The sequence below is a fragment of the Erythrobacter sp. JK5 genome, assembly GCF_018205975.1.
Taxonomy (GTDB): domain Bacteria; phylum Pseudomonadota; class Alphaproteobacteria; order Sphingomonadales; family Sphingomonadaceae; genus Erythrobacter.
On sequence record NZ_CP073577.1, the window covers coordinates 3,269,879 to 3,327,549 of the forward strand.

General features: G+C 63.4%; 45 protein-coding genes and 1 riboswitch (2 of these 46 running past the window's edge). Of the genes, 25 read left to right on the top strand and 20 right to left on the bottom strand.

Features of this window, described 5'->3' with window-relative positions:
• The 5 genes from KDC96_RS16030 to KDC96_RS16050 all read left to right on the top strand — a co-directional run.
• Window positions 1–165, top strand: partial view of a restriction endonuclease subunit S gene (locus KDC96_RS16030; protein ID WP_212449514.1) — the end only. 981 nt of this gene lie to the left of the window's left edge; the window shows 165 of its 1,146 coding nt (coding positions 982–1,146); its start codon lies beyond the left edge, outside the window; it ends in the stop codon at window positions 163–165.
• Complete coding sequence (locus tag KDC96_RS16035; protein WP_212449515.1) at window positions 162–806, top strand: abortive infection family protein; 645 nt, start codon at window positions 162–164, stop codon at window positions 804–806. The genes KDC96_RS16030 and KDC96_RS16035 overlap by 4 nt, the downstream gene beginning before the upstream one ends.
• Complete coding sequence (locus tag KDC96_RS16040; protein WP_212449516.1) at window positions 799–4,035, top strand: type I restriction endonuclease subunit R; 3,237 nt, start codon at window positions 799–801, stop codon at window positions 4,033–4,035. The genes KDC96_RS16035 and KDC96_RS16040 overlap by 8 nt, the downstream gene beginning before the upstream one ends.
• 776 nt (window positions 4,036–4,811) lie before the next feature.
• On the top strand, window positions 4,812–5,348 hold the full coding sequence (locus KDC96_RS16045; protein WP_212449517.1) for a phage tail protein: 537 nt from the start codon (window positions 4,812–4,814) through the stop codon (window positions 5,346–5,348).
• Between the two features lie 56 nt (window positions 5,349–5,404).
• On the top strand, window positions 5,405–5,941 hold the full coding sequence (locus KDC96_RS16050) for a phage tail protein (protein WP_212449518.1): 537 nt from the start codon (window positions 5,405–5,407) through the stop codon (window positions 5,939–5,941).
• Between the two features lie 119 nt (window positions 5,942–6,060).
• Here KDC96_RS16050 and KDC96_RS16055 read toward each other — a convergent pair whose 3' ends face one another.
• From KDC96_RS16055 to KDC96_RS16070, 4 genes are all read right to left on the bottom strand, one after another.
• Entirely contained in the window at window positions 6,061–6,204 is a 144-nt protein-coding gene (locus KDC96_RS16055) for a hypothetical protein (RefSeq protein ID WP_212449520.1), read from the bottom strand.
• A 71-nt stretch (window positions 6,205–6,275) separates the two neighbouring features.
• Window positions 6,276–8,135: an asparagine synthase-related protein gene (locus KDC96_RS16060; protein WP_212449522.1), complete on the bottom strand. Its 1,860-nt coding sequence runs from the start codon at window positions 8,133–8,135 to the stop codon at window positions 6,276–6,278.
• A gap of 6 nt (window positions 8,136–8,141) precedes the next feature.
• Entirely contained in the window at window positions 8,142–8,435 is a 294-nt protein-coding gene (locus KDC96_RS16065) for a PqqD family peptide modification chaperone (protein ID WP_212449524.1), read from the bottom strand.
• Entirely contained in the window at window positions 8,432–9,421 is a 990-nt protein-coding gene (locus KDC96_RS16070) for a hypothetical protein (RefSeq protein WP_212449526.1), read from the bottom strand. Before KDC96_RS16070 ends, KDC96_RS16065 begins: the two co-directional genes overlap by 4 nt.
• A gap of 111 nt (window positions 9,422–9,532) precedes the next feature.
• On the opposite strand from KDC96_RS16070, the gene KDC96_RS16075 reads away from it, so the two are divergent.
• Window positions 9,533–10,027, top strand: coding sequence for a lasso peptide biosynthesis B2 protein (locus tag KDC96_RS16075; RefSeq protein ID WP_212449528.1), 495 nt, complete (start codon window positions 9,533–9,535; stop codon window positions 10,025–10,027).
• Between the two features lie 85 nt (window positions 10,028–10,112).
• Here KDC96_RS16075 and KDC96_RS16080 read toward each other — a convergent pair whose 3' ends face one another.
• From KDC96_RS16080 to KDC96_RS16095, 4 genes are all read right to left on the bottom strand, one after another.
• Window positions 10,113–13,457, bottom strand: coding sequence for a TonB-dependent receptor domain-containing protein (locus tag KDC96_RS16080; RefSeq protein WP_212449530.1), 3,345 nt, complete (start codon window positions 13,455–13,457; stop codon window positions 10,113–10,115).
• A 172-nt stretch (window positions 13,458–13,629) separates the two neighbouring features.
• A complete protein-coding gene (locus KDC96_RS16085; RefSeq protein ID WP_212449532.1) occupies window positions 13,630–14,904 on the bottom strand; it encodes an amidohydrolase family protein in 1,275 nt (424 codons plus the stop codon).
• 75 nt (window positions 14,905–14,979) lie between these two features.
• On the bottom strand, window positions 14,980–16,107 hold the full coding sequence (locus KDC96_RS16090; protein ID WP_212449534.1) for a hypothetical protein: 1,128 nt from the start codon (window positions 16,105–16,107) through the stop codon (window positions 14,980–14,982).
• 101 nt (window positions 16,108–16,208) lie between these two features.
• Entirely contained in the window at window positions 16,209–17,717 is a 1,509-nt protein-coding gene (locus KDC96_RS16095; protein WP_212452808.1) for a tryptophan halogenase family protein, read from the bottom strand.
• A 190-nt stretch (window positions 17,718–17,907) separates the two neighbouring features.
• Here KDC96_RS16095 and KDC96_RS16100 point away from each other — a divergent pair, with 190 nt between their 5' ends.
• The 6 genes from KDC96_RS16100 to KDC96_RS16125 all read left to right on the top strand — a co-directional run bounded on the left by KDC96_RS16100 (window position 17,908) and on the right by KDC96_RS16125 (window position 28,675).
• Entirely contained in the window at window positions 17,908–21,201 is a 3,294-nt protein-coding gene (locus KDC96_RS16100; RefSeq protein WP_212449536.1) for a TonB-dependent receptor, read from the top strand.
• Window positions 21,202–21,316: 115 nt separating this feature from the next.
• Window positions 21,317–22,282: a glycoside hydrolase family 16 protein gene (locus KDC96_RS16105; protein ID WP_249171841.1), complete on the top strand. Its 966-nt coding sequence runs from the start codon at window positions 21,317–21,319 to the stop codon at window positions 22,280–22,282.
• Window positions 22,283–22,304: 22 nt separating this feature from the next.
• Window positions 22,305–23,360, top strand: coding sequence for a LacI family DNA-binding transcriptional regulator (locus tag KDC96_RS16110; protein WP_212449540.1), 1,056 nt, complete (start codon window positions 22,305–22,307; stop codon window positions 23,358–23,360).
• A 41-nt stretch (window positions 23,361–23,401) separates the two neighbouring features.
• Window positions 23,402–24,559, top strand: a complete 1,158-nt coding sequence (locus tag KDC96_RS16115; RefSeq protein WP_212449541.1) for an MFS transporter — start codon at window positions 23,402–23,404, stop codon at window positions 24,557–24,559.
• A gap of 93 nt (window positions 24,560–24,652) precedes the next feature.
• Window positions 24,653–27,040, top strand: coding sequence for a glycoside hydrolase family 3 protein (locus tag KDC96_RS16120; RefSeq protein ID WP_249171842.1), 2,388 nt, complete (start codon window positions 24,653–24,655; stop codon window positions 27,038–27,040).
• A gap of 51 nt (window positions 27,041–27,091) precedes the next feature.
• Window positions 27,092–28,675, top strand: a complete 1,584-nt coding sequence (locus KDC96_RS16125) for a sodium/sugar symporter (protein WP_212449543.1) — start codon at window positions 27,092–27,094, stop codon at window positions 28,673–28,675.
• Window positions 28,676–28,681: 6 nt separating this feature from the next.
• Here the strand turns inward: KDC96_RS16125 and gdhA are convergent, their stop codons facing one another.
• Window positions 28,682–30,037, bottom strand: a complete 1,356-nt coding sequence (gene gdhA / locus KDC96_RS16130; protein WP_212449545.1) for an NADP-specific glutamate dehydrogenase — start codon at window positions 30,035–30,037, stop codon at window positions 28,682–28,684.
• A gap of 228 nt (window positions 30,038–30,265) precedes the next feature.
• Here gdhA and KDC96_RS16135 point away from each other — a divergent pair, with 228 nt between their 5' ends.
• Together KDC96_RS16135 and KDC96_RS16140 are read left to right on the top strand one after the other, a co-directional pair.
• Window positions 30,266–31,144, top strand: a complete 879-nt coding sequence (locus KDC96_RS16135) for an NAD(P)H-binding protein (RefSeq protein WP_256439052.1) — start codon at window positions 30,266–30,268, stop codon at window positions 31,142–31,144.
• Window positions 31,141–32,841, top strand: coding sequence for a solute:sodium symporter family transporter (locus KDC96_RS16140; RefSeq protein WP_212449547.1), 1,701 nt, complete (start codon window positions 31,141–31,143; stop codon window positions 32,839–32,841). The genes KDC96_RS16135 and KDC96_RS16140 overlap by 4 nt, the downstream gene beginning before the upstream one ends.
• On the opposite strand, the gene KDC96_RS16520 is transcribed toward KDC96_RS16140, so the two are convergent.
• The 5 genes from KDC96_RS16520 to KDC96_RS16160 form a co-directional block, all read right to left on the bottom strand.
• Window positions 32,838–33,134, bottom strand: coding sequence for a TauD/TfdA family dioxygenase (locus tag KDC96_RS16520; RefSeq protein ID WP_249171844.1), 297 nt, complete (start codon window positions 33,132–33,134; stop codon window positions 32,838–32,840). The two genes, KDC96_RS16140 and KDC96_RS16520, sit on opposite strands and share 4 nt — an antisense overlap.
• Window positions 33,135–33,229: 95 nt before the next feature.
• The gene (locus KDC96_RS16525) at window positions 33,230–33,745 is read right to left on the bottom strand and encodes a TauD/TfdA family dioxygenase (protein WP_249171845.1); all 516 of its coding nucleotides are present in this window, start codon (window positions 33,743–33,745) and stop codon (window positions 33,230–33,232) included.
• On the bottom strand, window positions 33,738–34,682 hold the full coding sequence (locus KDC96_RS16150; protein WP_212449549.1) for an aldo/keto reductase: 945 nt from the start codon (window positions 34,680–34,682) through the stop codon (window positions 33,738–33,740). Before KDC96_RS16150 ends, KDC96_RS16525 begins: the two co-directional genes overlap by 8 nt.
• 15 nt (window positions 34,683–34,697) lie before the next feature.
• Window positions 34,698–35,807: a Gfo/Idh/MocA family protein gene (locus KDC96_RS16155; RefSeq protein ID WP_212449551.1), complete on the bottom strand. Its 1,110-nt coding sequence runs from the start codon at window positions 35,805–35,807 to the stop codon at window positions 34,698–34,700.
• Window positions 35,804–37,711: a beta-galactosidase gene (locus KDC96_RS16160; protein ID WP_212449552.1), complete on the bottom strand. Its 1,908-nt coding sequence runs from the start codon at window positions 37,709–37,711 to the stop codon at window positions 35,804–35,806. Before KDC96_RS16160 ends, KDC96_RS16155 begins: the two co-directional genes overlap by 4 nt.
• A gap of 135 nt (window positions 37,712–37,846) precedes the next feature.
• Between KDC96_RS16160 and KDC96_RS16165 the strand changes: the two genes are divergently transcribed.
• The 10 genes from KDC96_RS16165 (at window position 37,847) to gcvPB (ending at window position 50,632) form a co-directional block, all read left to right on the top strand.
• Window positions 37,847–38,842, top strand: coding sequence for a metalloregulator ArsR/SmtB family transcription factor (locus tag KDC96_RS16165; RefSeq protein ID WP_212449554.1), 996 nt, complete (start codon window positions 37,847–37,849; stop codon window positions 38,840–38,842).
• Window positions 38,839–39,768, top strand: a complete 930-nt coding sequence (gene metF, locus KDC96_RS16170) for a methylenetetrahydrofolate reductase (protein WP_212449556.1) — start codon at window positions 38,839–38,841, stop codon at window positions 39,766–39,768. Before KDC96_RS16165 ends, metF begins: the two co-directional genes overlap by 4 nt.
• Complete coding sequence (locus KDC96_RS16175) at window positions 39,765–40,811, top strand: homocysteine S-methyltransferase family protein (RefSeq protein ID WP_212449558.1); 1,047 nt, start codon at window positions 39,765–39,767, stop codon at window positions 40,809–40,811. Before metF ends, KDC96_RS16175 begins: the two co-directional genes overlap by 4 nt.
• A gap of 105 nt (window positions 40,812–40,916) precedes the next feature.
• Window positions 40,917–43,565: a methionine synthase gene (gene metH, locus KDC96_RS16180; RefSeq protein ID WP_212449560.1), complete on the top strand. Its 2,649-nt coding sequence runs from the start codon at window positions 40,917–40,919 to the stop codon at window positions 43,563–43,565.
• An 11-nt stretch (window positions 43,566–43,576) separates the two neighbouring features.
• The gene (locus KDC96_RS16185) at window positions 43,577–44,497 is read left to right on the top strand and encodes a sulfite exporter TauE/SafE family protein (RefSeq protein ID WP_212449562.1); all 921 of its coding nucleotides are present in this window, start codon (window positions 43,577–43,579) and stop codon (window positions 44,495–44,497) included.
• Between the two features lie 43 nt (window positions 44,498–44,540).
• The gene (locus KDC96_RS16190; RefSeq protein ID WP_212449564.1) at window positions 44,541–45,743 is read left to right on the top strand and encodes a serine hydrolase; all 1,203 of its coding nucleotides are present in this window, start codon (window positions 44,541–44,543) and stop codon (window positions 45,741–45,743) included.
• A gap of 119 nt (window positions 45,744–45,862) precedes the next feature.
• Window positions 45,863–45,960: riboswitch (glycine riboswitch) on the top strand.
• 148 nt (window positions 45,961–46,108) lie between these two features.
• Entirely contained in the window at window positions 46,109–47,272 is a 1,164-nt protein-coding gene (gcvT, locus tag KDC96_RS16195) for a glycine cleavage system aminomethyltransferase GcvT (protein ID WP_249171846.1), read from the top strand.
• A 3-nt stretch (window positions 47,273–47,275) separates the two neighbouring features.
• A complete protein-coding gene (gene gcvH, locus KDC96_RS16200; RefSeq protein WP_212449568.1) occupies window positions 47,276–47,647 on the top strand; it encodes a glycine cleavage system protein GcvH in 372 nt (123 codons plus the stop codon).
• Window positions 47,648–47,702: 55 nt separating this feature from the next.
• The gene (gene gcvPA, locus KDC96_RS16205) at window positions 47,703–49,067 is read left to right on the top strand and encodes an aminomethyl-transferring glycine dehydrogenase subunit GcvPA (protein ID WP_212449570.1); all 1,365 of its coding nucleotides are present in this window, start codon (window positions 47,703–47,705) and stop codon (window positions 49,065–49,067) included.
• The gene (gcvPB, locus tag KDC96_RS16210; protein WP_212449572.1) at window positions 49,064–50,632 is read left to right on the top strand and encodes an aminomethyl-transferring glycine dehydrogenase subunit GcvPB; all 1,569 of its coding nucleotides are present in this window, start codon (window positions 49,064–49,066) and stop codon (window positions 50,630–50,632) included. The genes gcvPA and gcvPB overlap by 4 nt, the downstream gene beginning before the upstream one ends.
• A gap of 6 nt (window positions 50,633–50,638) precedes the next feature.
• Here gcvPB and KDC96_RS16215 read toward each other — a convergent pair whose 3' ends face one another.
• Window positions 50,639–51,949 carry a lipopolysaccharide biosynthesis protein gene (locus KDC96_RS16215; protein WP_212449574.1) on the bottom strand — a complete coding sequence of 437 codons (1,311 nt, stop codon included), beginning with the start codon at window positions 51,947–51,949 and terminating at the stop codon, window positions 50,639–50,641.
• A 20-nt stretch (window positions 51,950–51,969) separates the two neighbouring features.
• Entirely contained in the window at window positions 51,970–52,782 is an 813-nt protein-coding gene (locus KDC96_RS16220; protein WP_212449576.1) for an NTP transferase domain-containing protein, read from the bottom strand.
• Window positions 52,783–52,872: 90 nt separating this feature from the next.
• On the opposite strand from KDC96_RS16220, the gene KDC96_RS16225 reads away from it, so the two are divergent.
• Window positions 52,873–53,598, top strand: coding sequence for a hypothetical protein (locus tag KDC96_RS16225; RefSeq protein WP_212449578.1), 726 nt, complete (start codon window positions 52,873–52,875; stop codon window positions 53,596–53,598).
• Here the strand turns inward: KDC96_RS16225 and mmsB are convergent.
• From mmsB to KDC96_RS16245, 4 genes are all read right to left on the bottom strand, one after another.
• Window positions 53,585–54,454 (bottom strand): 3-hydroxyisobutyrate dehydrogenase, encoded by an 870-nt coding sequence (gene mmsB / locus KDC96_RS16230; protein WP_212449580.1) that lies wholly within the window; start codon window positions 54,452–54,454, stop codon window positions 53,585–53,587. The genes KDC96_RS16225 and mmsB overlap by 14 nt on opposite strands.
• Before the next feature lie 129 nt (window positions 54,455–54,583).
• Window positions 54,584–55,378: an enoyl-CoA hydratase-related protein gene (locus KDC96_RS16235; RefSeq protein WP_212449582.1), complete on the bottom strand. Its 795-nt coding sequence runs from the start codon at window positions 55,376–55,378 to the stop codon at window positions 54,584–54,586.
• 99 nt (window positions 55,379–55,477) lie between these two features.
• Window positions 55,478–56,551, bottom strand: a complete 1,074-nt coding sequence (locus tag KDC96_RS16240; protein ID WP_212449584.1) for an enoyl-CoA hydratase/isomerase family protein — start codon at window positions 56,549–56,551, stop codon at window positions 55,478–55,480.
• Window positions 56,548–57,671 carry the 3' portion of an acyl-CoA dehydrogenase family protein gene (locus KDC96_RS16245; protein ID WP_212449586.1) on the bottom strand. 22 nt of this gene lie beyond the right edge of the window, so only the last 1,124 of its 1,146 coding nucleotides appear in the window; its start codon lies off the right edge, out of view — the gene reads right to left on this strand; it ends in the stop codon at window positions 56,548–56,550. Before KDC96_RS16245 ends, KDC96_RS16240 begins: the two co-directional genes overlap by 4 nt.

Below are 57,671 nucleotides of genomic sequence, written 5' to 3' on the forward strand. Positions count from 1 at the left end.
TCGAAGCCGCCCGAACCATTGCGACTTAAGTTTCAGGCAACCGTTTCGCCAATTTTCGGAAGACTATTCGAAAACGCCCTGCAAATTCAGAGTCTGGAGCGGCTTCGCGATACATTGCTGCCTCGACTTATGTCAGGTGCCGTGAGGGTCGACCTCAGCGCATGAGTATCGAACGTCTTGAAGCGATAATTGACCAACACGGGCGTTGGTCTGATCTGAAGGTTTACACTGACCGGATTGAAGCTCATGCCGAAAGTGATTTCAGTCATGCGCTGGAGAATGCGAAGGCGCTGTTGGAGACAATTTGCAAAGAGATTTGCGCTTCCAAGGGCGTGGACATGGGTGCGGCTGCGTCCATCCAAGCCCTTATGAAACGGGCGTTTAAGGAAATAGGCTATCCGCCCAGCGATTTGGTAACGCAGGTCTCCACTTCTCTCGGCACCATTGGCCAGAAAATGGGGGAGTTGAGGAACCAGATCAGCCCCACGTCTCATGGAAAGACACTGGATGATCTCAAGAAGAGAAATGACCTCATCGACGACCTAACAAGAGAGTTCCTGATTGATACGACAGTTTCCGTCGCCTCTCTCATGATCCGGACCTTTGAAGGGGCAAGCCCAAGGACGAAGCCTAAGGACGTTTTGCTGTACACCGATTGCGAGGACTTCAACGAACTGCTGGACGAGACCAACGAGCCCTTCCAAATTGGCATAAACAGCTACCCTGCAAGTGAAGCATTCTACGGCGTTGATCGCACTTCTTACGAGTCAGAATATCGCAAGTTCTTGGAGGGTGACGATGAATAAGCTCACCGAATCTGAGATCGAAGAGTTCGCAATTTCGCTCCTCGAACGGCAGGGCTATGACTATCTATACGCCCCTGAGATTGCGCCCGATGGCGACCGGCCTGAGCGGGCCAGCTTTGCCGATGTCGTGCTGGTGGATCGGCTGCGCGAAGCGGTGGCCCGGATCAATCCAAACATCCCGCCAGACAGCCGCGAGGAGGCCATCCGGCAGGTGCTGTGTTTTACCGCGCCGGACCTGATCGCCAACAATCAGGCGTTCCACCGCCTCCTGACCGAAGGTGTGAACGTCTCGCGCAATGCGGAGGGTAGTGAGCGCGGCGACCTTGTCTGGCTAGTAGATTTCGACAATCCGGAGATCAACACGTTCCTCGCCGTGAACCAGTTCACCGTTATCGAGGAACAGGTGCAGAAACGGCCCGACATCATTCTGTTCGTCAACGGCCTACCGCTGGGCGTGATCGAGCTGAAGAATGCAGGCGATGAACAGGCGACGGTCAAATCTGCTTTCAAGCAGATCGAAACCTACAAGGCGACGATACCTTCGCTCTTCGCTTACAACGGCCTGTGCATGATCTCTGACGGTCTGGAGGCGAAGGCCGGATCGATCTCTGCCGGGTGGTCCCGCTTCATGAAGTGGAAGACCGCCGATGGTCTCTCCGAGGCAAACCCGTTGGTCGGCGAAATGGAGACAATGATCGCCGGAACGCTGAATAAGGCCACGTTCCTCGACCTGATCCGGCATTTCAATGTCTTCGAGACGGCGGAGAAGCAAGACCCCAAGACCGGGCTTGTCACCGTCCAGACGATCAAGAAGCTCGCCAGCTATCACCAGTACTACGCGGTGAACAAAGCCGTGCAATCGACCCTGCGCGCGGCTGGATTCATCAATTCCCGTGGCCAGCGGAGAAAAGGTGATCTGCGCGAAGACCCTTTGAAGTACGGTCTGCCCACCACGAGCGGCAAACCCGCCAGCGACCGCAAGGGTGGGGTCGTCTGGCATACGCAAGGTTCGGGCAAATCGCTTTCGATGGTGTTCTATGCGGGCAAGATAGTGCTCGCGATGGACAATCCGACGATTGTTGTAATCACAGACCGTAATGATCTGGATGATCAGTTGTTCGACACTTTCGCCAGCTCGCGCCAATTGTTGCGACAAGACCCGGTACAGGCCGATAGCCAGAAACATCTGAAGGAGCTGCTCAAGGTCAGCTCTGGCGGGATCGTCTTCACCACCATCCAGAAATTCCACCCGGATGAGGGCAACGTCTACGAAACGCTTTCGGAGCGCGAGAACATCATCGTGCTGGCGGACGAAGCGCACCGCACTCAGTACGGCTTCCGCGCCAAGACCATCGACGAGAAGGACGACGACGGAAATGTAGTCGGCAAGAAGACGGTCTACGGCTTCGCCAAGTATATGCGCGATGCCTTGCCGCACGCGACGTATCTCGGCTTCACCGGTACACCTGTTGAAAGCACCGATGCCAACACCGCGCAGGTATTTGGCGACTACGTCGATGTTTATGACATCGCGCAGGCCGTGGAAGACGGCGCGACTGTCCCGATCTTCTACGAAAGCCGCTTGGCGAAAATTCGCCTGAGCGAGCAAGGGCAGGAGCTAGTCAAGGCCCTGGACGATGAGCTCGCGCAAGAAGACCTGACTGAAAACCAGAAGAGCCTAGCCAAGTGGACGCAGCTCGAAGCGCTGATTGGGGCGGACGACCGTGTGAAGCGCGTAGCCTATGACATCGTGGAGCACTTCACCGCCCGCCAACAAGTGAACAACGGCGGCAAGGGCATGATCGTAGCGATGTCGCGCCGGATCGCTGCTGATCTGTTCGATGCCATTGTCGCCCTACGCCCTGATTGGAACGATGAAGACCTCGCCAAAGGCAAAATCAAAATTGTGATGACCGCTGCCTCTTCCGATGGACCGGACATCGCCAAGCACCACACAACCAAGGGCCAGCGCCGCGATCTGGCGGAGCGGATGCGCAATCCAAACGATCCACTCGAACTGGTTATTGTTCGCGACATGTGGCTGACGGGCTTTGACGCGCCTTCGATGCACACGCTCTACATCGACAAACCGATGAGGGGGCACAACCTGATGCAGGCCATTGCCCGTGTGAACCGCGTCTATGGTGACAAAGAGGGCGGACTGGTTGTCGACTACCTCGGAATTGCGCACGACTTGAAGAAGGCGCTTAGCTTTTACTCCGACGGGGGTGGCAAGGGTGATCCAGCCGTTGCGCAGGAGCAGGCCGTTGCTGCAATGCTGGAGAAGCTCGAAGTCGTCTCACAGATGTTCCATGGCTTCGCCTATGAAGAGTATTTCACGGCAAACACAGGCCGCAAGCTATCAATTATCCTTGAAGCCGAAGACCACATTCTTGGCCTAGAGAATGGCAAGACCCGCTTCGTGAACGAGGTAAGCGCGCTGTCGGGGGCGCTCTCGATTGCTATTCCCCATGAGCAAGCGATGGATGCCAAGGACGAGGTCGCATTCTTTCAAGCGGTGAAGGCGCGGCTGGTGAAGTTCGATGCATCAGGCGCTGGTCGCACCGACGAAGAGCTTGAAACCGCCATCCGCCAGACCATCGATCAGGCTCTAGTGAGTGAGCAGGTAATCGACATCTTCGATGCGGCTGGGATCAAGAAGCCAGATATTTCGATACTATCCGACGAGTTCCTTGCGGATGTCAAAAACCACAAGCACGAGAACGTCGCGCTCGAGCTGCTCAAGCGTCTGCTTGATGGAGAGATCAAAGCCCGCACGAAGAGCAACCTCGTGCAGAGCAAGTCGCTGATGGAAATGCTCCAGGACTCTATCAAGCGCTATCACAACAAGGTGATCACGGCGGCAGAGTTCATGGACGAGCTGATTGGCCACGCGAAGCATATGCGCGACCTAGACAAGGAGCCGGAAGAACTTGGTCTAAGTGCCGAGGAGTATGCATTCTACACGGCGGTTGCCAACAATGAGAGTGCGCGAGAGCTGATGGAGAAAGAGAAACTTCGCGAGTTGGCTATCGTGCTGTTTGAGAAAGTTCGAGAGAACGCCTCAATCGACTGGACAATCAAAGAGAGCGTGCGGGCTAAGCTCAAGGTCATCATCAAACGCACCCTGCGCCAGTTCGGCTATCCGCCAGACATGCAGTTGCTGGCTACTGAGACAGTCTTGGAGCAAGCGAAACTTATCGCACAGGAACTGAATGGGGCAGGCTGAGGCCATCGGATAATGGCAACAGGAATCGGTGCTTGAATGTGTGAGTCACGAATGCGGTTCACACGCCACACCAGGGGTAAGTAACAGTAAATGGGGCCTTATTGGGGGCTTGGGCTTCAGCCTGCTGGGAGATTAAGAATAAAGTCAGAATCTTGGCCTGACTTTGCGGTTCCCGTAAGCGCACCACCTACCCTTTTCCCGATGTTCCCTGAAGCCTTGTAACTCTCGCCCACAATATCCGGGATCTGGCCAATGGGGTTATTTCTCTCCCTGCGGGCGTGGGCCGGCTCGATTGCCGGTGATCGAGTGGCATGCCGTTCAGCTGGTTCGAAATTCCGAACCGCATCAGTCGGCGCGAGAGGAATCGGAGGTGGGGCTGCAAGCCCATTGGGGTTCGACGTCATGTCGATTCCATCGGATCGGGGATTGATCCCAAGATTTCGCCGCCCGCACCGCGCTTTGCGTCTTGTTCCAGGCGCAGGCCACTGCGCTCCTATTGGCGCTGCTGGACGCCCGGGCGACGCCAGGCAAACTGCGTGTAGAGACCATGCTGCAAAGGGGGCGGGACCGTTCCGGGAGCCGGCTGCATTATCGATACGCGGCCTTGCCCAAGTGCCGGTCGTCACACCGATATTTCTTTTTGTCAGTCCGAATGAATTGGTCTAGGCTTTGCCTGCCGCGGGGGGTTCAGCACATTATTTCGGGTCATTTTGCGTCCGGTGGCAGCTCTAGCGAGCAGGCGATGCGCCTGCGCAAATGGGGAGGACGGACCTGAAATGGAAGGATATCTCGCTCAGATCATCATGTTCGGGGGCAACTTTGCCCCGCGCAACTGGGCATTCTGCCACGGTCAGTTGCTCGCCATCAGTTCCAATTCCGCGCTGTTCTCGCTCCTGGGAACCGCCTATGGCGGCGACGGGCGGACCACTTTCGGGCTTCCGGATCTGCGAGGCCGCGTGCCGATCGGTCAGGGTGCCGGTCCGGGATTGCCCAACAATATACTCGGACAGAAGGGCGGAAGTCCGACAACGACTCTGACCGTCGCCAATCTTCCGCCGCACAATCACGCTGCCACCCTGCACGCGGAAAGCGACGTGGGCAGCTCGGGGGCGCCGACCAATGCGCTGCTCGGCGTGGTCACCGGCGCGACCAAGATCTATGCGCCGTCGGTTCCTGCAGACCAGGTCGCGATGCATCCCGACAGCATCACCGTGGGCAACACCGGCGGCGGCACGTCGTTCAGCAACGAACAGCCGTATCAGGTGCTGCATTATGTCATTTGCACCCAAGGGATCTATCCGAGCAGGAACTGAGTGAGCGACGTGCGCGGCGCGCGCACCGCAGAAATTAATCGAGGGAGGGAGTATCCATGGACCCGTTTATTGGACAGATCGTGATGTTTGGGGGCAATTTCGCTCCGCGTGGCTGGGCATTTTGCGATGGGCAATTGCTGTCGATCGCGCAGAATACGGCGCTGTTTTCGATCCTTGGGACGATTTACGGCGGCGATGGGCGGACGAATTTCGCGCTGCCGGAAATGCGCGGCCGCGTGGTTATGCACGAGGGCAACGGGCCCGGACTCGATCCGAAAAACCTCGGCGAGCGCGGCGGCGTCAACACCAATACGCTGACTGTGAACAATCTGCCGCCGCACAATCACACCGCCACCCTGCACGCGGAAAGCGATGTCGGCACTTCGGGCAACCCGACGAATTCGATGCTCGGCGTGATCACCGGTGCGAACAAGATCTACGCCCCGTCGGTCCCGGCGGCGAACGTGCCGATGCATCCGGACAGCATCGTCGTGTCGAACACCGGCAGCGGGCAGTCGTTCACCAACGAGCCGCCGTACACGGTCGTCAACTACATCATCGCGCTGGTCGGAACCTTCCCGAGCCGCAACTGATCGCGACTACAAAGCAAAAGCGCCTGTCGGATCGTATCCGGCAGGCGCTTTTTGATTCAGCACCAGACTGATCTGCGCTGCGGCGGCCGCTTACCCGTTCAGGGTGACGGCCTTGCCGATCAGGACATTTGCAAAATGGTCGGAAACTCGGACGGATCGGGAAACGGACCCGTCTCGGTGCCCTTCACGTCAAGGACGCGAAGTTCCGGTTTGACGAACGGCTTCCGGCCGCTGGCGGCGCTCACATTTTCACGGTCTGCCAATGAATATCTCCCCATGTCCTTTACGGGCGGTAAGCCCTAATCACCGAATGTGTCAATGGCTTGCCCCGCCGTCAGCGGGTCTCGTCCAGCCAGATCGACACCTGCCGCAATTGCCAGAAGTACATTCGGCGGCGCATGTCGGAATCTTCGAACCGGTCGCGCGAACGATGCAGCGCCTGCGCGGTATCGGCGAAGGCCGCAGGGTCGATGATCGAACGCAAAACGTCCGGCAATTCTTCGAATGCCATGGCCGGCGGGTCTTCTAGCGGTGGCCGCCCGCCGATAAACCCGCCCATGCTCTTGCCGACCTGCCATGCGATCCGATCGGGAATTCTTCCGGCGACGGCCCGGCGGTGGAGATATCGCCCCATGTCCCGGCGCCGCTTCTCGATCGAGGGCGTCGCGAAGAATTGCTGGATCAGTCGCCGGTCGAGCAGTGGAAAGCGGTAATCCATGCCGTAACTGGCAGCATAGATGACCGAGCTTTCGAGCCGCCCCTGTCGCCCAAGCCGGAATCCGGGATAGAGCCCGGCCAGCGTGTTGAGCGTCAGCTCGGATCGTTCGGGGCAAACCCACTCTTCGAGCTGCTGCGCCAGGCCCGAGTCTTCGACAAAGTCGCGGCGCAGGCAAGCGACATCGAGCTTCGTGGCGATCAGCTGCCGCATGGCGAGATCGGGGTCCTCGGGGCCGCGCTTCAGGCGCCTCGCGAGGCGCACGAGCCGACGCGGCAGCGAGCCTCCTAGCTCGTCGAGCATGGCACGGTATTCGCCCCGCGCATGCAGTTCGTCGATCAGGGGCTTGGCATAGCTGGTGGCGACCTCGTCGCCGCCGAAGCCGGAGAACAGGGTCCTGATCCCCAACATGCCGCACCACTCGAAAAATTCCGGGTAGACCAGCGGCTGGCCATGTTCGGGCGGATGGCCGAGGGTCGCCAGCGCGCGATCGAATGCGGCATCGACGCGCAACAGCCTCGGCTGCATCAGGACGTGGGTATGGCGGATGTCGCACATCGCCGCGCACGCCATCACCGTTTCTGGCTCATCTTCCATCGCGATCATTGCGAAGGTGTGAAAATCGTCGCGATCATGCGGCAGGCGTTCGGCGAGCGACGCAATCACCGATGACGAATCGAGCCCGCCGGTCGCTTCGGCACCGATCAGGAAGTGGCTGCGCGCGCGATCCGCGACTGCACGGTCGAACGCATCGCGATAACGCTCGACCCAGCGAACGTCGCGGCGGGTCGCGTGCGGCGCTGCGAGATCGAATGCAAAGAATTCGCGCGGCTCGCACGTTCCCTCACGAACGATCAACAGGTCGTGCGCTGACGGAAGCTTCTTCACCTCTTCGTAAGCGGCCTGCGTATGCGCGAAATTGAGCACCGATGCGAACAGTGCGATCCATTCGCGGCTCGGGGCCAACGCCTGCCCCGTCAGCACTCGCATCACCGCGACCGAAGTGGCGGCGACGAAATGCTCATCGGTCAGGATGTAGTAAAGCGGCTTGGCTCCGATCGCGTCGCGTGCGCACCAGGCTTCATGCCGGGCGGGATCGTAGATGACGAAGCTGAAATCGCCTTCAAGCCTGGCCGCACAATCGCGGCCCCAGCGGCGATGCGCGACGAGCACAATCTGCGGGTCGGTGAGCGTCGCCCGGGGCTGCAGGCCGAGTTCGGCGCACAGCTCCGCGCGATTATCGAGCCGCATCCAGCTGGCGATCACCCGGCCGGTTTCGGGGCAGGTTTCGGGCGCGTGCTCGTGGAGCGATTCGGGCGTGTTGTGCCACAGCGCCTGCGCGACGATCGCGTGATCGCCTTGCCACACACCCTGCTTGTCGGGTTTCGCAAAGGGCATCATCGCCGCAAGCAGCGCCTCGCCGGTTGCGAGCTCCTGCGGCGCGGCGCGCGAGCCGCGCATCAAGATGGCGGCGAACACGTCCGCTCAGTTGGCGGCGGTTACGAGTCCGTTGCTGAGCAGCTTGTCGACGAATTCGGCGACGGTTCGTTCAAGATCCTCCACGTCGCTTGTGTCGAATTCGCGCCGCAGCTCGGCGACGATTTCCTCGAGCGTCGCCGGGCTGTCCATCGCCGCCCAGATCTGACTGCCTGTGCCCGTGATCGCGAAATACACCCCCTTGTCGATGTCCATCATCACGGTCTCGCCGTCCATTTCGGCGGCGACGACGCCGACGGTTTGTGTGAGCCTGGTGTCGGGTGCAAACGATGGTGCGGTCATGGTGTTGCCCTCATTGTCTCTCGGTCCGCGTCGCGGCCAGCGGGATCAGTGCCCGGAATGGTTCCGAATGTCGCCAGAAGAGCATCGATCAACGCGTCTATATCGAACCCGGCGGTCGGGCGCGAGACCCGGAAAAGCGGTGTATCTTGAGCAATCGCCGCCACCCGCTTGAGATACAGAACCTCGAGTTCGAGGGGGAGGAGGTATTCCGGACGGTAGATATTGTTGCGCAGCACAGCGAATTTCTCGACCCCGTTGAGCTGTCGCACCTGAACCTGCGCTACATCTTCGGGCACCAGCCAGAAGAACGCGCCGATTGCCTGAGGCTTGCGGCACTGATCGTCCCCGATGGGCAGGTTGAACTTGGGGTCGGCTTCGCGAACGCGGGCCAGCTCCGACGTGTCGATGCCGAGCCGCTGCGCGGTGTCGAGCCACAGCTTTGCGCGCGGCATGCCGGGCAGCACCCGTCCATCCGCGCCGATCGGGCACACGTCATCGGCGAGCATCGCGTGGCCACGCTGCAGCATGGCAATCGCGGTGGTCGATTTGCCCGCGCCGGTATCGCCGATGCACATGATCGCCCGGTCGGAGCCATCGACGGACACCGCGTTGCCGTGAACGACGACATGCCCGCGCTGCATCAGGATCGCGCCAAGGCCCGAGCCGAGCAGGAACAGCCGCATCTCGTCCTCCGCCACGCCGGGGTAGCGCGTGTAGATGATCGAGCGGCCGTCGCTGATTGTCATGCGCAGCCGGTCAGGGAAATCGAGCCACAACCGGCCGGGTTCTCCATCGACGAAAGTGCTGACATTGAGCGGATCGTCCGCTGTCGGGGGTGGAACATCCCCTTCGCGAATAACGATGTCGGGCTCGGCGGAGTCTTCGGCTGGATAAAGTTCGGGCAGATCGAGATCGCAGACGACATTGAGCCCGTACACCCGGCGCATCATCCTGGCGGGAGCGGCTGTGCTGCTCGTATCGGTCATGCCGGTGCGCGCTCGCTCTTTCCATCATCCGGGCGCCGCGGCGTTCGCTTCCCCGGCACCTTGTCCGACAAACTGCTTTAAGCGCGTGCCGGAACCGATTAGGTCGCTAACATGCTTGGCAAGGCATTGGAACTGTTCCCGGCGCTTGGGCGAAAACTGCGGACGGCCGCCGGATTGCCGATCGCAACGGTGGGCCTGACGGGCGCGGTGTGGGTGCTGTTGTGGCCCGCCCGACTGGCGGTGGCCATCTTTCCGTTGCGCCGGCTGGTGCGTTTCTACGGGCGCGATCATGGCGCGCGGGTCGTGATCCCCGAAGCATCGTCCCGCGAACTGGACCTTGCCCGTCAGATCGGCGAAGCGATCGCGATCGCGGTGCGCTACAGCCCGGCTTCCGCCAATTGCTATCCGCAGGCGCTGGTGGCGCGGGCGCTGCTGCGCTGGCGGCGCGTGCCGCACGGTCTGTTCTTCGGATTGCGCCGGGGCTCCGACGACAAGGAGATGGAGGCGCATGCCTGGGTGATGGTTGGCGATTGCGCGGTGAGCGGCGGCAACAGCTTCGATCAATACACCGTGGTCCGCTGCTTCTCTTCGCCCGGTGTCCGCTAGCCGCGCCGGCGCTCCGCCATAAGAAAAGGGCGGAGCAACCCGCTGGCCGCTCCGCCCCCGTTCCTTTCGGCCTGGGGCCGTCGTTCTACATCCGCACGCGGGCACCGAGGTAGAAGTAGGTGCCGACCGGGCTGACCGGATAGGCCTGCTCGGTCACGAACGGCTGGCGGTCGAAGATGTTGTTCACCCCGCCATAGACGTCGAACATGTCGCTCACATCGAGATTGAACGAAATGTCGTGGATGAAGGCATCGCTCGAAAGACCGTTTTCGGGCGAATAGAGATCCTGCCCGGTGTTGCCGACGCTCTCGATCTCGACCGCGCGCAGGCCCTGGCTGTCGACATAGGTGGTCGACCAGGTCAGGCTGATTGCGTTCCAGTCCCAGGTCAGCGACGCACGGCCCGCCCATTCGGGCCGCTGCAGTTCGCCCAGCTCGGGATCGACGTTGGTCAGGTCGCTCGGATCGAAGAAATCGTCGAGCTTGTCGACCCAGGTCCCGCTGCCGTTGAGCGTGAAGGTGTGGTCGCCAAGATCGAAGCGATACTGCGCCGCCACTTCGACGCCCGCGGTTTCCCGGCGGGCGAAATTGAGCAGAACCTGTTCGAGGAAGGTGAAGCCGCCCGTGTTCGGGTTACGCGTCACGAGATCGCAGAACTGGTTGTCGATGCTCGAGCTGTCCACGCAATTGTCGACGATGTCCTGCGCGGACACGTTGTTGATCGCGTCCTCGATTTCGATGTTGTAGTAATCGACACTGAGGATCAGGCCCGGCAGGAAGCGCGGGGTGATCTGGGCACCGACAGTCCACGTCGTGGCGGTTTCCACATCGAGTTCGGGGTTGCCCGCCTGCGTGCCGGAGAAGCGCGCGGTGAGCGGATCGACATAGCTGTAGCCACCGCCGCCAAAGGTCGGATCGAAGCCGATATTGGCGAAGAAGGCGGAACAGTTCGCCTGGCGCAGGGTCGGATCGGGCGCCGAGCCGATGTTGCCGACATCGCACGGATCGACCGGACGGAAGAACGCGCCCTGTGGCGGATCGAACAGCTCGTTGATGTTCGGCGCGCGCACGGCCTGAGCGTAGGTCCCGCGGAACAGGATGTCCTCGCTCGGTGCCCACAGTCCGTTGACGTTCCAGGTGAAATTGCCGCCCGAGGTCGAGTAGTCGGCATAACGACCGGCCGCACTCAATTCGAGCGTTTCGGCAAATGGCACGCCTGCGAGGATCGGCAGGCGAAGCTCGCCGAACAGTTCGTAAACGGTGAATTCGCCGCCGGCATTGGCGGTCTGTGTCGCCGGGTCGAACACCAGCGAATTCTGCACGCCGCCGGTCACGTCACCGACAAAGTCGCCGGCGTTGCCGAGATCGGTGGTCACCGGCAGGATGCCGAGGATCAGCGGATCGAACCGCGAATTGCTCTGCTCCTCGCGGAATTCGAAACCCGCAGCGAAGCCGACGGGGCCGCCGGGAAGCTCGAAGAACGCGCCGGTATCGCCGGTAAAGACCGCACTGAACACCAGCTGTTCGAGCGCGAAGCGATTGACCGTCGTGGTGGTAATGAAATCGATCGCATCCTGGCTGATCGCGCCGACACCGCCGAGGATGTTGGCCGGACGGCACGAGCCGTCGCCGGGGTTGAAGGTCAGGAACCCGGGGTCGCCCGCGGGGATGCCGAACGGCGTTGTCGCGGGCGGGGTGGGATCGATATCCGAGCGGCATATCGGCTGGCCGTTGGGCCCGGTCACCACGTCGATCGCGGCGAACCAGCGATCGGTGATTACCCGGTTGGCATCGTTCACCGTCAGGTCGAACTTGCCGTAATTGGCGCTGAATTCGTACGACAGGTGATCGGTAATGTCGCCGCGCAGGCCACCGACGAAACGCCAGGTTTCGGTTTCGTTGCGGTTGCGGTTCGGGCCGAGATCGGTCGGGTCGCGGGTGATGTAGAGCCCTTCCTGCACTCCGTCGCCGAACAGCAGTTCGCCGACAAAGGGTTGCAGCGCGGGCGTGATGAACGGGTTGTCGCTGCGGATCGTCAGCAGGTCGTAGAACGTATTCGGCTGAGCCTGGAATTCGGCCGAAGTCGACACGTACTTGCCTTCGAAGAACAGCTCCGCCTCGGTCGAGAATTCGTAGCTCGCATTGACGTTGATCGACCAGCGCTCGGTTTCGGGAGTGAGCGAGTTCTGATCGAAGTTGTTCTCGATGCCCGGGCCGCCGAACTGGTTGAACAGGCCGGTGATAAGTCCGTCCTGATACACCGAGACGCTGCCGTCCGGGTTGATGTTGGCACAGCCGCCGGCAAGCCCGAACGCGCCGGGCTGGAAGGTGCTGTTGAAGCCAACCGAGGATTCCAGGCAGTCCGGGATGCCGTTGTTGTTGATATCGGGGCCGTCATCGACACCGATCAGGCCGGGCGCGACAACGCCGCCCGCCGACGACAGCGAGAACCGCGGATCGCTGGCGATGAAGCGGCGGGGCGCGTTCGCGGCGCGATCGATGAGCGCGAGCTCGGCCGAGGTCAGCGTCGGGTTGACGCCGAACTCGTCGAAATAGTCCGCGATGAAATCGTCGGCCGAGGGAATCAGGAAACCGGTCGGGAAGCCACCGACACCGACTGCGAAGAAATCGGCGAAGTTCGGCGTATCGGTGCCGATATCGCCCGTCTGAAAGCGCAGCGCCGGATTGGCCTGATCGTCGAAGACACCGTTGTTGCGCGAGAAATCGCGGTCACCGAATTGCAGCTCTTCGCTATAGGCGTATTCGCCGGAAACGGTGATGTTCCCGCGCCCGTCGGCGAAATTGGAGCCCCACGTGAGGTCGCCGTTGATCCGCCAAGCATCGCCTTCGGACGAGATGCCCGACTGCACATTGCCTTCGATCCCTTCGAACTTGTCGCGCAGCACGAAGTTGACCACGCCGGTCACCGCGTCCGCACCGTAGATCGACGATGCGCCGCCGGTCAGCGTTTCGACCCGCTCTATCAGCGCGCTGGGGATCGAGTTGATATCGACCGCCTGCTGCCCGGCGACACCCGCAACATGGCGGCGACCGTTGACCAGCACCAGGGTCCGGTTGGCTCCAAGACCGCGCAGGTTGAGCACGGATTGCCCGACCGCGAGATCGCCCGAGAACACGCCTGCAATCGAATCCTCGGCCGAGGTCGAAGTCGACAGGGCTGGCACGTCACGCAGGACGTTGACGACATCGGCGGTGCCCGATTGCTGGATTTCTTCGCTGCCGATTGCGATGACAGGCGCCGGCGAACCGATATTGGGGTCGCGCGCGATGCGCGAACCCACCACGACGATCTGCCGGTCTTCATCGGCGGACTCGTCCTGATCGGGCTGGGTCTGCGCGTGCGCCGCGAAGGGCATGGTGCTTGCGGCGGCAAGGAGGAGAGCCTGCGCCGAGAATTTGAAGCGTTGCATGACGAACCTTTTTGTTGCGATGCAACAAGGTCGCTCTGCATTCCGGCGAATGTCAAGACGGATCGGTCACATTGCATCCCTTCGATTGCGGGATCTGCAATTATGTTGCAAAAATGCCATGGCTGGCGCGCGCAGCCGTCGAACGCCGCGCGCTTCCGCCTTGCTCGAAGCGCTACTCGTTCTTGAAGATTTCGCCGGCCTTCATGACGAACTGCACGTTTTCAAGCAGCGCGACATCTGCAAGCGGGTTGCCATTCACCGCGATGATATCGGCCGATGCGCCCGCCGCGATCACTCCGAGTGTACCCTTCTGCCCGAGGGCGTCCGCGGAATTGAGAGTCGCCGCGCGCAGCGCCTCCGCGCTCGTCATGCCGAACTGAACCATCCGCGACAATTGCCGGGCGTTCTGCCCGTGCGGGTAAACGCCGGCATCGGTGCCGAACGACATCTTCGCGCCAGCCCGGTGCGCCTTGCGGAAATTGTCGCGCTGCGTCTGACCGACCACGCGCTCCTTCTCGAGGCTCTCGGGCAGTATTCCCGCTGCTTCGCCTTCGCCGAGAATGAATTCGGTGACGTAGATATCCATATTGAGATAGGCCCCGCTCTCACGCGCGAGCCGGATGCCTTCGTCGTCGATGAAGCTGGCATGCTCGATCGTGTCGACCCCGGCCTTGAGCGCGTTGACGATACCTTCAGCGCCGTGCGCATGGCTCGCTACCCTCAATCCATGGCTGTGCGCCTCCTCGACCAGCGCGGTCAGCTCCTCGACGGTGTATTGCGGAGCGCCGACCTTGGTGCCCTTCGACAGGACCCCGCCGGTCGAGCAGGTCTTGATAAGGTCGACGCCGAACTTGCGGTTCTTGCGCACCGCCGCGCGCGCCGCCCACGGGCCGTCCGCGACATTCTCGCCGCTCGCTTCGTATTCGGGCGGCAGCAGGTTGTTGTCCGAGCAATGCCCGCCGGTGATTCCGATCGGCGGGCCGGAAACGAACATCCGCGGGCCGACGATGTCGCCTTCCGCGATGGCGTCGCGCAGATCGACATCTCCGAAACTCCCTGCGCCGACGTTGCGCACGGTGGTGAAGCCCGCCATCAGGGTGCGTTCGGCGTTGACCACGCCGGTGATGACCGCGCGCTCGTCGGAAATCGCGAGCCGACGATAGCCGTGCACGTCACTGTCGCTGGTAAGGTGGACGTGCATGTCGATCAGGCCGGGCAGGATCGTCTTGCCCGCGAGGTCAACATAGTCGGCGCCATCTACCTGCGGCGCTGCGCCCGTCGTCACCGAAACGATGACGCCGTCCTCGATCGTGACCACCGGGTCGGCAACCAGTCGCCCGCGTTCGACATCGACCATTGCATCGGCAGTGAGGATCATGGTGTCGGCCAGCACGGCGGCGGGAGCGACCAGAACGGCGGCGGCGAGCGCGATGGTGCGTAGTTTCATGCGAGGTCTCCTGCGAAATCGCAGCAGGCGTATCAGCTTTCGGCGGAACGGCAAATGCCGCCGGCAAGAGGGCTGCTATTCGACCTTGAAGACATAGACCGGGCCGAGATCGACCGCCTGGACGCTCCCTCCGAAGAACAGCGAGAGTTCCGCGCCCCCGGCACCGTAGCTGCGTGGCGCCTTGGTCGTGATCTTCACCAGTTGCCAGGTGTCGCCGATCTTGAACCGGTTGGAGGCGAAGGATTCGAATGGCGGCGCAGTCCCCTGAATGCGCGAGGCGGCGATCGCCTTGCCATCGGCGTTGGCGCTGCTGATGGTGCGCGCAGCGATCGCGACCACCAGGTCATCGCCCTCCTCGATCGCCTGGTTGATAGGCACGGTTGCGGAAAGACCGGTCAATTCGGTGCCATCCTGCGCGACTTCGAACCGGGTTGCCTTCATCATCCAGATTTCGGGTTCGTCGCGATTGGCGTAGCTGCCAGCCGAGCCACCGAACTTCCAGCTGCCCTGGCCGGGATCGTTGATCAGCGTGCCGGTGCCTGCGAGCCCTTCGGGCATCTCGACCTCGGCTGTCTGGACTCGCGCCGCCGCCACCTGCACCGGGCCCTGGTCGGCGATCTTCGCCGCGCCGCTGACCACAATCGCCTGGCCGATCTCGATGATCTGTCGCGTGCGCCCGAACTGCACCGCGACGATCCCGTCCTTGCTGCGCAATTTCTGTTCGGCGGTGGCGGTCACTTCGTACCAGGCCCAATCCTTGCCGATCGAAAGCGTCTGTTCGCCGAAACCCGGGTAGGGCGCGACATTGCGCTGGAAGCGCAGCCGCAGCACGCCGTTCCCGTCGTCGCTGTCGGCCTCGACCGTGCGCGCGTAGAATCCGACGGTCACGGTATCGCCGCGATCGACATCCTCGACCAGTGGAATGTTGGCTCCGGCTGTGTAGATGAACTCGGCGGCACGCGTCACCGCGAAACGCCGCGCTGCGCCCCCGCCGGGAATGCTGTCATCGACAACCGCGCTGGCTTCGAGGTCCGCGCCGTAGCTTTGCCAGTCGATGCGCGATGGATCGTTGACGAGATCGCCCGGCAATTGCGCGTCGAGCGCCGCCAGCGCGTCCTTGTCCTGCGCGATACCCGGTGCGGCGGCAACCGCAGCAATCACCAGAGCGCCCGCTGCCCAGGCCGCCTTCAAGCGCGTGTTCATTCCTCAACCCTCTCCAAAGATTGTTTGCTGCCGTAGCGATCGCCAACTTGTGAGAACGCTAACAGCAAATTTTGCATCGCTCAATCGCCCGGCGCCTTTGGTCAGGCTGCCTTTGCCGGGCAATAGCGCGCGAGGTAATCGCCATGGCCCGGCATGTGCTGGACCAGGAAGCGGATCGATTGCTCCATCTCGTCGATTTCCTTGCGGGTCTTGGCGTTGATGAGCGAATCCGCCATCGGGTTGTGCGCCGCCATGCTGATGCCCTGGCCCATCATGACTGCGGCCCAGCTGGTCTCGGTGAACAGCTCGTCCTCCTCGCGGAAGATCTGGCCGTTTCCTTTGAACACCTCGACCTTCTCGGTCAGCGTATCCGGCACCTGCATTGTCCGCACGTAGTTCCAGAAGTCGGAATCGTCGCGCGAAGTCGCGTTGTAGTGCAGGATCAGGAAGTCGCGAATGCGGGCGTATTCGCGACCGGTCAGGCGGTTGAACGTATCCTGCTGGGCCTGCGTGACCCCTTCGAGCGAAAGCAGCGAAAGCAGCTTGTCGATCCCGGTGTTGATGAGATGGATCGAGGTCGATTCGAGCGGCTCCATGAACCCGGCGGCGAGACCTAGCGCGACCACGTTCCGATTCCAGAATTTCTTGCGCCTCCCGGTGACGAACCGCAGGAAATTGGGGTCGGCCTGCGGCTTGCCCGCGATGTTGCCGACCAGGATGTCGTGCGCCTCGTCGTCCTCCATGAACTCGCTGCAATAGACGTGGCCGTTGCCGTTGCGGTGCTGCAGCGGAACTTGCCATTGCCATCCGGCCCGATGCGCGGTGGCGCGGGTGAAGGGCGGGGGCGGGCTGCCGTCTTCGCGCAGGCAGGGGAGAGCGACCGCGCGGTTGCAGGGCAGCCAGCGGGTCCAGTCCTCGTAGCCGGTTTCCAGCGCCTGTTCGATCAGCAGCCCGCGAAAGCCCGAGCAATCGATGAACAGATCGCCGGCCATGATCGTGCCGTCCTCAAGCTCGACCGAGGCGACGTTGCCGCTTTCACCCTCGAGCTGGACGTCGGCAATGCGCCCTTCGCGGCGGACGACACCGCGCGCCTCGGCGTATTTGCGCAGGAACGCGGCGTAGCGACCGGCGTCGAGATGATAGGCGTAATTGACCGGGGGCAGGTCTTCGCGCTGGTAATCCTGCGTCCGCGCGAACTTGCCGAAATAGGCGGCCATGGTTTCGAGGTTGAAAACCTGGATCGGGCGATTGTCTCCGCCCTTGGCGAGCTTGTGCCAGATATGGTGGAACCCGATCCCGCCGATCGGATAGCCATAGGCCCCGAACGGGTGGATGTAGCTGTCGCCAACCTTGCCCCAGTTTTCGAACTGGATGCCGAGCTTGAACGACCCGCCGACTTCGGCGAGCATTTCGCTCTCGTCGATTTCGAGCAGCTGGTTGAATTCGACGAACGGCGGAATCGTCGCCTCGCCGACGCCGACCGTGCCGATCGCTTCCGATTCGATCAGCGTTATGCCCAACTCGTTGCCGGTCTTGAGCCGCGACAGCGCTGCGGCCGCCATCCAGCCTGCAGTCCCGCCACCGACGATAATTATCTGTTGTATTGTCATCATTTCCTCTGTCCGGCCGCGCCCACACCGGTGCCCGGTCGGGGCGCAGGTGTGACCTCAAGTCCTCGCTCGCGACCATGCAATATGTCGAATATATTGCAAGTCTTGTGAACGCTCACAATCTGCGCTACGCACCGCGATCAATGGACGGCAGATATGTCGCCACGGGGTTTGGGAGGTAAGAATTCACATGAACACCGCTCGTATTGCGCCAGCGCGGCGTCTGATTGCTCTGAGCACCGCTTCGGGTCTGGCGATGTCGGCGATGATCGCCGCACCGGCATTGGCTCAGGATACCGATACCGAGGATACTCCTGAGGAAATTGCGGAGGGTTCGTACGAGGGTGAGATCGTCGTAACCGGCGGCTTCCTCAAATCACTCGAAAACGCGCAGAACATCAAGCGCGATGCCGATACATTCGTGGACGCGGTGACCGCCGAAGACATCGGGGCACTGCCCGATCGTTCGGTCGCCGAAACGCTGCAGCGCATCCCCGGCGTCAATATCGGCCGGTTCGAAAAGACCTCCGACCCCGACCGGTTCTCGGTCGAAGGGACCGGCGTCATCATCCGCGGTCTTCCCTTCGTTCGCTCCGAACTGAACGGTCGCGACATTTTCTCGGCGACGGGCGGGCGCGTGCTCAGCTTCAACGACGTGTCCCCCGAACTGCTCGGCCGGGTCGAAGTGTTCAAGAACGTGACGGCCGACATGGTCGAAGGCGGCATTGCCGGCACCGTGAACCTCGTCACCCGCAAGCCGCTCGACAGTCCGGGCACGCGGATCGCCGGAACGATAGAAGCCAATGTCGGCGATCTTGCCGAGGAATGGTCGCCGGGCTTCTCGATCCTGGGTTCGACCACCTTCGAAAGCGATACTGCGGGTTCGCTCGGCGTGCAGCTCGGTTACGCACGGTCGGAACTGGTGAGCCGGACCGACGCTTCGCAAGTGGCAGACCCCTGCTACCGCGCTCCGTCGCTCGACGGTGCCTGTTTGCGGGCGCTGCAGGTCGCCGACGGCGGGTTTACCGGGGTCCAGAATTTCGATGCGTCCAACTTCCCGCCTGCGGGCGCGGTTGTCGTACCGAAGGGCGCGGGCGTGCGGACCACCGATCTCGAACGCGACCGCGAGGCGTGGTCGGCGGTGCTGCAATACGAAAGCCCCAATCGCGATCTGCTGCTGACGTTCGAGTGGCTGCGCGCCGAAACCTCGTTCTTCACCGATGAATCGGCGATCATTTCGCAGGTCAACGATGAAAACCTCTTCCCGGTGACCGCCGCCGGAAGCACGTGGGAATTCGACGCCAACGGCGTGTTCCAGCGCGGCGTGCTGTCGCAGCGCATCGGCGATGCCTATGCCAACCCGTTCGGCCGCGGCGGCATCCCGCTCGAAACCCTGCGGTTCCAGCGCGAGACCGAAGCCACCACCGAAGATTTCTCGTTCGACCTGGAGTGGAACGTCACCGACCGCCTGCGGCTCAATTTCGAAGCGCAGTCGATTAAGTCCGACCTGCGCCGCGATTCGATCATCGGCGCGATGAACGGCTGGGCCAATGTCAGCCTGGATCTCAGCGGCGAGACGCCGCAGGTCGAGTTCCTCGCACCACCGGGCGCGCCCAGCGATTATTTCTCGTCTGGCGCAAACACCTATTACTGGTTCCTGCTCGACAGTCTCGAGAGCAATGACGGCGAGCTCGACAGCTATCGCCTGGATGCCGATTACGACATCAGCGACACCGGCTTCTTCCGCAGCGCGCGGTTCGGCGTCCGCTGGTCGGATCGTGAGCGGGTCACCCGCGACACCAACTTCAGCACCTGGGGCAACCTTTCGGCGCCGTGGGCCGGCCGTGCGGGCTGCGCCCCGTGGAACGCCGGGCCGGGATGTGCAGCAACCGGCGGTTTCCAGCCGGGCCGGTTCTTCACCGGCCTGCCGGGTCAGGAATTCGCCATCGCCGGCGGCGCCTATGTCGACGAATTCCCAGGCTTCTCGCAGTTCCGCAATCCGTTCGGCGATAGCTTCCAGCGCGGCAATGCGCCGGTTCCGCTGCCCGGTGGCGCTGCCTTCTTCTACGGCAGCGACAACCTGCTCGACGATTACCTTGCCGGCACTACCATCGCGCAAGCCCGCGAGCTGAACCGGTTTTCGCAAACGCCGAACCCGTTCTTCGGCTATCAGGGGCGCTCTTTCACCGATCCGGTAACCGGCACAACTACGCAGTGCGATCCGTTCTGCCCGTCCGAAATCTCGGACGTGACCGAGAAGACCAAGGCCGCCTATGGCCGCATCGACTTCGGCCATGATTTCGACAACGGCATGGCCCTCGAAGGCAATTTTGGCCTGCGCTACGTCGAAACGACGGTGCAGACCGATGGCCTGCTCGGCTTCCCGACGCCGCAGTTCATCGACGATGGGCCGCAGGGCAATGGCGACGGCGTGCTGACCGTGGCCGAATTGCAGGCAGCGTGCGGCGTTCCCGCTCCGGGCATCACGCGCGGCTATTGCGACCTGTCGCCCGCCCGCCAAGCCGAGTTCGTCTCGGCCATCACCGGCGACCGTCTGGATACGAGCGGCGAGATCACGTTCGATCACTGGCTGCCGAGCTTCAATGCGAAGCTGGATATCGGCAACGGAATGCTGTTCCGCGCTGCCGTTTCGAAAGGCATCACGCGCCCTGACCTGGAATTGTTCCGCACGAGCGGTGCAATCGGAGACAATACCAATGCGCTGCTGTCGGGCGGGACGCTAGCAACCGGACCGCTGTTCGCGATCAACACCGGTAATCTCGGACTGCGTCCGGTCGAATCGTGGAATTACGATCTGTCGGTCGAGTGGTACTTCGACGATGTCGGTTCGCTGACGCTTTCGGGCTTCGTGAAGGATATCGAGGGCATCGTGAACACCTCGCTTCCCCTCGCCACGATCACCGGGGAGGCCGGAACCACAGCGGAAGTGGAGATCCGTCAGCCCGACAACAATTCCGGCGGAACGCTCAAGGGGTTCGAGGTCGGATACCAGCAGACCTACGACTTCCTGCCGGCCCCGCTCGATGGACTGGGCTTCGCCGGGACGTACACCTATGTCGATGGCGGGGCGTTCACCAACGCGAACCTCGACGTGAACCAGGGTCTGTTCTCGTCGCTGCAACCGCTTGCCGGGATTTCCGAACACACGGTCAATGCGACGATCTTCTACGAGAAGGGCCCGCTGTCGATGCGCGCCGCGTACAACTGGCGGTCGGAATTCCTGATCACCCCGCGCGACGACATCTTCCCGTATTCGCCGATCTGGCAGGAAGATTCTGGACAACTCGACGCATCGATCTTCTTCTCGGTGACCGACTTCCTCAAGCTCGGGGTGCAGGGCGTAAACCTGCTCGACGAAGTGACGGTAACCTCGCAGGTGATCGACTTCGACGGGACGCGCATCACCCGTTCGGCGTTCCGCAACGACCGCCGATTTACCTTCCTCGCTCGCTTCGACTTCTAGGAGTCTGGAACCGGCGAACGAGTGCGGGAGGGGGCTCTGCTGGGGGGCAGGGCTCCCTCTCTTGCAAGACAAGGGGCAACGACACGGCGACGGGAGAAGGCAGATGCGACGCTGCATGATTTCTGCGACCATGGCCTCGCTGGTGGCGATGGCGGCATGCAATGGCGAGGCCGTTGCCGAACCCGAGATCGTGGCACCGATCGATGCCCGGCCATGGCAATTGGTGTGGAACGATGAATTCGATGGCACCGCGCTCGATCGCAGCAAATGGGCGCCGGAAATTTCATGCTGGGGCGGCGGCAACGACGAGCGGCAGTGCTATACCGACCGGCCGGAAAACATCGCGGTAAAGGATGGATACCTGCTCTTGAAGGCCCGCAGGGAGCGCTTCACCGGCCCGGCCCGTCCGCCCGAGATCGCCGCCGAACCCAATCCGCAGATCACCCGCGAATACACATCCGGCAAGATCCGTACACGCGGACTGCACGCCTGGACATATGGTCGCATCGAAGTCAGGGCCCAGGTCCCGGCGGGTCAGGGCATGTGGCCGGCGGTGTGGATGATGCCTGCCGAAGACCATTATGGCAGCTGGCCGCTGTCGGGCGAAATCGACATCCTCGAAGCGGTCAATATCGGCGCAGAATGCGAGGAATGCGAAGGCACAATCGGCGAAAACCGCACGGTGAGTGCACTGCACTTCGGGGATGCCTGGCCGCGAAACAGCCATGTCGACCGCAAGACGCCCTTGCCCGATCGCGCGTTGCCGTCCGACGCATTTCACGTCTACTCGGTCGAATGGGGTAAGGGCCTGATCCGGTTTCTGGTCGACGACCGGGTGCACTTCACCATCCCGCGCGAGCAGTGGTTCACCGGGTCGCCCAAGGCGAAGGGAAACCCCGATGCGCCGTTCGACCGTCCGTTCTACCTGATGGCCAATCTTGCGGTTGGCGGGAAGTGGCCCGAGGAAAGCAATGAAAAGGGGGTTGCGACTTCGTCCGTTCCCAACCAGTTCACGATCGACTGGATTCGCGTCTATCAGTGCAGCAATGATCCGGAGACCGGTCGGGAATGCATGAGGTGACCGCGACAGGGGCGGTGGAATTATGGCCAGACGTCGAAACAGGGTAACCATCCGCGAGGTTGCGGACGATGCAGGCGTCTCGCTGCAAACCGTCAGTCGCGTCATCAACGATGAGCCGAATGTGCGCCCGCAAATGCGCGACCGGGTGCAGGCCTCGATCGACCGGCTCGGCTATGTCCCCTCGCTCGCCGCCCAGCGGATGAGCGGATCGCGCTCCTACATCATCCTTGCAATCAACGACCGCGAACGCACGCTGGCCGATTGGCGCGAGCGGCAGGGCACCGACTGGGTCGACCAGATGCTGCTCGGCGGCATGCTGACCTGTTCGAAACACGGCTATCGCATGATGGTGGAGCTGGTCGACACCCACAGCGACCATGTCGAACGCGAGCTGGGCGCTGCCATCGCTGCGCTCCAACCCGACGGGGTGATCCTGACCCCGCCGCATTCCGAGAACCTGCAGATCACCCGGCTGCTGGCCAGTCGCGGGATTCCGTTCGCGCGGATCGGATCGACCGAGGAAGGGCCGGGCATCCGCCTGACGATGGGCGACGAAGCGGCGGCCTACACGGCGACAGTGCGGCTGATCGAACTCGGTCACCGCCATATCGGCATGATTGCCGGGCCGCGCGAATACAGCCTCAGCGGATGGCGCATCGCGGGGTGGAAGCGCGCGCTGACCGAACACGGCCTCAATGCCGAGGGGCTGAGCGAGCGCGGCGATTTCGGCTACGAATCGGGGACCCAGGCCACCCGCGCGCTGCTCGATCGCGACCCCGAATTGACCGCGATTATCGGCAGCAGCGACCAGATGACCCTGGCCGCGCTCGAAGTGGCGCGCGACCGCGGATTGCACGTGCCGCGCGACCTGTCGCTGATCTCGTTCGACAACACGCCGATCGTGCGCTTCTCGCAGCCGCCGCTGACCGCGATCGACCAGCCGATTGCCGAAACCGTGTCGACTGCGGTCGAACAGCTCATCGGATCCGACAAGTCGGCGGGACCGAGCAAGGTGATCGATGTCGAGGCGCAACTGGTCGAACGCGCGTCGACCGGCCCGGCCCCGAGAACGCATTGACCCCGGCCGGGCCGTCCGCCGCACGGCAGCCAATCTGGTTCATGACGCTGCTGGCGCTCGCTGCCGGGGGCGGCTCGATCGCCTATGTGCCGCTGCTCACGGTCCTGTTGCCGCTCAAGATCACCGCGCTGATGGGTACCGAGGATGTCGCGGCTCTCGCCCGCGTCACGTTCTACGGCGCGATCATCGCCAGCCTCGCCAACATCGCATTCGGGATGTTGAGCGATCGCAGCGGCACCCGCTGGCCGTGGATCGTCGCCGGTCTCGTCATTTCCAGCGCGCTGCTGATCGCGATCGGGCGGGCGGAACACCTCGCAGAGCTGATCGTGCTCGTGATGGCATGGCAGGTCGGGCTGAACATGATGCTGGGGCCGCTGTTTGCGTGGGCGGGCGACTGCGTACCCGACAGCCAGAAGGGAACGCTTGGCGGGCTGCTGGCGATGGCCCCGGCGATGGGGGCGCTGGCCGGCTCGTTCGTCACGTTCGAAAATCTGGTCGGCGTGGAATTCCGGCTGGAGACGGTCGCAATCCTTGTCGCGCTGCTGGTGCTGCCGGTGGTCATCTTCGGTCGACGTCAGACACGCCCCGAATTGCTCGTTCCCGCCGCCTCGGGCGACGACGCCGAAGCTGTCAGGGCTGGGGCGCGGTCCATGGTCGCGCGGATGTGGCTCGCGCGGTTCCTGGTCCAGATCGCCGAGGCAGGCCTGTTCGCCTTCCTGCTGTTCTGGCTGCGATCGATCGCTGCGAATTTCCACGAGAATACCGCCGCCAACATCTTCAGCGCGGTGCTGGTCGTCTCGGTGCCGATCTCGCTGATGCTGGGGCGCTGGTCGGACCGGGCGGGAAGACCACTGGCACCGCTGGTGATGGCGGCGACGGCCTCGGCGAGCGGGCTGGCCATCATGGCGGTAGCGCAAGGGCTGGAGCTGGCGATCGTCGGGTATGTGCTGTTCGGCATCGCGGCGACGATCTTTCTGTCGCTGCACACCGCGCAGACCCTGCGCGTCCTGCCCAAACCGCAGCATCGCGGGCGCGATCTCGGCATATTCAACCTCACCAACACCGTGCCGTCGCTGGTGATGCCGTGGCTTACGTTGACGTTGGTGCCGTCCTTCGGGTTCGCGGCCCTGTTCGCGCTTTTCGCCTCGCTCGCCGCGCTTGCCGCCGGATTGCTCGCAAGCACGCCGAAACGTCCGTGAGGCCCTTGATTTGTACCGATCCTCGTGCAATCAATCGCAATATTGAGAACGTTCTCAAAAGTTCGTTCTCGCCTTTGGGAGGGGCTACGAGGAATGCTCAAGAGTGCGCGGCTGTTTGCGGCTGGGGTTTGCCTGGCGGGGTTGCTTTCCGGATGCGCGGGCGCGCCTGTCGAAACCGCCAATACGGTCGCCCCGCAAGCGCTCGGCGAGACGCAGGAATCCGGGCTCGTAGCCGACCTGATTTCGCGCATGAGCCTGGAGCGCAAGATTGCGCAGCTGATCCAGCCGCAGATCAATTCGGTCACGCCCGAAGAGATGCGCCAGTACCGCTGGGGGAGCTATCTCAACGGCGGCAATGGCGGCCCCTATGGCGACGAATTCGCGCCTGCTTCGGAATGGCTGCGGCTCGCCGATGAAATGTGGGAGGCGTCGACCGCACCGCTTCCGGGGGATGAACCCGCGATCCCCACGATCTGGGGCACCGACGCGGTTCACGGCCACACCAACGTCATCGGCGCGACGATTTTTCCGCACAATATCGGCCTGGGTGCGACCGGCGATGCAGACCTGGTTCGACAGATCGGCGCGGCCACCGCAACCGAGATCGAGGTTACCGGGATCGACTGGAATTTCTCCCCCACCGTCGCGGTCGCGCGCGACGATCGCTGGGGGCGCAGCTACGAGAGCTATTCCGAAGACCCCGCAATCGTCGCGAAGATGGGTGCGGCGCTGGTCGAAGGACTGCAGGGCAGGAAAGGCGCAGACGACTATCTCGGCCGCGGACGGGTGATCGCCACGGCCAAGCACTTCTTCGGCGACGGGGGGACCGAGCAGGGCGTCGACCAGGGTGACGTCAACGGCGATATCGAGGCGCTCAAGGCCGTCCATGCGGTTCCCTACCCGGTTGCGATCGAGGCGGGTGTGGAAACCATCATGGCCAGCTTCAATTCGATCAATGGCACCAAGATGCACGGCAACAAGGAATTGCTGACCGGTGTCCTGCGTGAAGAGATGGGGTTCGAAGGGCTGGTCGTCGGCGACTGGAACGCGCACGGCCAGATCAAGGGGTGCACGGTGTCGGATTGCCCGCAGGCGCTGCTCGCCGGGCTCGACATCTACATGGTGCCTGACGACGCCGTGGCGCTGCACAAGTCGCTCATGGCGCAGGTCGAAGACGGCACCATCCCGATGGCGCGGATCGATGAAGCGGTTGCGCGCGTGCTGCGGGTGAAACAGCGCGCCGGTCTGCTCGGCCCGGACGCGGTAAAGCCTTCGGCGCGGCCCAATGCCGGCGCATACGACAAGCTCGGCATGGCGCCGCATCGCGCCGTGGCGCGCGAAGCGGTCGCCAAGTCGCAGGTCATCCTCAAGAATGATGGCGTGCTTCCGCTCAAACCCGGCGCGAACATCCTCGTCGCGGGCCAGGCGGCGGACAGCATCGCGCAGGCCGCCGGGGGCTGGACGCTGACCTGGCAGGGCGGGCGCGAGCTGACCAACGAGCAATACTTCCCGGGCGCAACTTCGATCTGGCGCGGTATCGAAGCGGCTGCGCGTGAAAGCGGGGGTAGCGCCACATTGTCGGTCGACGGCAGTTTCGATGAGCGGCCCGATGTCGCGATCGTGGTTTTCGGGGAGCAGCCCTATGCCGAATTTGCGGGCGACCTCAAGAACATGGTGTTCGGCGACGAAGAGGGTCTCGAACTGCTGCGATCCTTCGACGCACAGGGCGTTCCCGCGGTCGCGGTGTTCCTTTCTGGCCGCCCGATGTGGATGAACCGCGAGATCAACGCCGCCGACGCCTTCGTCGCGTCCTGGCTTCCGGGCAGCGAAGGCGGGGGTGTTGCCGATATCCTGTTCGGCAAAGTCCCGGCCACCGGGAAACTGCCGTTCAGCTGGCCTGCGCGGTGCGAGGGCGCGCCAGTCAACGGGTCGCAGGGCGCGCTGTTCCGCGTCGGTCATGGCCGCAGCCTTGCCGATACTTCGCCATTGGGGTCGCTCGATGAAAGCTGCGGCTTTGTCGGCGAGCGCGCCTCTGCCGACTGGTACGTGAACGGTCGCCTCAGCGCAGGGATCGCGGCGCTGGCGGGCGGGACCGAACTGCCGAATTTGCGCGGCGAAGCGGGCGGCGTCGTTGCGCGCGGGATCGACAAGGACCGGCAGGAGGACGCGCGCGAGATCACTTTCGGCCCCAACGCCAGCCTTACCCTTGCGGGAGCGGGCGAGGGTGCCTTCGTCATAACCTACAATCTCGCCGGGGCGCCCGCGGGGACGGTCCAGGTGTCCGGCGGCGCGACGGTCACCGATGTCACCAGCAGGCTAACGGTCGCTTCGGGCAAGGGGTGGCGCGAAATGGTGCTGACCGAGGCTTGCCTCGGGGCCGATGCCGACAGGCTGACGATCAGCACGAATGCACCGCTGACGATCGCGATCAGCGCGATCGCTCGTCAACAGCTTCCGCCAGGGACGCAGTGTTCGTTCTGACACGACCGCGCTACTGCGGGACGCGATAACAAAGGGACGGGGGAGTAAGCCATGACGCTCGAGACAATCGATATCGTCATCATCATCGGGTATGCGATCGCCCTGCTGGGGATTGCGCTGCTGGTCAGTCGCGAGCCGGCCGGGCACGACAAGAATACCGAGGATTACTTCCTGGCCGGACGGGCGCTGCCTTGGTGGGCGATCGGGGCCTCGCTGATCGCGTCGAACATCTCGGCCGAACAGATCATCGGTCAGTCGGGGCAAGGGTTCGCCGTAGGGATCGCGATCGCTGCCTACGAGTGGCAGGCCGCGATCGTCCTGATCATCGTTGCGAAGTATTTCCTGCCGATCTTTCTCAAGCGCCGCATCTACACGATGCCGCAATTCCTCGAGCAGCGCTACGGATCGGGTGTGAAGAACCTGATGAGCGTGTTCTGGGTTGCGCTCTACACCGCCGTGAACCTGACCACGGTGCTGTGGCTCGGCGGGCTGGCGGTGCAGACGCTGACCGGCTGGGGCGTAATGACCTCGATGATGGCGCTCGCCGGATTTGCGGTCCTGTATTCGCTCTATGGCGGGCTCAAGGCTGTCGCGCTTACCGACATCATCCAGGTGGTGATCCTGATCCTGGGGGGTCTGGCGATCACATGGTTCGCGCTCGACGCGCTGCCCGCCGACGGCGCTCTCGGCGGGCTCGGCTACCTGATGCAGGAGATGCCCGGCCACTTCGAAATGATCCTGGAGCCGAGCAATCCGGCCTATTCGGACCTGCCTGGCATCTGGACGTTGCTGGGTGGGCTGTGGGTGCTGCATCTCAGCTATTGGGGGTTTAACCAGTACATCATCCAGCGCGCGCTGGGGGCGGAGAGCCTGGGCGAAGCGCAAAAGGGACTGGCGTTTGCGGCGTTCCTCAAGATCCTCGTCCCGTTCATCGTCGTGATTCCCGGGATCGCGGCGGTCATCCTCGCCCAGCAGGGCATGCTCGACGGTGCTGCGCTGGCGGAGAAATCGGACCGCACCTATGGCGAGCTGATGGCGTTCGCCCCGGCGGGCCTGCGCGGGCTCGTGTTCGCGGCGCTGATCGCGGCGGTGGTGAGCTCGCTCGCATCGATGATGAACTCGATCTCGACCATCTTCACCATGGACCTGTATCGCCATGCCCGGCCCGATCGGCCCGAGCGGCACTATGTCACCGTCGGACGGATCGCCGCATTCAGCGCGATGGCGATCGCGCTGGTGCTCGCGCGGCCCTTCATCGGCGGGTTCGAAAGCGGGTTCCAGACGGTGCAGGAATACACCGGTTACATCGCGCCGGGGATCGTGGTGGTGTTCCTGCTCGGCTTCTTCGACAGGAAAGCCAATGCAGTGGGTGCCTTCACCGCACTGATCGGTTCGCTGGTGGTCAATGTCATCCTCAAGTTCGGTGCGCCCGACGTGCCGTTCATCATCCGCATCTGGATCGTGTTCATGCTCGCGCTCGTCGCGGCGGCGGTGATTTCGCGCATGACCGGGGCGCCCGACGAAGAGCGCACCGTAAAGCTCGGCGATATCGGTTTTGCGACCACGGCGCTGTTCAACACGCTGGCGGCGATTACGGTCGCCGTACTGGTCGGGCTATATGTCGTGCTATGGTGAGGGGGATCAGACCACGCCGAAGGCCAGCATCGCGTCGGCGACTTTCTTGAAGCCGGCGATGTTGGCGCCCTTGACGTAATCGACGTACCCGTCGCCCTGATCGCCGTAGGTCACGCACTTTTCGTGAATGCCCTCCATCAGATCGGTCAGCATGTCGTGCAGCCGATCGTGGTTCCAGCTGATCCGTTCGGCGTTCTGGCTCATTTCGAGACCCGAAATCGCCACCCCGCCCGCATTGGCCGCCTTGCCGGGGCCATAGAGGATCCGGGCTTCGTGGAAGATCTTCACCCCTTCGAGCGTGGTCGGCATGTTCGCCCCTTCGACCACCGCGATGCAGCCATTGTCGACCAGCGCCTTCGCGCCTTCTTCCTCCAGCTCGTTCTGGGTTGCGCAAGGCAGCGCGCAATCGACGTCGACGTGCCACGGGCGTTTGCCCTCGTGAAATTCCGCGCCTGAGAATTCGTCGGCATATTCGCTGATCCGGCCGCGCCGGTTGAGCTTCAGGTCCTTGACCCACGCGAGCTTGTCTTCGTCGATCCCGTCGGGATCGTGGATGAAGCCGTCCGAATCCGACAGCGTCAGCACCTTGCCACCGAGCTCGCGGAATTTCTCCGCTGCATGCAGCGCGACATTGCCCGAGCCCGAAATCGCTGCGGTCTTGCCCTCTATGCTGTCGTCCTTGTGGGCGAGCATATTGCACAGGAAGTAGACCGCGCCATATCCGGTCGCTTCCGGCCGCATCTTCGAACCGCCGTATTCGATGCCCTTGCCGGTCAGCACGCCTTCCCAGCGATTGGTGATGCGCTTGTACTGGCCGAACATAAAGCCGATTTCCCGGCTTCCGACCCCGATGTCGCCCGCAGGCACGTCGATGTCGGGGCCGATATGGCGGTAGAGTTCGGTCATGAAGCTCTGGCAGAAGCGCATGATTTCGCTGTCGCTTTTGCCTTTGGGATTGAAATTTGACCCGCCCTTGCCGCCGCCCATCGGAAGGCCGGTGAGCGAATTCTTGAAGGTCTGTTCGAAAGCGAGGAATTTCAGCACGCTTTCATTGACCGAAGAATGGAAGCGAATGCCGCCTTTGTACGGGCCGATCGCGTTGTTGTTCTGCACCCGCCAGCCGCGCTGGACGCGAATGTTGTGGTTGTCGTCTTCCCAGCACACGCGAAAGCTGACGACCCGATCGGGCTCGGCAATGCGGCGCAGGATCTGCGCCTCGTGATATTCCTCCTTGTCCTCGATGAAGTCGAAGACGTCCTGCGCCACCTCCTGCACCGCCTGGATGAATTCGCTCTGCCCGGGATTGCGCTTCTTCACCCCTTCCATGAACCGTTCGAGGTCCGCGTGGTCGGAAACAGCCATTATTGGTCTCTCTTTCTGTCATTTGCGCGCAGGACGGAGCAGATGTCCCGCAATTCGATGGTTGCTCCATCAATGCGCGAGAGGGGGAAGAGTGCCGAGACCTACAGCGGGTTCGGAGACCGCGATTGCCTTTGCCGGTGCTCTCCGCCTAGGATTGGCTGGGATGGGGCTGCGGCTCCGGGACGGGGAACGCGCCGCAGGTGACCGGACATTTCTGACGCGCTTTCGATACTCCTCGCCGGAGCGAGCGGGACGATCGGTCGTGCTGTCGCCACGGCGTTGTCGTCCGACGGGCACCGGGTTACGTGCCTGTCGCGCGCCGACTTCGCTGATGCGGCAACTCTGGCGAAGGCCGTGGCCGAGGCTCGGCCGGAGACGGTGATCTCCTGCATCGCTTCGCGTAGCGGTTCGCCGAAGGATACGCAGACCGTCGATTATCAGGCGAACGCCAATCTTCTCGCGGCGGCGCAGGCAGCGGATGCGCGACACTTCATCCTGCTGTCGGCAATATGCGTGCAGAAGCCCCGGCTGGCGTTCCAGCATGCCAAGCTCGCCTTCGAGGCGGAGTTGCAGGACAGCGGGATCGACTGGACCATCGTTCGCCCGACCGCGTTCTTCAAATCGCTGTCCGGACAAATCGCACGCGTGCGCGATGGCAAGCCGTTCCTGCTGTTCGGGAATGGCGAGCTGACCCGCTGCAAGCCGATCAGCGACGCCGATCTCGCGCGTTTCATCGCCGATTGTGTGACCCGAACCGGACGCCGCAACTGCGTGCTGCCGATCGGCGGTCCCGGACCGGCGATCTCGCCGCGCGAGCAGGGCGCGATGATGTTCGAGCTGGCGGGCCGGGAGCCACGCTTCCGCTCGATATCTCCATCCTTGTTCAAGCTCGCATCGCACCTGCTGTCGCTGGGCGCGCCTTTCTTCGACTGGTTCGCCGCAAAGGCGGAATACGCCCGCATCGCGCACTATTACGCGACCGAAAGCATGCTGGTGCTCGATCCGGAAACGGGAGCGTATTCTGAGGAAGCGACACCGGAGTTCGGCAGCGACACACTGCGCGATCACTACAGGCGGCTGATTGAAAAGGGAGTACGAGACACATGACATCGGGCAGCCTTCTCTTCACTCTCGCCAGCTGCGTTTTCTTCATGGTGCTGGTCGGCTGGATCAGCTGGTTCAAGTCACGCGGCACCGCCGACAGCAAGGACGGCTATTTCCTGGCCGGGCGCGGGTTGGGGGCGACCTTCATCGCGGGGTCGCTGCTGCTCACCAACCTCTCTGCCGAACAGCTGACCGGACTCAACGGCTCGGCCTACGGCCACAATCTGTCGAGTATGGGATGGGAAGTCACCGCAGCGGTCGCGACCATCGCGATGGCGCTCATCTTCCTCCCGCGCTATCTCGCGGGCGCCTTCACCACCCTGCCGCAGTTCCTCAACGATCGGTTCGACCCCGGCGTGCGCCGCCTTTCGGTGCTGCTGTTCATGCTGGGATACGGCCTCGTGACGATCCCCGGCGTGCTCTACGCTGGCTCGCTCGCGGTCAATGCGTTCTTCGATATGGAGGCGCTTACGGGGCTGAGCGAATTCAGTGCGCTGGTCTTCACCGTGGTGCTGATCGGGGTGGTTGGCGCGATCTATGCCGTGTTTGGCGGTCTGCGCGCGGTGGCGGTTTCGGACACGCTCAACGGCGTCGGTTTGCTCATTATCGGCATTCTGGTGCCGGTGCTGGGCCTGATCGCGCTGGGCGAGGGCAGTTTCGGAGCCGGGCTGGCACGGCTCACCGCCGACCATCCGGAGAAGCTCAACGCCATCGGCAGCGCCAGTGATCCGACGCCATTCGGGACGTTGTTCACCGGCATGATCTTCGCCAACCTGTTTTACTGGTGCACCAACCAATACGTGATTCAGCGGACGCTCGGCGCGCGCTCTCTGGCCGAGGGTCAGAAGGGCGTGCTGTTCTCGGGCTTCTTCAAGGTGCTGGTGCCGTTCATGATGATGATCCCCGGCGTCATCGCGTTCCATATGTACGGACCGGGGCTTGATTCGATTGACGAAGCCTATCCGCGCCTGGTCAGCGATGTGCTGCCGTTCTGGCTCTCGGGCTTCTTCCTTGCGGTGCTGCTGGGTGCGGTGTTCTCCTCGTTCAACTCGCTGCTCAACAGCGCGGCGACGCTGTTCAGCCTCGATGTCTATGCGCCAGCGCGCGGGGGTGAGGCGAGCGATGTCGAACTGGTGCGCGTGGCCAAGATCGCCAGCGTGGTGATCGCGCTCGCCAGCTTCGTGATTGCGCCGATGCTAGCCTTCGCTCCCGAAGGATTGTGGCAGATCATCCGCATCTTCACCGGCTTCTACAACATTCCGACCATCGCCATCGTGATAGTCGGGCTGTTCACTGCCCGCGTGCCTGCGCTGGGAGCGAAGATCGTGATCCTCTTCCACGTCATCGCCTATGGCGTGATCCGCTTTGCGCTTGCCGACGTGGTGACCTTGCACTTCATCCATCTCTACGCGGTGCTGTTCGCGATCGAGGTCGGAATAATGCTGGTCTGCGGCTGGCTCGTCCCGCGCGAAGAGCCCTATCGTTTCGCCCGCAACGAACAGGTCGACATGACCCCGTGGCCCTATGCCAAGCCGCTGGCGGCAACTCTGTTCAGCTGCGTGGTCGCGACCTACCTGCTGTTTTCGCCCATCGGCGTCGCGGGCGAGGTGGGACCGGGGATGCTGTTCGGCGTGCTGCTTGGTGCGATCGTTCTGGCCAATGCACTGGTGTGGAGCATGGCCGCGCGCCGCGCTGTCTAGGCGACCAGCGAAGCCAGCACCCGCCGCCTGCCTTCGAACGGGCGGCGACCATGCATGACGAGGAAGTTGTCGATCAGCGCCACATCGCCCGCCTGCCACTGGCAATCGGCGGTCAGTTCGTCGGCGATGGCGATGGCGGGGGCCATGTCTTGCGATGTGATCGGGGTGCCGTCGCCGAAGGTGATCGCGCGATTGGGATCATTGCGCGCGTCGGCCCATCCCCGGAAGGCGGCGATCAGCTGGTTGAAGAAGGTCTTGCACCCGTCTGGCAGAGTGCGAACGGCATCCAGCACCGGCGTGGTGGCGCGCAGGGAACCGTCGTCCTGCCAAGCCCAAGCGTATCCCAGCTCGGCCAGCCGCGCTTCGGCTCCGTCGCGGTCTACAACGCTCAGCGTGCTGCGCCAGCTGCGGCCCTGACCCGACCCGCATCGTCGCTGCCGGGCATGACATTGGTGTAGCGCACGCCGTGCCGTTCGACCTTGGCTACGAAGTCTGGCGCTTCGCTTTGAAGCCGCTCCAGCACCCAGTCCGAGCGGCACAGCGGCGTCGCGCCGCCCTTGTCGGGCGCGATCTCGCAATAGAAAAACAGCTTCGACGGATAGAGCGGCGTCTGCGCCATTTCATGGTGCAGGAAGATCTCGGTCGTGGGCGGGGCTTCGTTGGCGGTGAAGACGCGCGGGGTAACGTTGGTGCGTACCGCGTTGGAGAGCGAGTCCTCATAGGTGAAGCCCGGCTCGCCATAGGCCTCCACCGCGGCGTCGAACGCCTGCGGGTCGGGCACGTCGAACCCGCGAAACAGGAGCGCGCCCGCATCGTCGAGCGCAGCATCGACCGCCGGCTTGTTGGCGCTCAGGAACGTGGCCAGATCGCCGCCACCGGTGATGATTGCGGGAAACTCAGTCATAGATCGGATGGAACGCGTTGAAGGCGGCTTCGGTGAAGACACCTGGGTCGTTGAAGCGGCGGTTTTGATTGAGCGCGGAAATCGCCGCCATCTCGACCTGCGAGAGTTCGAAATCGTCGATGTCGAGGTTCTCCTGCATCCTTTCGGGTTTGGTGGTCTTGGGGATCACCGCTGTCCCGCGCTGGATGCCCCATTTGAGCAGCACCTGCGCGGGTGTCTTCCCATGCGCCTGCGCCGCGACCATCACCGGCGCTGCGCCAAGCAGGCTCTCCTCCTCGCGCGCCATGTCGAGCTCGAAATAGCTCTGCGCGCCGAGCGGGGAAAAGGCGGTGACGTCGATGCCATAGCCCTTGGCGCAGCGGAGCAGCTTTTCCTGCGTGAGGTAGGGATGCGCTTCGATCTGGAGCATGGCTGGTTTGATCCGGGCATAGGTCATGAGATCGTGCACAAGCGCCGTGTTGTAGTTGCACACGCCGATATGCCTCACGAGGCCTTTGTCGACCAGCGCCTCCATCGCCGCCCAGGTTTCATGGAGCGGCACCTTGGCGGGCTTCATAACCGGCTCGGCCGCATCGGGATCGTGAAGCCACTCGGGCGGATAGCGCGTTTCGATGGGTACGAATTCGAGCGCGATCGGGAAGTGGATCAGGTAAAGATCGAGCTGCTCCAGTTGCAGGTCTTCGAGCGTTTTTCGGCACGCCAGTTCGACATGCTCTGGCGCGTGGAAGGTGTTCCACAGCTTGGACGTGATCCACAGATCCTCGCGCGTTACCAGCCCGCCTTGGATCGCTCGCGCAAGCCCTTCGCCGGTTTGCGCTTCGTTGGCGTAGTCGGCGGCGCTGTCGAAATGGCGATAGCCCGCGCGCACCGCTTCGACGACGGTGCCCGCGGTGTCATCCTGCGGGATTTTCCAGAGGCCGAAGCCTTGGCGGGGCATGTTTGCTAGCAAGGTCTAGTCCTTGAATGTGATGTTGACCGGCTGACCGGTGGCAATGCTTTGCTGGGCGGCGGCGCCCATAACAACCGAGCGATAGCCGTCGCGCGCATTGATAAGCGGCGGCGTGCCGCCGACCAGTGCCGCGTGGAAGTCGCGCTGCTGGAAGTAGGTCGCGCCGTGATGCGATCCGGCCGCGAGCGCATCGGGTGGGGTGGTAACGGTTTCGATCTGCGCGGCGGTCCAGGTGGGCAGGCGCCGACCATCTGGGCCGACTTGGCCTGCGCGCGGCGACCATATGACCTCGCTCGCGGGCAGCTTGACTTCGAGCTTGCCGACCGGCCCGACCGCGCTGATCTCTTCCTGCTGCTCGGCCCCTTCGGCGAACATGCACAGATCGAGCAACGCGCGCGCACCGCCCGCGAAATCGACCGTGACAAACGCGTTGTCGAGAATGTCGGGCACTTTGCCATCATAACGCTCGTCCAGATGGTTCACATCCTGCCCGCCGCTCGCAAAAACACGCACCGGTTCGTCGCGCAGGATGTGGCGCATCAGGTCGAAGAAGTGGCAGCATTTCTCCACCAGCGTCCCGCCGGAGTTGCGGTTGAAGCGGTTCCAGTCACCGACCTTTTCGAGAAACGGGAAGCGGTGTTCGCGGATCGCAAGCATCTTGATATCGCCCGCTTCGCCCGCATGGACCCGCTCGATAAACCGCGTGACCGGCGGCATATATCGGTATTCGAGCCCGACCCAGAAGAGGTTGGGATAGCCCTGCGCGGCCGTTGCCAGCGCCTCGGCATCCTCGATGGTCGTGCACATCGGCTTTTCGAGTAGGACTGCGCAGCCTCTTTCCATCACCGGGCGGACCGCATCGAAATGGGTAAAGTTGGGCGAGGCGACGATAACCGCATCCGGCTTGGCCACTGCGAGCATTGCTTCCGCTTCATCGAACAGCTCGATCGTCTGGCCGAGTGCCGTGGCCTGTCGCTGTGCCGCTTCGCGTGACCCCGCATCGGGATCGGCCACCGCGACCAGCTCCGCCCCCGGCACCAGCGCGAGATTACGCATATGCTCGCGGCCCATCATGCCGCAGCCGATAATGGCATAGGTGCGTGTGCCGCTCATCGGGTCAGCGCCGTAATCGAAACGCCTGCGGGGTCAATCATGTCGCCGGTCAAACCGAAACGGACGGGCTTTGCCGAATAGTTGAAGGCGAAGAGATTTGTGGCGGTGCGACGGATGCGCAAGCCTTCGGGCAGGTCCATCAGCTCGAGTGCTGCCTCCTCGCCAATGCGCGCCACAAGCAGATCAAGCAGGGCGCGATCGGGCCATGCTGCGCAGTATCGGATGGTGTCCTTGGCAAAGACCACACCGCGCCCGTCCTCCAGCGCCAGTTCGGGTGGCAGATCGCTCGTCACATCTTCCCGCCAGCGAGAGATTGTCCAATCCTCGCCAGCCTCGACCATGCCATGGCGCAGGCTCTCGACCCGGGTGACCGTCAGGGGGATCGCATCGCGCAATTCGCCGGGAGGCAGGCCGTCGGAAATGCTGAAGCTGTCGGTCTTGCTGCCAGAGCGCGGGCCGATAAGGACGGGGCAGGCGAGCGCGGACAGCTTTTGTGCGAAGGCATCGGGCACAATCGGCAAGGTTGGAATGAATACCGCCTTGTAGGCTGAAAGATCGGCACCGGGGCTGACGATATCGACATCGACGCCGCGCCGCCGCAGCGCCGAATACCATTCATAGACAAGTTCGAGATAGCGGAAGCTTTGCCCTTGCGGCTGGATTCCGCAAACCCATGCCGCTTCGTAGGAAAACACCAGCGCCACCGGTGCCTGCGCCGTCTCCTGCGGCCCGATCTCGGCGATGATCCGCGCCGCCTCGCGCACTTCGGGCGCGGCCTCGGCCTCGCTGCTGTCGGGCCGCAGCAGCCCCGCGTGCATCTGCTCCTGCGCAAACGGTGCCTGCCGCCAGCGGAAATAGCTGGTGAACTCCGCCCCGTGCGCCATCGCTTCGAGCGTCCATAGCGCGACCATCCCGTCGAGCGGAGCGGGGTTGAACCGCGCCCAGTTTACCGGCCCTGGCTGTTGCTCGATGATCCCCCAACGCCCCTTGGCGCAGCCGCGATAGAGGTCGTGATGGAACGCCGCGATATCCGGATGACCCTGCCGCAGATAGTCGCGCTTCTCGTCGTCGGAGAACCAGTACTGTTCGAGAAAACCGAGCGGGTAGGAATCCCACGTCGCCACATCGAGATCGCGGCCGACATCGTGATGATCGAACTCGGTGAAGAAGCCCATGAAATTGTGGGTGATATCGCGGCCGGGGGAGTGCGCGCGCAGGATCTCGACCTGCTTGCGGTTGAAACCGACCACCTCGTCCGACGCGAACCGGCGATAATCGAGCCAGTGGGCGGGGTTGGCTTCGGTCACGGTTAGGTTGGGCGGATCGATGACGTCGAACGCGCGGTATTCCATGCTCCAGAAGGCATTGCCCCATGCCGTGTTGAGCGCATCGATTGTCGTGTAACGCCGCGCGAGCCATTCGCGGAAGCGCACGGCGGCAGCCTCGGAAAAGCTGAGGACGGTATCGTGGCAGCCGTATTCGTTGTCGGTCTGCCAGGCGGCGATCGCCGGGTGCTCGCCGTACCTCTCGGCCAGCGCATTGGTGATCCGGCGGCTTTCGGCGCGGTATCCCTGATGGCTGAAGCAATAATGCCGTCGCGACCCGAAACCGCGCGGGCGGCCCGCTTCGTCGATGGCCACCATATCGGGCATCCGGTCGACCAGCCACTTGGGCGGTGTCGCGGTCGGGGTGCAAAGCATGATCGAAAGCCCCGCATCGGCGAGTGTCCCGATCGCGCGGTCGAGCCAGCCCCAGTCGAACCGGTCCGGCTCCGGTTCGATCCGGCTCCACGCGAATTCGCCGATCCGCACCAGCGAAAGGCCCATCTCGCGCATTCGGCGCGCATCGTCGGCCCACTTGTCTTCGGGCCAATGTTCGGGAAAATAGCAGCAACCGAGTTTCATGCGGGCGGCCTTTCGGAAAAGCTGGCAATGCCCTAAACGGTGTTGCGCGTGTCGCCTAGAGTTCGAAGCGAACCGTAAACCGATCCTTCACTCACCGCATTTACACATATAAAAATATCTTTATATGTGATCCGGATGACGATCGACGCGATCTTCAAGGCCCTCGCCGACCCGACCCGGCTGCGCATTGCGCGGCTGCTGTCGGCCATGGAACTGGCGGTCGGCGAACTGGCGCAGGTGCTGGGGCAAAGCCAGCCGCGCGTATCCCGGCATGTCGGCATCCTGTGCGACGCGGGTCTCGCCGAACGCCGCCGCGAGGGCAGTTGGGTGTTCCTGCGCAGCGCCAGCGGGGCCGAAGACACGGACCCCATCGTGGCGGCGGTCGAACGCCTGCTCGCCATCGCCGAGCGCGAGAACGGTGATTTCGCCGCGACCTGCGAAGACGACCGGCGCAAGCTCGCCGCGATCCGCGAGGCGCGCGAGAGCTCCGCCGAGCAATATTTCGCCCAGCATGCGGGTGAATGGGATGAATTGCGCGCGCTCCACAGCGCCGATGCGCAGGTCGAACGGCGGCTGCTCGAAGCGCTGGACGAGACCCCGCTGGGCACCGTGCTCGATATCGGTACCGGCACCGGGCGGATCGCGGAGCTGTTTGCCGACCATGCCGATCACGTCGTCGCGCTCGACAAGAACCTTGAAATGCTGCGGGTCGCGCGCGCCAAGCTGCAACATCTGCCGACCGCGCAGATCGAACTGGTGCAGGGCGATTTCGGGGACCTGCCGTTCGCCGCCGCCAGTTTCGACACGATTGTGCTGCATCAGGTGCTGCATTTCGCGCAGGATCCGGCGCTGCCGCTGGCCGAAGCGGCGCGGGTCACCCGGCCCGGCGGTCGCATCGCGATAATCGATTTTGCCGCGCACGATCGCGAGGAGCTGCGGACCCGCCACCAGCATGCCCGGCTCGGGTTTTCCGACCGTCAGCTGCGTGATCTTCTGCGCGGCGCCGGCTTCACCGCTCGCCCACCGATCGCGCTCGACGAAGGCGAGCTGGTGGTCAAAATCTGGTTCGGGCAGCGCCGCGATCTCCCCGCTTCACAAACATCCACACCCGCCAAAGAGCACACCGCATGAACACCCCTACGCTTGACCAGCTTCAGGAAGCGACAACCGCGCTTGGCGCCCCGCTGTTTTCCGGCCTGCCGGGCGATATCGACATCAGCTTCGAATTTTTCCCGCCCAAGACCGACAAGATGTCCGAAACCCTTTGGGAGAGCGTCGCCACCCTCTCGCCGCTGGGCCCGCGCTTCGTTTCAGTGACGTACGGTGCGGGCGGGACAACGCGCGAACGCACGCATGAGCAGGTGGTGCGCATCCAGAACGAGGCGAAGATTCCGGCTGCGGCGCACCTGACCTGCGTCAACGCGACGCGGGACGAGGTGGATGAGGTCGCGCGCCATTACTGGCAGGAGGGCATCCGGCATATCGTCGCGCTGCGCGGCGATGCGCCCGATGGCGGCACCTACGCGCCGCATCCGGGCGGGTATGCCAATGCGATCGAGCTGATCGCGGGCCTGAAGAAAGTCGCCGATTTCGAGATTTCGGTTGCCGCCTATCCCGAAGTCCATCCGGATTCGCCCGATGCGCAGGCCGATATCGCCAACCTCAAGGCGAAGTTCGATGCGGGCGCCGACCGTGCGATCACGCAATTCTTCTTCGACCCAGAATGCTTCTTCCGCTTCCGCGACAAGGCGGTTGCCGCCGGCATTGACGCCGAAATCGTTCCGGGGATCATGCCGGTGATGAGCTTTGCCGCAGTCCAGCGCATGTCGGGCATGTGCGGGACGGACATTCCCGGCTGGATGGAAGGCCTGTTCGACGGTCTCGACGAACGCCCCGCTGCGCGCCAGCTGGTGAGCGCCACGATTGCTGCCGAACTGTGCCGCAAGCTCTATGCGGGCGGCGTGCGCCAGTTCCATTTCTACACACTCAACCGCGCAGAATTGTCCTATGCCATCTGTCACATGCTGGGTAAGCGCCCGGTGGGAGGCGCAGCATGAGTGCGCGGGCAAGACTGATTGAAGCCGCGAGCGAACGCGTGCTGATCTTCGACGGCGCGTTCGGGACGCAGATCCAGGATCGCAAGCTGACTGAACAGGATTATGCTGGCGACCTGGGGCTGAAGGCCGACCAGAAGGGCAACAACGATATTCTCGCGCTGACGCGGCCCGACGTGATTCGCGACATCACCCGCGCCTATCTCGACGCGGGTTCGGATATCGTATCGACCAACACCTTTTCCGCCAACCGCATTTCGCAGGCCGATTACGCCGCCGAGGATCAGGTCGCCGCGATCAACATCGCCAGCGGCAAGATCGCACGCGCGCTCGCCGACGAATACGAGGCGAAGGACGGGAAACCGCGATTTGTCGCAGGCGCGATCGGGCCGACCAACAAGACGCTCTCGCTTTCCCCGGACGTCGAAGATCCCGGTTTTCGCGAGATCGACTTCGACGAGCTGACCGCGGTCTACAAGGAGCAGGCCGCCGCGCTGATCGAAGGCGGGTGCGATTTCATCCTGATCGAGACCGTGTTCGACACGCTCAACGCCAAGGCCGGGATCATGGCGGTCAAGCAGCTTGAGGCGGAGCTCGGCCGCGAGATTCCGTTGATGATCTCGATGACGCTCACCGACCTGTCGGGCCGCAATCTGTCGGGCCACACGGTCGAGGCGTTCTGGTACGCGGTGCGGCACGCGAAGCCGGTCACCATCGGGCTCAATTGCAGCTTTGGCGCGGACCAGCTGCGCCCGCATGTGCAGTCGCTGAGCGGTCTCGCCGATACGCTGCTTATGGCCTATCCCAATGCCGGCCTGCCCAACGAGCTGGGCGAATATGACGAGCTGCCGGAGACAACGGCGGCGCTGGTTCGCCAATGGGCCGAGAACGGGCAGGCCAATATCCTCGGCGGCTGTTGCGGTTCGTCACCCGAACACATCAAGGCGATTGCCGATGCGGTGCAGGGTCTCAAACCCCGCGCAATTCCGACTCCCGATGTGAAGATGCGACTGGCCGGGCTGGAGGCATTCACAGTCGCCGCATGATCGCTCAATCAACTTCCGTCACCCCTGCGAAGGCAGGGGTCCAGACAACCTAACTGGCCGTGGATAGGCTCCTGCCTTCGCAGGGGCGACGGTTGCGAGAGACACGTGTCCCAAACAGCAAACACTTCCTCTACCTTCATCAATATCGGTGAACGCACCAATGTCACCGGATCGGCGGCGTTCAAGAAGCTGATCATGGCGGACGATTACGCGACCGCCGTCGAGGTCGCGCGCCAGCAGGTCGAGAACGGCGCGCAGGTGATCGACGTCAACATGGACGAAGGCCTGCTCGACGCCGAGAAGGCGATGACGACCTTCCTCAAGCTGATCGCCGCCGAACCCGACATCGCGCGCGTCCCGGTGATGATCGACAGCTCCAAGTGGGAGGTGATCGAGGCGGGGCTCAAATGCGTGTCCGGCAAACCGATCGTGAACTCGATCAGCATGAAGGAGGGCGAGGAGCCGTTCCTCGAGCATGCCCGCAAGTGCATGGCTTACGGCGCGGCGGTCGTCGTGATGGCGTTCGACGAGGTCGGTCAGGCGGACACCAAAACCCGCAAGGTCGAGATCTGCAAGCGTGCCTACGACTTGCTCGTAGGCGAGGGATTTCCGCCTGAAGACATCATCTTCGATCCCAACATCTTCGCGGTGGCGACAGGGATCGAGGAACACGACCGCTACGGGCTCGACTTCATCGAAGCGGTGCAGGAGATCAAGGCACAGTGTCCGCATGCCAAGACCAGCGGCGGGCTTTCCAACCTCTCCTTCAGCTTTCGCGGCAACGAAACCGTGCGCCGCGCGATGCATTCGGTGTTTCTCTACCACGCGATCCCCGCCGGGCTCGACATGGCGATCGTCAATGCCGGGCAGCTCGATATCTATGACAATATCGAGCCTGCCCTGCGCGATGCGTGCGAGGATGTGATCCTGATGCGCCGCGAGGACGCGACCGAGCGGCTGATCGACCTCGCTGAAAGCTACAAGGGCAAGAGCGTTGCCGACGAAAAAGCCGCCGAGGAATGGCGCGGCTGGCCGGTGGCCAGGCGGCTCGAACATGCGCTGGTGAAGGGCATCGACGCGCACATCGTCGCCGATACCGAGATCATGCGCGCTGCCACCGAAGAGGCAGGCGGGCGTCCGATCGAGGTGATCGAAGGCCCGCTGATGGACGGGATGAACGTCGTCGGCGACCTGTTCGGCAGCGGCAAGATGTTCCTGCCGCAGGTGGTGAAATCGGCGCGGGTTATGAAGAAGGCGGTCGCCCACCTCATCCCGTATATCGAGGCGGAGAAAGACCTGCTGCCCGAGGCCGAGCGCAAGGCCAAGGGCAAGGTCATCATGGCCACCGTCAAAGGCGACGTGCACGATATCGGCAAGAACATCGTCGGCGTCGTGCTCCAGTGCAATGGATACGACGTGATCGATCTCGGCGTGATGGTGCCGTGGCAAGACATCCTGAAGTCGGCGAACGACAACAAGGCCGACATGATCGGGCTGTCGGGCCTGATCACGCCCTCGCTCGACGAAATGGTCACCGTCGCCGAGGAAATGCAGCGCGCCGAGATGACCATGCCGTTGCTGATCGGCGGGGCAACGACCAGCAAGGTCCACACCGCGTTGAAGATCGATCCGGCCTACGAGGGGCCGGTGATCCACGTGCTCGATGCCAGCCGCGCGGTCGGCGTCGCGTCGAAGCTGTTGTCTGACACCCTGCGCGACGATTTTGTCGGGGAAACGGCGGGCGACTACGAGAAAGTCCGGCTCGCGCGCGAAGGCAAGACGCCGAGCGTGCTGCTGAGCCTCGAGGATGCGCGCGCCAACTATTACGACGCGTATCTGAGCGACAAGCCCGCGCCGCCGCTCAAGCCCGGGGTGCACGTTTTCGACGATTGGGACCTCGCGGATCTGCGCCAGTATATCGACTGGACCCCGTTCTTCCGGGCGTGGGAACTGCACGGAAACTACCCCGCGATCCTGACGGACGAGGTGGTCGGCGAAACGGCCAGCCAGCTGTTCGACGACGCCAATGTGATGCTCGATCGGATCATCGAGGAGAAGTGGCTCACTGCGCGCGGCGTCGCGGGTTTCTGGCCCTGCGCGCGCGATGGCGACGATGTCACGATCCACCGCGAATTCATCAGAGAAGGCGGACGCGAAGAGCATGTGGTTCTCCCATTCCTGCGTCAACAGGTGAAGAAGAGCCGCGACCGCGCCAATATGTGCCTGGCCGATTTCATCGATCCGAACGGCGACTGGATCGGCGGATTTGCGGTCGGCATCCACGGGATCGAGCCGCACATCGCCCGCTTCCAGGCGGACAAAGACGATTATTCGGACATTCTGCTGAAGGCGCTGGCCGACCGCTTTGCGGAGGCTTTCGCGGAAGCGTTGCACAAGCACACCCGCACCGATCTGTGGGGCTATGCGCCGGGCGAACAGCTGACCAACGAAGCGCTGATCAAGGAACAGTATCGCGGCATCCGCCCGGCTCCAGGCTATCCCGCCTGTCCCGATCACTCGCTGAAGCCGATCCTGTTCGACCTGCTCGAAGCGGAAAAGAATGTCGGTCTGACCCTGACCGAGAATTTCGCGATGTGGCCGACCGCTGCGGTATCGGGTTTCTATTTCGGTCATCCCGAATCCGAATATTTCGGCGTGGCGCGGATCGGCCGCGATCAGCTTGAGGAATACGCGCAGCGGCGCGGCGTCGATCTGGAAACGGCGGAACGGTGGCTGCGGCCCAACCTCGACTAGGCCCATCTCGATTGAGCGCGCTGCCGCCCGGAAGGCTGGTTGTGATCGGCGGCCTTGTGCTGCTGATCGCGTATGGCATGCTCGCGGCCAGTGTCGCGGTCGATACCGATTTGCTCGCGAGCCTGTGGTTCCTGCCCGGAGTCGGGGCGATCGGCGCGATCATTGCCAACACGTCCGGCACCGGCGGCGGTGTGGTGTTTGTGCCCGCATTCAATGCGTTGCGCGAACATGGGGTGATGAGCCTCGAACCGTTGCAGGTGGTCGGCGTGTCGATGGCGATCCAGAGCTTCGGCATGACCATGGGCGCGCTGCGCTGGACCGACCGGCTGTACCACCAGCCCGCGCCGGAGCCGCTTCACGCAACCGTCAGCCCGCGCGATTTCTTCCTCGTTGCAGGCGCGGTGCTCGCGCTGTCGTTGCCGGCAATGCTGCTGACCCAGCGTCTTGCGCAGTTCGACCAGCAGGACGTGCTGCTCGCCTACAAGGGCTTTTCGATCCTGCTCGGCCTCGCGCTGATCGTCTCGACCTGGACGGTCAATCTCGCGCGACCCGAGAAGGGCCGGATCGAGCGGTTCGACCTCGCCGTTCTGCTGCTGATCGCGATCCCTGGCGGAGCGATCACCGCGCTGTTCTCGGTCGGGATCGGTGAGCTGGTCGCGCTCTACCTGTTCATCCGTCATTACCCGGTGCTGCTGTGCACCGGGGTTGCCTGCCTGATCTCATCGGTCAGCGTGATCGCCGGGGTAATCTGGCATGTCGAGGCGGGCACGATCCAGTGGGAAGTCGTGCTGCTCGCAGGGCCGGCGGCGGCGCTGGGAGGGTTTCTTGCCCGCCCGATTGCGATCTGGCTCGGAGCGCGGCGGCTCAAGACGCTGGACGGGGCGTGGATCGTGCTTTCGGCGTTGTATCTCTTCTGGCTCAATCGGGCGTGATCAAGGGATTGACCTTTGCGCGCGTAGCGCTGAGAAACCTTTGATGCTACGAACCTTTTTCGCTGCCATTTCGTTCATCGCGCCCGGCATCGCCGTGGCGGATGATGATCCCCAGCCCGCAACCGTCGTGGTCGCGTTCAACCGCGAGACGGTCGTCCCGCTGATCGTTGAAGGCGTGCGCAATCGCGAAAGCGGCGATTTGGTCACGGCTAATGACCCGGTTCGGATCGCCAGCATATCAAAGCTGGTCATGGCGATCGCGGCTTTGCGACTGGCGGACGAGGGCAAGGTCGATATCCATGCCGACATCTCGGATTATCTGGGATGGAAGGTGCGCGCACCGGGTTTTCCCGATGCCAAGGTAACGCTGGCACAGCTTCTCTCGCACCGTTCCGGCCTGCGCGATGATGCGGGCTATGTGATCCCACTGGGCGAAAGCCTGCAAGCGAAACTGGCCGAACCGGCGGCTTGGTATCCCGACGCCCCGCCCGGCGAGGCGCCGTTTGAATATGCCAATCTCGGCTCGCCCGTGGCTGCGACCGTGCTCGAAGCGGCCACCGGAGAGCGGTATGACCGGCTTATTGAGCGCACCGTGTTCGCGCCGCTTGGTGTAAAGGCCTGCCTCAACTGGATCGGCTGTGATGAGGAAATGGTGGCCCGTGCGGTCACGCTGTACCGTGACACTGGAGAGATCGCGCGCGACGATGCCGCCGACCTTCCACCCAATTGTACGATTCCTGTGGCCGAGGGCGTTGAGTGTTCACTCGACGATTACGTGCCTGGCACCAATGCTTCGATTTTCTCACCGCAAGGCGGGGTGCGGATCGGGATGTTGGATCTGGCGAAGATCGCGCAAATGCTGATGGCCGGTCCCGATACAGATTTTCTAACCATGGAAGCGCACAGAGCGCAGCTTATGCCAATCATTACACAGCCGCTTGAGCCGCTTGCCGATCAGGATTTCTTCTGCGCCTACGGGCTTGGCATCCAAATGATCGAACAGCCGGGACGCGATTGCCAGGACACTCTGTTTGCAGACGGCTATCAGCATTTTGGCCACGCTGGCGAAGCGTATGGTTTGAGGTCTGGCCTGTGGAATGCCGACCATACCTATGTCGGCGTGGTGTATTTCACCACCGCCGTCCCGCCGCGACAAAGCGCCGAAGACCAAGGCGGTTTCGACGCGCGAGAAATCGCGCTGATGGCGCGGGCGCAGGCCATGCTCGAAAAAATAATGCCCGATTAGGCGCAAGCTTCTGCGGCTGGACGCAGGAAAACTTCGTTATCGCCTGCAATTGTCGCGCAAGCGATTGACGGGCGCTTTCGCATCCGCAAAACGGCTTGTGCCCGCCGGGAGTGATTCCGGCGTCTCTCGCGGGAGAGACCGGTCTTCTTTCGGGGAGGCAGGCGCCGAAGGAGCAACCGCCCCGGAAACTCTCAGGCAAACGGACCGCGAAAAGAATGGGCACTCTGGAAAGCGTTACGCGGCCTTTGCGTGACCACCGAAGGGGAGGCGGGCCCTGGCTCGCTGAAGCTCTCAGGTTTCCCGACAGAGGGGGCAGGAACGGCGCACCGTGCGGGGCGTTCGTATCTCTGTTCGGGGACTGTAGTTTGAGCGAAGAAACCACCCACGAAGACGCGCTGCCGCCGGCGACATTGCCGCTGCACGTCTGGCATCTCGCGCGCGGGGCGCGGATGGTGCCGTTCGCCGGTTACGAGATGCCGATCGATTACTCGCGCGCGCACGGCGGGATCGTCGCCGAGCACAACTGGACGCGCGAAAGCGCCAGCCTGTTCGATGTGTCGCATATGGGGCAGTTGGGGCTGATCGGGCCATCGGACGACGTCGAAGCAGGCTGCGCCGAGGCCGCCGAAGCGCTCGAGGCGTTGGTGCCCGGTCTCATTTCTTCGCTGAAACCCGGCAAGATGCGCTATTCGCTGCTGCTCGACGAGCAGGGCGGCATTCTCGACGATCTGATGATCACCCACGCCGGGCCGCGCATCAACCTGGTCGTCAACGGCGCTACCAAGTGGGACGATATCGCCCATTTGCGCGAGCACCTGCCCGACGAAATCCGCCTGACCCATTTCGAGGATTTCCCGCTGCTCGCGCTGCAGGGACCGAAAGCGGCCGAGGTCATGGCCGCGCTGGTGCCCGCCGCCGCCGATCTGACTTTCATGACGGCCGGGCTGTTCGAATGGAACGGCGGCCATCTGTGGATCAGCCGCGCGGGCTATACCGGCGAGGACGGATTCGAGATTACCGTTCACGAAGACCAGATGTTCGATTTTGTCGAGGCGCTGTGCGACGATGAGCGGGTGCGCCCCGCCGGTCTGGGGGCGCGCGATTCGCTGCGGCTCGAAGCCGGCCTGCCGCTCTATGGGCACGACATCACGACCGCGACCGACCCGGTCAGCGCCGACCTGTCGTTCGCGCTGTCGAAGAAGCGCCGCGAGACGGGCGGATATCTGGGCCACGGGCCGGTGATGCAGGTGCTCGAGCAAGGACCGGCGCGGCTGCGCGTCGGGCTGCTGCTCGACGGTCGCCTGCCCGCGCGCGAAGGTGCGGAGGTATTCGCCGGAGATACCAGGGTCGGCACCGTGACCAGCGGCGGCTTTTCGCCCACGCTCGGGGTGCCGATTGCCATGGCCTACATCGACAGCGCGCACAGTGCCGCAGGCACCGCGCTCGAATGCGAAGTGCGCGGGCGTCGCCTGCCCGCCAAAGTTACACCCATGCCGTTTGTCCCGCATCGCTATTACAGGGGGAACTGATCAATGCCGCGCTATTTCACCGATGAACACGAATGGATCGATGTCGAAGGCGACAGCGCCACGGTCGGCATTACCGACTACGCCCAGGAACAGCTGGGCGATATCGTCTTTGTCGAACTTCCGAGCGTCGGCACGATGCTCGACAAGGGCGGCGATGCGGCAGTGGTCGAAAGCGTCAAGGCCGCGAGCGACGTCTACGCGCCGATCACCGGCGAAGTGACCGAAGGCAACGGTGCGCTCGAAGACGATCCCGCGCTGGTCAATTCCTCGCCCGAGGAAGAAGGGTGGTTCTTCCGCATGACCATTGCGGACAAGGGCGAACTCGAAGGGCTGATGGACGACAAGGCGTACAAGGCGTTCGTCGACAACCTTTGAGGCTTTCGTCTCGTATCTCGGCGGCCCGTCCGCTTCCTACCAAGGTCATTTGCAAATGCGTTACTTGCCCCTAACCGACACCGACCGCAGCGATATGCTCGCCACGATCGGCGCATCTTCGATCGACGACCTGTTCGTCGATGTGCCCGAAGTCGCGCGGCTCGACGGACCGATTCGCGACCTGCCGATGCACGCGAGCGAGATGGCGGTCGAGCGGCACATGAAGGGGCTTGCCAGCAAGAACCTCGCAGCGGGCGATGCGCCGTTCTTCCTCGGTGCGGGGGCCTATCGCCATCACATCCCGGCGAGCGTCGACACGGTGATCCAGCGCGGCGAGTTCCTGACCGCCTACACGCCCTACCAGCCCGAGATCGCGCAGGGCACGCTGCAGATGCTGTTCGAGTTCCAGACGCAGGTTGCGCGGCTCTATGGCTGCGCGGTGGCGAATGCCTCGCTCTATGACGGCTCGACCGCGTGCTGGGAGGCGGTCGCGATGGCGACCCGCGTCACCGGGCGCAAACGCGCGGTGCTCTCCGGCGCGCTGCACCCGCACTACGCGCAGGTCGTGAAGACGATGGCGCACTTCACCGGCGACGAGATCGCCGATGCGCAACCCGCGATCCAGACCGAGCCCGATCTCGAAGGCCTGATCAGTCGGATCGACGACGAGACCGCCTGCGTCGTGGTGCAATATCCAGATATCCTCGGCCGCATCAGCGATCTCTCCAAGGTCGCCGAAGCCGCGCATGCCAAGGGCGCGCTGCTGGTTGCAGTCAACACCGAGCCGGTGGCGCTGGGCGCGATCAAGTCGCCGGGCGAGCTTGGCGCGGATATCGTTGTGGGCGAGGGGCAGGCGCTGGGTGTCGGGCTGCAGTTCGGCGGGCCGTATCTCGGTCTGTTCGCGGTGCGCGATCTCAAGCATGTCCGCCAGATGCCGGGGCGGCTGTGCGGCGAGACCGTGGATGCCGAGGGGCGGCGCGGCTTCGTACTGACGCTCTCCACCCGTGAGCAGCATATCCGCCGCGAGAAAGCGACATCGAACATCTGCACCAACAGCGGGCTGTGCGCGCTGGCCTTTACCACGCATATGACGCTGCTGGGTGAGAAAGGCCTGCGCCAACTCGCCGCCGAGAACCATCGCCTCGCCTGCCTTGCCGCCGACCGCCTCGCGCGGGTGCCCGGCGTGAGCGTACTCAACAAAGCCTTCTTCAACGAGTTCACCCTGATGCTCGATGGCAAGCCCGCGCGCGACATCGTGCGTGATCTGGCAGATCGCGGCGTGCTGGGCGGTGTCTCGCTCGGGCGGCTCTATCCCGGTGTCGAGGCACTGCAACAGGCTTTGCTGGTGACCGTGACCGAACTCACGACCGAGGAAGACATTGAAACCCTCGCGACCGAGCTTGAGGAGGCCATCCGATGAACGCGCCCAACAAATCAGGCTGGAAGCCCGAAATGCAGGTTTCCGAAGACGGCATGCACAATGGCCCTTCGACCACCACGGGCAACCGCGCGCTGATGCTGGAAGAGCCGCTGATCTTCGAGATTGGCCATGCGGAAACCACCGGCGTTGATCTGCCCGATGTCGACCCGAATGCGCCGACGCGGCTGGGCGGTCTCGACCGCTCCGAACCTATTGGCCTTGTCGGCCTGACCGAGCCGGAAACGGTGCGCCATTACACCCGCCTCAGCCGCCAGAACTACGGGATTGATCTCGGCTTCTTCCCGCTCGGCAGCTGCACGATGAAGCACAATCCGCGCCTCAACGAGAAGCTGGCGCGGCTGCCCGGTTTTGCCGATATTCACCCGCTCGCACCGCAATCGACGGTGCAGGGCGCACTCGAAGTGATCGACCAGCTGGGCACATGGCTCAAGACGCTGACCGGCATGCCCGGCGTCGCCATGAGCCCCAAGGCGGGCGCGCATGGCGAATTGTGCGGGATCCTTGCGATCCGTGCCGCGCACGAAGCGCGCGGCGATGCCCGCGAAGTGGTGCTTGTGCCCGAAAGCGCGCACGGCACCAATCCGGCGACCGCCGCTTTCGCCGGGTACAAGGTCGAGGATATCCCCGCGACGCCCGAAGGTCGGGTCGATGTGGAAGCGCTCAAGGCCCGGCTCGCCCCGGACGTTGCGGCGGTGATGATCACCAATCCCAACACCTGCGGCCTGTTCGAAAAGGACTTCCGCGAGATCGCCGACGCGGTCCATGTGGCCGGCGGCTACGTCTACTGCGACGGGGCGAACTTCAACGCCATCGTCGGCCGGGTCCGTCCTGGCGACCTGGGCGTCGATGCGATGCACATCAACCTGCACAAGACCTTCTCCACCCCGCATGGCGGGGGCGGTCCGGGATCCGGACCGGTGGTGTTCTCCGAAGCGCTGATGCCGTTTGCTCCGCTGCCGTTCGTGCGCAAGGACGCGAACGGGGAATTCGCGCTGGTCGAAGAGGAAGCGCGGGAGGAAACGCGCGGCCAGACCTTTGGCCGGATGACCGCGTTCCACGGCCAGATGGGCATGTTCACCCGCGCGCTCACTTACATGCTCAGCCACGGGGCCGATGGCCTCAAGCAGGTCGCCGAGGACGCGGTGCTCAACGCCAACTACATCCTGCGCAGCCTGGAGGACATTCTCCACGCGCCGTTCGCGGACAGCGGCCCGTGCATGCACGAGGCGCTGTTCGGCGATAGGGACTTCGGCGGCGATCTCTCGACGCTCGATCTCGCCAAGGGGCTGATCGACGAGGGCTATCACCCGATGACGGTGTATTTCCCGCTGGTGGTCCACGGGGCGATGCTGGTCGAACCGACCGAGACCGAGAGCAAGGCCTCGATCGACCAGTTCATCACCGCCTTCCGGCACGTCGCCGAGCGCGCTTTGGCGGGGGACGAAACGCTCAAGCAGGCGCCCTACTATGCGCCCCGGCGGCGGCTCGATGAAACGGCGGCGGCGCGCAAGCCCAAGCTGGCATGGGAAGAACCGCAGGAATAGGCGCGGTTACTCGGCGGGCGGGGCGATACCTGCGCGCGTGTCACCGGTCTTGATCGACCCGGCTTCGGGCTCGGCCTGCACGACGATGCGGATTTCGCGCATGTTGAGGATCGCAACGTAGAACCCGATCACCGCCAGCGAGCTCGATCCGAGCACTGCAAAGGCCGCTCCCTTCGCTCCGTTCCAGTCGATCGCCGCGTCGAGGAAAATCAGCGCCAGCACCGTCGGCACCGCGCGTGCGATGAAGGCCGTGCCGGCGCGCCCGGCCGAAACCAGCAGCGATTCAAGGCTTGCGCCGACCAGTTCGACCGCGCCCGCGATCGAAAGGATCACCATCGCCCAATAGAATCCGGAAAAATCGTCTTCGGCGATCGTGGCCAGCCCCCAGCGGCCGAACAGCAGCGCCATCACCACTGCCAGCACGCCCGCGACGACCGCGATATTCGCCATCCGGCGGGTCATTTCGAGCGCGTTCTTTTCGTCGTGCACGAGTTCGGGAAGGATCGCCTTGGAAACCGTCTGCGCCAGCGTGACCAGCGCCTGCCCCAGTTGCGCGGCGACACGGAAACCGCCCGCCAGCGCCGCGCCGCCGAACGTGCCGACCAGCAGGATCATCACCTGCTTGCCCGCGATCGATAGGCTGCCGGACATGTTGGTCGACCACACGAACCACCACGCGTCGGGATGCTTTTCCGGCAGGCGGGTGAGGCTGATATGCGACAGGTCGATGCGCTCGTCGCGCGCTGCCGCGATCCACAATGCGGCAGCCACCGCCACCTCAGCCGCCGCCCAGGCGACGATGAAACCGGCGACCGTGGGGAAGAGATAGGCCGCGATCACCGCGCCGACCGCGCGGATTGCCGGCTGCACCGCCTCCGCCCCAGTGGCCGTGGCGAACTTGAAGCGCAGCCTCAGGAGGCCGGTGGGCGTGGTCCGGATCGACAGCAGCGAGACCATGCAATAGCCGAAGGTCAGCCACAGCAGCTCGTCGGGCAGCGGCAGCCACAGCTGCGCGGTCGATACCACCGCCGCGGCGATCACCGTACCCATCGCCACCGACAGCATGTCGAGCGCGATCGCGAACCCGGTCGCTTCGGCAGGACCATCGCCGTTCGCGCCCCAGCGAATGATGAACTGCCAGGTCTGGAAGTTCGCAAGGCCCGTCACCGTCTGACCGAGCGCGACGATGATCGCGAAATACCCGAAGCTTTCGATCCCGAGCGTGTGGGTCGCCAGATACAGGTACAGCAGGCTCATCACGGCGTTGAAGCCGCGACCTCCGAGGAGCCAGCCGATATTCTGGAACAGGCGTTTCATGATGCGGCCGCGCGGCGCGCTCAGGCGCTCGCGGCGTCCCCTTCACGGCGTTTGAGAATTTTCTCGGTCACTTCGAATGTCCGCTCGTTATCGACGTCGATCGCGTAATGCCCGTCGGATAGCACGACCGGCACCAGTTTGATGCCGAACCGGCGCGAAATCTGGTCGAACAGCTTTTCCTTCGACCCCCAGCCCATGCGAAAGCGGATCAGGTTCATGAAGCCGAAGGCCTTGATGATGCGGCGCGGGAATTTCACGAACTGCCCGCCCTCGCGCATGATCTCTGCCGCGCTCAGGGCCTGCTCACTGCCCAGCCAGTACATGTTGCAGTTTGAGTAGCCGCCGTCCTTGAATTCGTAGAACCGCTTCTGCCCATCGGGATCGGCCTTCTGCACGTCTTCCTTGCGCGCGAGACCCGCTGCGCCGCCAGCCCCGGCTTCGAGGCATTTGCCGATGAACTCGGAATAGCCCTCGGGCGTGACGAGGCAGTTGTCCGCTGTGGTGATGAGCAGCGCAAAATCCGCGCCCTCGGCACCCGAAAACACGCTGTCGACAATGTTGAACTTGCCCTCGGCGAAGGTCAGGCGGCCTTCCTCCAAGAGTCTTGCGATGGTCGGCTGCTGGGCGATTTCGTCCGGCTCGTGCGCGACGATCCGGATCGCGCCGACCTGCTCGCAGGCTGCCACCTGACGCGCCACGCGCTCGACCATCGCCACGCCATTGACGGGCACCACGCATTTTTGCGCGACGCCCGCCCGTTCGGCGAGCGGATCGAGCACGCCGGACCGCTTGCCGGCCATGATCAGGGCCGTGACTTTAGTGCTATCATCCATGGCGCGCGCCTGTAGCGTCAATGGTGGCGTAGCGCAAAGCAAGGAAAGGTGCATCTTGTGCAACTTTTCCTCGCAGGCCAAGGGGTCGGCATGAAAATCGTGTTTTCGCGCAAGGGCTTCGATAGCAGCGCCGGCGGGGGTCCGTCGCCGATAATCGACGGGCGTCCGGTCAGCCTGCCGATTCCTGCGGGAGCGGCGTCGCGCACCACCTATCGCGATCTCGGGCTGCACGAACATGCGGCAAAGGCAAGCAGGGGCAGACTGGGCGCGGACGATCTGTGCCATCACGATCCGATGTTCCTCGACGACGGCACCTGCGCCTTCGGCCAATGCGGTGCGGCGCAGACCCATCTCGAACGGCAGGGGGTGGGGCTGGGCGATGTGTTCCTGTTCTTTGGCCTGTTCGCCGAGGAGGAAACCGGCGAGCCGCATCACCGCATCTTTGCCTATTTGCGGGTCGAGGAAATCGTCCCTTTGGGGAGCGGGGCTCCGGCGGAACTGGTTGACCTGAAGCACCCCCACGCGCTGGCGATGCACGGGTCGAACGATTGCGTGTGGCGGGGCGAGGGCATGGTGGCGAGCCGCGCCTTGCCCCAATTGCGGCTGACCGTGCCGGGCGGTCCACCGACCTTGTGGCAGCGGCCCGAATGGCTGCGGCGCGGCGCGCTATCCTATCACGACCGCGCCGACCGCTGGCTGCGCGGCGGAAGATTGCGCAGCGTCGCGCGCGGTCAGGAATTCGTCGCCGAAATCGGTCGGCGCAAGGCGCCGCACGAATGGCTCGCGCGGGTGGTCGACGAGATCACAGCATCTTGATGATCGCCGAGAAATCGAGCCCGCCATTGCCGGCCCCGGCAAAGTCTTCGTAGAGCGAGGCGGCGCGCGCTCCCATCGGGACGGCGGCGTCGGCATTGTCGGCGGCCTCCATCGCGAGCCGCAGGTCCTTGAGCATCAGCGCGGTGGCGAATCCGCCCTGGTAATCATTGTCCGAGGGGCTTTGCGGTCCGACTCCGGGGACGGGGCAATAGCTCGTCATCGACCAGTTCTGGCCGCTCGAGACGCTGGAAATGTCGTAGAAGGTCTGCGGATCGAGCCCCAGCTTCTGCGCCATGGCGAAGGCCTCGCAGGTGCCGATCATGTGGATCGCGAGCAACATGTTGTTGCAGATCTTCGCCGCCTGCCCGTTGCCCGCGTCGCCGGCGTGGATCACGGCCTTGCCCATCGCTTCAAGGATCGGCTTGGCACGGTTGAAGGCGGTTTCCGTTCCGCCGACCATGAAGGTGAGCGTCCCGGCGTTGGCCGCAGCGATCCCGCCAGAGACCGGCGCATCGACCATGTCGTAGCCCGCGGCTTCCGCCGCACCGATCACCTCGCGCGCGGTCGCGACATCGATAGTCGAGCAGTCGAGCAGCACCGCACCTGTAGGGGCGTGGCCGATGACTTCGTTTTCGTACAGCCCCTTAACGATCGCGCCGTTCGGCAGCATCGAGACGACCGCTTCGGCACCGGCGCACGCTTCCTTGGCCGAGCCGAAGGTGGTGCACCCCGCGTCCTGTGCTGCATCCAGCGCGGGTCGGCTGAGATCGAAGGCACGCACATCGTGCCCCGCCTTGGCAAGGTTCGCAGCCATCCCGCCGCCCATGTTTCCGAGGCCGATAAAGGCGATTTTCATTGTCACTTCCTCTCCAGTCGTCATTGCGAACCGCATAGCCGCGCGGCAATCCAGCTCCGGCTCTTTCGGCTGGGTTCGATGCTGGATTGCTTCGTCACTACGTTTCTCGCAATGACGAGAATTCGGCGGTCACCGACCCTTCCACTGCCCTTCGCGCTTCTCGATGAACGCGGCCATCCCCTCGGCCTTGTCCTCGCTCGCGGTGAGGATCTGGAATATCCGGCGTTCGACGATCAGGCCCTGGTCGAGCGTCATCTCGAACGCGCTGTTGACCATCTCCTTGTTCGCGATTGTCGCCATCGGCGGCATGGCTGCGATGGTCGCGGCGGTCTTGAGCGTTTCGGCTAGCAGTTCGTCATGCGGCACCACCTTGGCGACGAGATTGCTGCGCTCGGCTTCCTCGGCGCCCATCATCCGGCCGGTGAGGCACATTTCCATGCTCTTCGACTTGCCGATCGCGCGGGTCAGCCGCTGCGAGCCGCCCATGCCGGGCGCGACGCCGAGCTTGATCTCGGGCTGGCCGAATTTCGCATTGTCGGATGCGATGATGAAATCCGCCATCATCGCCAGTTCGCACCCGCCGCCCAGCGCAAAGCCATTCACCGCTGCGATCCACGGCTTGCGGGTCTTCTTCACGATCTCGCTGGTCCACGGCGAGAAAAAGTCGTCGAGGTAGAAATCGGCTGCGGCCTTGTCTGCCATCTCCTTGATGTCGGCCCCGGCGGCAAATGCCTTGTCGCCCGACCCGGTCAGGATCGCGCACAGCTGGCTGTCGTCGTCCTGATAGGCGGCGAAAGCGTCGATCAGTTCGGCCAGCACCTGCGAATTGAGTGCGTTCAGTGCCTTGGGCCGGTTGATCGTCATCAGCGTGACGCCATTGGTACCCTGCGCGTCGGTTTCGACGGTGATGGTTTCGTAGGTCATATCTTTTCCTCGTCGCTCCTGCGAAAGCAGGAGCCTAGATAACGGTGCCTTACTTCGCCGCGATGGCATCTGGACCCCTGTCTTCGCAGGGGTGACGGACTACTTCAACGGCACCCATTCCTCTCCCTTGGGCAGCGGCGCGAAGATGCTGTCGAGCAGGTCTTCGGTCACGCCTTCGGGTGTCGCCGGGTTCCACTTTGGATCATGCGTCTTGTCGACGATCACCGCGCGCACGCCTTCGGCAAAATCGGGGCGCAGCAGCACGCGGCTGGCGATGCGATACTCCATCCGCATGTTGTCGGCGAAATCGGTGAGTTTCGCGCTTTCGGCCAGCTGGCGCAGCGCGACCTTGCAGGTCTGTGGGCTCTTGGTGCCGAGCGTGTCGCGCTCTTTCTGCGCCCAGTCCGCGCCGCCATTTTCGTTGCTCTCGATCTCGGCTTCGAGGCTGGCGATGATGTCTTCGATCCGGTCCGACGCGAAATGCTTGGAGATGCGCACGGCGTTGGCCTCGATCCGCGCCGGGGGAGGGGTGCCGACCGGCTCTGACAGGATCCCGGCTATCCGCCCTGGACGCTCGACGATTCGCGCCTTGATGTCTTCCAGCATCTCGCTGGGAACGTAATGGGTGGCGACGCCGGTCCACAGGCACTCCGACCCGTCGAGCCGTGCGCCGGTGAGCGCGAGAAACTGCCCAAGCCGGCCCCCGAGGCGCGAAAGATACCAGCCCCCGCCGACATCCGGAAACAGGCCGATCCCGGTTTCAGGCATGGCGAAACGGGTGTTCTCGGTCGCGACGCGGAACTTCGCAGGTTGCGAAATGCCCACGCCGCCGCCCATCGTGACCCCGTCCATGAACGCAGCGACGGGCTTGGGATAGGTGAACAGCTGGTGGTTCAACTGGTATTCGTCGTGAAAGAACCTGCGTCCCGATACGCCGCCATCGTTCAGCGCGGAATCGCGCAGCAGGTTGATGTCGCCGCCCGCACAGAACCCGCGGCTTCCTTCCGCGTGGTCGAGAATGATTGCTTCGACCGTATCGTCCTCCGCCCATTCGCTGAGCGCCGCGCTCATCGCATGGCACATGTCGAGCGTCAGCGCATGGAGCGCCTTGGGACGGTTGAGCGAAATATGCCCGATCGGGCCGTTCTTCCGGAGGAGGACGTCTTCGGTCATTGGCGCAGCAGGTCCCTTCCGACGACCATCCGCATGATCTGGTTGGTCCCTTCGAGGATAGAGTGCACCCGCAAATCGCGCCAGAAGCGTTCGATCGGATAATCCTGAAGATAGCCGTATCCGCCGTGGAGTTGCAGCGCGCGGTCGACGATCGAGGAGCCGTTATCGGTCGCCAGCCGCTTGGCCATGGCGGAAAAGCGCGTCTTGTCGGGCGCGTTCTCGGTCACTTTCACGGCCGCGAGATACAGCAGCGCGCGCGCCGCTTCGAGGTCGGTCGCCATGTCGGCAAGAGTGAACTGGGTGTTCTGGAACTCAGCGACAGCCTTGCCGAACTGGCTGCGCTCCTTGGTGTAGCGGATCGCTTCGTCGAGGCAGCGCTGCGCCCCGCCGAGCGAACACGCGCCGATGTTCAGACGGCCGCCGTCGAGCCCCATCATCGCGATGCGGAAGCCTTCGCCTTCGCCGCCGACCACATTCTCGACCGGCACGCGCACGTCTTCGAGGATCAGTTGCGCGGTCGGCTGCGAGTGCCAGCCGAGCTTCTTCTCGTTTGCGCCGAAGCTGACGCCTTCGAAATCCTTCTCGATCACCATGCAGGTGATGCCCTTCGGCCCGTCCTCGCCGGTGCGGACCATCGCGACATAGATCTCGTTCGAGCCCGCGCCCGAGATGAACTGCTTGGTTCCGTTGAGGACATAATGGTCGCCGTCGCGTTTCGCCGTGGTCTTGAGCGCGGCGGCGTCCGATCCGCTGGAGGGTTCGGTCAGGCAATAGCTCGCGATCTTGTCCATGCCGACGAGATCGGGAAGATACTTGTCCTTCACCACCTGCGAACCGAACCGGTCGATCATCCACGCGGCCATGTTGTGGATCGAGATGAACGCGCTGGTCGATGGGCAGCCATAGGCCATCGCTTCCATGATCAGCGCAGCTTCGAGCCGTCCGAGCCCGATGCCGCCCGATTCCTCCGACACGTAGATCGCGCCGAAGCCGAGTTCGGCCGATTGCTTGATCGTGTCAATCGGGAAGATGTGCTTCTCGTCCCATTCGCCCGCATGCGGGGTGATGTTGTCGGCAGTAAAGCGCTGCGCCATCTCCTGGATCGCGAGCTGGTCTTCCG

What these genes read in the sequence shown, in the direction of transcription:
- KDC96_RS16035 (WP_212449515.1), top strand. Translation starts at nt 162, where the DNA reads ATGAGTATCGAACGTCTTGAAGCGATAATTGACCAACACGGGCGTTGG.
- KDC96_RS16040 (WP_212449516.1), top strand. Translation starts at nt 799, where the DNA reads ATGAATAAGCTCACCGAATCTGAGATCGAAGAGTTCGCAATTTCGCTC.
- KDC96_RS16045 (WP_212449517.1), top strand. Translation starts at nt 4,812, where the DNA reads ATGGAAGGATATCTCGCTCAGATCATCATGTTCGGGGGCAACTTTGCC.
- KDC96_RS16050 (WP_212449518.1), top strand. Translation starts at nt 5,405, where the DNA reads ATGGACCCGTTTATTGGACAGATCGTGATGTTTGGGGGCAATTTCGCT.
- KDC96_RS16065 (WP_212449524.1), bottom strand. Translation starts at nt 8,435, where the DNA reads ATGACCGCACCATCGTTTGCACCCGACACCAGGCTCACACAAACCGTC.
- KDC96_RS16070 (WP_212449526.1), bottom strand. Translation starts at nt 9,421, where the DNA reads ATGACCGATACGAGCAGCACAGCCGCTCCCGCCAGGATGATGCGCCGG.
- KDC96_RS16075 (WP_212449528.1), top strand. Translation starts at nt 9,533, where the DNA reads ATGCTTGGCAAGGCATTGGAACTGTTCCCGGCGCTTGGGCGAAAACTG.
- KDC96_RS16080 (WP_212449530.1), bottom strand. Translation starts at nt 13,457, where the DNA reads ATGCAACGCTTCAAATTCTCGGCGCAGGCTCTCCTCCTTGCCGCCGCA.
- KDC96_RS16085 (WP_212449532.1), bottom strand. Translation starts at nt 14,904, where the DNA reads ATGAAACTACGCACCATCGCGCTCGCCGCCGCCGTTCTGGTCGCTCCC.
- KDC96_RS16090 (WP_212449534.1), bottom strand. Translation starts at nt 16,107, where the DNA reads ATGAACACGCGCTTGAAGGCGGCCTGGGCAGCGGGCGCTCTGGTGATT.
- KDC96_RS16095 (WP_212452808.1), bottom strand. Translation starts at nt 17,717, where the DNA reads ATGACAATACAACAGATAATTATCGTCGGTGGCGGGACTGCAGGCTGG.
- KDC96_RS16100 (WP_212449536.1), top strand. Translation starts at nt 17,908, where the DNA reads ATGAACACCGCTCGTATTGCGCCAGCGCGGCGTCTGATTGCTCTGAGC.
- KDC96_RS16105 (WP_249171841.1), top strand. Translation starts at nt 21,317, where the DNA reads ATGATTTCTGCGACCATGGCCTCGCTGGTGGCGATGGCGGCATGCAAT.
- KDC96_RS16110 (WP_212449540.1), top strand. Translation starts at nt 22,305, where the DNA reads ATGGCCAGACGTCGAAACAGGGTAACCATCCGCGAGGTTGCGGACGAT.
- KDC96_RS16115 (WP_212449541.1), top strand. Translation starts at nt 23,402, where the DNA reads ATGACGCTGCTGGCGCTCGCTGCCGGGGGCGGCTCGATCGCCTATGTG.
- KDC96_RS16120 (WP_249171842.1), top strand. Translation starts at nt 24,653, where the DNA reads ATGCTCAAGAGTGCGCGGCTGTTTGCGGCTGGGGTTTGCCTGGCGGGG.
- KDC96_RS16125 (WP_212449543.1), top strand. Translation starts at nt 27,092, where the DNA reads ATGACGCTCGAGACAATCGATATCGTCATCATCATCGGGTATGCGATC.
- gdhA (WP_212449545.1), bottom strand. Translation starts at nt 30,037, where the DNA reads ATGGCTGTTTCCGACCACGCGGACCTCGAACGGTTCATGGAAGGGGTG.
- KDC96_RS16140 (WP_212449547.1), top strand. Translation starts at nt 31,141, where the DNA reads ATGACATCGGGCAGCCTTCTCTTCACTCTCGCCAGCTGCGTTTTCTTC.
- KDC96_RS16525 (WP_249171845.1), bottom strand. Translation starts at nt 33,745, where the DNA reads ATGACTGAGTTTCCCGCAATCATCACCGGTGGCGGCGATCTGGCCACG.
- KDC96_RS16150 (WP_212449549.1), bottom strand. Translation starts at nt 34,682, where the DNA reads ATGCCCCGCCAAGGCTTCGGCCTCTGGAAAATCCCGCAGGATGACACC.
- KDC96_RS16155 (WP_212449551.1), bottom strand. Translation starts at nt 35,807, where the DNA reads ATGAGCGGCACACGCACCTATGCCATTATCGGCTGCGGCATGATGGGC.
- KDC96_RS16160 (WP_212449552.1), bottom strand. Translation starts at nt 37,711, where the DNA reads ATGAAACTCGGTTGCTGCTATTTTCCCGAACATTGGCCCGAAGACAAG.
- KDC96_RS16165 (WP_212449554.1), top strand. Translation starts at nt 37,847, where the DNA reads ATGACGATCGACGCGATCTTCAAGGCCCTCGCCGACCCGACCCGGCTG.
- metF (WP_212449556.1), top strand. Translation starts at nt 38,839, where the DNA reads ATGAACACCCCTACGCTTGACCAGCTTCAGGAAGCGACAACCGCGCTT.
- KDC96_RS16175 (WP_212449558.1), top strand. Translation starts at nt 39,765, where the DNA reads ATGAGTGCGCGGGCAAGACTGATTGAAGCCGCGAGCGAACGCGTGCTG.
- KDC96_RS16190 (WP_212449564.1), top strand. Translation starts at nt 44,541, where the DNA reads ATGCTACGAACCTTTTTCGCTGCCATTTCGTTCATCGCGCCCGGCATC.
- gcvH (WP_212449568.1), top strand. Translation starts at nt 47,276, where the DNA reads ATGCCGCGCTATTTCACCGATGAACACGAATGGATCGATGTCGAAGGC.
- gcvPA (WP_212449570.1), top strand. Translation starts at nt 47,703, where the DNA reads ATGCGTTACTTGCCCCTAACCGACACCGACCGCAGCGATATGCTCGCC.
- gcvPB (WP_212449572.1), top strand. Translation starts at nt 49,064, where the DNA reads ATGAACGCGCCCAACAAATCAGGCTGGAAGCCCGAAATGCAGGTTTCC.
- KDC96_RS16215 (WP_212449574.1), bottom strand. Translation starts at nt 51,949, where the DNA reads ATGAAACGCCTGTTCCAGAATATCGGCTGGCTCCTCGGAGGTCGCGGC.
- KDC96_RS16220 (WP_212449576.1), bottom strand. Translation starts at nt 52,782, where the DNA reads ATGGATGATAGCACTAAAGTCACGGCCCTGATCATGGCCGGCAAGCGG.
- KDC96_RS16225 (WP_212449578.1), top strand. Translation starts at nt 52,873, where the DNA reads ATGAAAATCGTGTTTTCGCGCAAGGGCTTCGATAGCAGCGCCGGCGGG.
- mmsB (WP_212449580.1), bottom strand. Translation starts at nt 54,454, where the DNA reads ATGAAAATCGCCTTTATCGGCCTCGGAAACATGGGCGGCGGGATGGCT.
- KDC96_RS16235 (WP_212449582.1), bottom strand. Translation starts at nt 55,378, where the DNA reads ATGACCTACGAAACCATCACCGTCGAAACCGACGCGCAGGGTACCAAT.
- KDC96_RS16240 (WP_212449584.1), bottom strand. Translation starts at nt 56,551, where the DNA reads ATGACCGAAGACGTCCTCCTCCGGAAGAACGGCCCGATCGGGCATATT.